Here is a 44,815-nt window from a genome sequence, read left to right on the forward strand (position 1 = left end):
AGGCAGGACAAAAAATCAGGATGCTTTTTTATCCTTTATAAGAAAATATGGGAGTTGGCATTTTGGCAAAAAGAGTGGTGCTGGAGCTAGGGCTCCAGCACCACCTTTGTCTACAGTCTGAGGATCCGTCTGCTTGACGGATCCTCCTTTGTCATGTAAGGTTAAAAGAAGAGAGAGCAGGAGGGAAATAAAAAATAAAAGAAAAAACACAAGAGCGGATGGAGGGAAACGCATGCGCATTTTAATAGCAGAGGATGAGAAGAGTCTGAACAGGATACTGACCGCCCGGCTGAGGGCGGAGCACTACAGCGTGGACTCCTGCTTTGACGGGCAGGAGGCTCTGGACTATCTGGCGGGGGCGGAGTACGACGCGGTGGTGCTGGACATCATGATGCCGGTCATGGACGGGCTCACGGTGCTCTGGAGGATCCGGGAAAGGGACAAGGCTCTGCCGGTGCTCCTTCTGACTGCCAGGGACAGCATTGAGGACCGGGTGGCAGGACTGGACGCGGGGGCCAACGACTACCTGGTGAAGCCCTTTGCGGTGGAGGAGCTGCTGGCCAGGATACGGGTCATGCTGCGAAGGCCGGAGCAGTCCGGTGAGGGAAACTGCCTGACCGTGGGGGATCTGACCCTGTGCACGGACACCCACAGGGTGACCCGGGCAGGGAAGGAGATCACCCTCTCGGGAAAAGAGTACACGCTCCTGCGGTACATGATGCAGAACCATGGGATCGTGCTCTCCCGGGACAAGCTGGAGCAGCACATATGGAACTATGATTACTCGGGAGGCTCCAATGTCATCGACGTGTATATCCGGTATCTGCGGAGGAAGATCGACGAGGGGCACGAGAGGAAGCTGATACACACAGTCCGGGGAGCCGGCTATGTACTGAGGGCGGAATGATGAAGAGATGGTCTATCAAACTGAAGCTGACCTGCCTGTACGGGGGATTTATGCTCCTCCTCATTGTGGCGGCTCTGGCTATCCTCTTTTCCCTCAGCACCCAGGAGGTTCTCTCCTCTGTGCAGTCAGATCTAAAAGAGCAGGTGCAGGGCAGCGTGGAGGAGCTGGAGGAGGAAGACGGAAAGCTGGAGGTGGACTCGGACTTCTACACTATGGAGAACGGGGTCTATCTGTCCGTGTACAGTGTGGACGGAGATTTTCTGTACGGCCGGATCCCCGCCGGCTTTGGCGGCCAGCCGGATTTTGAGCATGACATCCTGCGGACAGTCCGGGAGGGGCAGGAAACCTTCTATGTGTTTGACATGGAGCAGCGCATCCAGGGGTACGGCTCCGTCTACATCCGGGGGATTACCTCGGTCACCAGGGCGGAGAACAGCTTTACCGTGACGCTGCGGTTTGCCCTCATTCTCCTGCCTGGTCTGGCAGTGGTGATGATCCTTTTGTCCTACTTTTTTGTCAGGAGAGCTCTCTTGCCTGTCAGGAGGATCACGGATACGGTAAAGGAAATACGGGAGGAGGAGGATCTGTCCAGGCGGGTGGATCTGCCGGACGGAAAGGATGAGATCTACCATCTGGCGGACACCTTTGACCAGCTGCTGGCGGAGCTGCAGGAGGCCTTTGCCAGAGAGAGGCAGTTCACCTCGGACGTGTCCCACGAGCTTCGCACGCCGGCTGCGGTGATCCTGCTCCAGAGCGAGGAGCTGCTCGCAGATCCCTCCCTCTCTGAGGAGCAGAGGGAACAGCTGGAGGCGATCCGCAGAAAGGCCAGGGACATGTCCTCCATGATCTCCCAGCTCCTTCTTCTGTCCCGGGCAGACCAGGGGCGTCAGGCACTGCAAAAGGAGTCACTGGACATCAGCGAGTTGACCCAGATGACAGCGGAGGAGCAGCAGCTTCTGGCGCAGGAGTGGCATATTTCCATAGAGACGGACATTGAGCCGGGGATCGTGATGGAGGCAGACGAGAGCTTTTTTATCCGGCTTCTCGTGAACCTGATCTCCAATTCCATCTCCTACGGGCGGGAGGGAGGCACTACAAAGGTGTCCCTGCGCCGGGAGGGGAAAATGGCGGTCCTTGCCGTGGCAGACAACGGCCAGGGCATTGAGGAGAAGGATCTCCCCCGCATCTGGGACCGGTTTTACCGGGCGGACGCCTCCCGCAGCGATGCCGGCCACTCCGGGCTTGGCCTTTCCATTGTAAAATGGATCGCCCTGGAGCACGGCGGGGAGGTGGCTGTGGAGAGTGAAAAGGGGAAGGGCAGCGTCTTCACCTGCAGATTTCCCCTGTAAATAAAAAAGAAAAATCCTTCGGACTTTTGAATGAAACAGAAGCGCTGGATCGTATTCATAGTGAAACAGTAAAAAACAATTTCATTTAAAAAGACGGAGGGATCAGATATGAAGAAAATTACAGCAGTGATCGGAGCAGTGGCGGCGGCAGCCATGATCGGGGGAACAGCGGTCTTTGCGGCGGGACCCGGGTATGGCGCAGCCGGATCCGGATATGGAAGCGGCGGAAACTGCCAGGGAAGCGCTGGCTTGGCCGGGCAGAGCACACGGGTCTGCGAGTACTGCGAGCAGTATGGCGGGCATTACACGGACAGCGATGGGGACGGCATCTGCGACCACTATCAGGCCATGACAGAAGGGAATACAGTCGGCGGCAGCGGGCAGGGCAGACATCTGAGCGGACACCGGGGCGAACACTGGGGCGGACACCAGGGTGAACGTGCAGGAGGGCATCACCAGGCGGAGTGTATCTGGCGCTGAAAGGCAAAGTGAGGGTATGAAGGGGCATGCGCAGTGAGGAAGAGGCAAACAGGGCCATAGAGCTCTATGCGGATACTGTGAAGAGGATCTGCATGGTACATTTGAAAAACAGGGCGGACACAGAGGACATCTTTCAGACTGTCTTTCTGAAATACGTCCTCAGCTCCCAGGTCTTTGAGAGCCCGGAGCACGAGAAGGCGTGGATCATCAGGGTGACAGTGAACGCCTGCAGGGATCTTTTGAAGAGCTTTTTCCGGACAAGGACCGTGCCCCTGGACCAGCTGCCCGAGAGGGTCAAGGGTCAGAAGGAGGACTACAGCGAGCTGCTGGAGGCGGTTCTGTCCCTGCCGGAGAAATATAAAGATGTGGTGTATCTCTATTACTATGAGGGGTACAAAGCAGAAGAGATCGGCCGCCTTCTGGGAAAAAAGGTCAACACTGTTTACACACTCCTTACGAGGGCCAGACACCTGTTAAAAGAGAAGCTGGAAGGGGTGATGGACATTGAGTGAAAAATGGAGAGCGGCCTTTGACCAGGTCCGGGCCGATGAAGAGCTGAAGGAGCACACAAGGGACTATCTGCAAAAAAGAGTGTACAGCAAAAAGAGGATCGGGGGAATTCCTGTCAGGGCAGCGGTGGCGGCGGCAGCCTGCCTTGTTCTCGTGGCTCTCGCATCGGGGGGCAGCTATGTCTTTTTCACCCCCACGGCCTACATCAGCATTGATATCAATCCATCCCTGGAGCTTGGCATCAACCGGTTTGACAGGATCGTGTCCGTGGAGGGCTACAGCGAGGAGGCAAAGGAGCTGCTGGATGAGCTGGACATCCGCTTCCTGCCCTACCAGGAGGGGATCCAGGAGCTTCTGGACAGCACAGGGCTGCAGGACTATCTCGCCCAGGACGGCCTTCTCTCCTTCACGGTGGCGGGAGACAGCGATGAGCAGAGCAGCCAGATACTGGATCACGTGGAGACCTGCGCCAGGGGCCACCAAAACATGCAGTGCCACTTAAGCGGCATGGATGAGATGGAGGCGGCCCACCAGGAGGGCATGTCTGTGGGAAAATACAGGGCCTACCTGGCGCTGAGGGATGTGGATCCGTCTGTGACCCTGGAGGAGGTCAGGGGGATGTCCATGCGCCGGATCCAGGAGCTGCTGGAGTCCTACGGCGTGGATCCCGAGGCGGTTCAGTCTGAAGAGGACTGTGAGAATGGCCAGACAGAGGGCAGCGGCCAGTCCGGGACAGAGGAGGATGCAGGTACCGACACAGAAGAAGACGAAGGAGAGCACGCAGGAGAGAGCGAAGGCAACAGATACCGCCATCACGGAGAAAATGAAGAGGAGGGCGGACACGGGCACCAGTGAATGTAATCCAGTGGCTGCCCGGTATGGTGAGTGCCGGGCAGCCTGCTCTTAAAGCGGATAGCGGGCAGGATAGGGTATCCAATGCGCTACAGTTTAAAAAAAATTACAAATTCTATCTTGTTTTAATCTTTCTTTAATCTTTTCTGGTTATAGTAAGTACAACAAAGGAACACAGCAATCAAATAATCAGGAAAGGGACCGGCCCGGGCAGGGCCGGGAAAGGGAAAGAAAAGATGAGAAGATATAAGAGATTGGCAACAGCACTTCTGGCCGCGGCACTGGCGGCAGGTATTGTGACAGGATGTGGAGCCTCCGGCCGGGATATCGGCCAGGACGAGGCCAAGAGGATCGCCTTTGAGGACGCGGGGGTTAGCGAGTCCGACACATCCAGGCTGAAGGTGGAAAAGGACAGGGATGACGGCATCCTCCAGTATGATGTGCAGTTCAGCGTGGACGAGAAGGAGTACAGCTATGACATCAACGGCGCCAACGGCGAGATCCTCAGCGCGGATGTGGAGACGAAGGGCACAGCCGGCCAGAGCGCAGCAGCCCCTGGCCAGGACAGTGCAGCCGCCGGGACAGGTGATGCGCCGGCCGGCGAAAACGCGGGGAATACCGGGAATGCAGGAAATGCAGCGGGGGCAGCCAATGTGGCTGTCAGTGAGGCGGACGCAAAAGCCGCGGCCCTGGAGAGAGTGCCGGGCGCCACTGAGGCGGATCTCCGCATGGAGCTGGACTTTGACGACGGCTACTACATTTACGAGGGAGACATCATCTACAACCAGAAAGAGTATGAATTTGAGATCGATGCTCAGACAGGCAGCTTCCTGAAGTGGAGTGAGGAGAGACATTAGATTTCAGCATGTTCAGACATGGCAAACACAAAAGCCAGGGCAGGCGCCGGACAAAAGAGTAAGTCCGGCGCCTGCCCTTTAAAATTTTATTTATACAGATGCCCTGCGGGATGTCCGCAGCTGTCTCGCGGCCCTTGTAAGCCTGTGCTTATTTTACACGCCAAGGGCATTGTGGACGGATGTCAGGACCTGGCGCAGCTCCTCGGCGCCGATCTGCCCCGGAGCGGATGCCATGGAGCCTGAGCCGAAGGTGAGGCAGGAGCCGAAGACCTCGCAGGAGAGACGGCTGATGCTGCCAAGGCCGGACATGGACATGGTGATGATGGGCCTGTCCGCATAGTCGGAGGCCATCTCCTCTGTGGCGGCAAGCAGAGTGAGCACGTCCTTTTTGCTTTTTGGCATAACGGCGATCTTGGGGATGTCCGCTCCCATATCCTGCATCTTGCGCAGCCGGTAGACGATGTCGGATTTGGCCGGAGTCTTGTCAAAGTCGTGGTTGGATGCCACCACCTTTGTGCCGGATGCGTGGATGGCGCTGATGAGATCAGAGACGATCTCATCTCCCGTGAAAATCTCCACGTCGATCAGATCCGCCAGGCCTGTGGCGGCCACGGCCTTGTTGAGGGATACGTAGGCGGCAGTGTCCATCTCATGGACGCCGCCCTCTTTCTTTGTGCGGAAGGTGAAAAGAAGAGGAGTGTCCCCCAGCTTTTCCCTGACGCCGGACAGCACGTCCAGCACAGCCTGGGTGTCCTCTACAGCCTCAAACCAGTCCACGCGCCACTCCATCAGGTCCATGGACATGGACTTGTACTGCTCTGTGAGGGAGAGGATTTCCTCCTTCGTCTTTCCCACATTTGGGATGCACACAGCCGGGATGCCGCTTCCCAGCTCCAGATTTCTTACCTTTACTGTATTCATGAACCTTTTCCTCCCTAGTCCTCGTCATCGTCTGTGTAGGCATAGGAGATGCCAAGCTTCTCCTTCATGTACTCGCTGTCCACTCTCTGGCCCAGCATCAGCTCGATGGCCGCGATGGCCTGGAAGAGCATCATGCCCTGGCCGTTCATTGTCTTGCAGCCGGCCTTTCTGGCCATTTTCAGCATGGCTGTCTCGTGGGGAGAGTACACTACATCTGTCACGATCAGGTCCGGGCGGAAGAAGGAGGCGTCCGGAATGTAGGTGATGCCCTCCAGCGGCTTCATGCCCACGCCGGTGGCGTTTGTGAACAGATAGCTGTCAGCCATCTCCGCTTTTAAGCGGTCCAGATCCTCCAGGGGATAGAAGACAGCCTTGCAGTCTGTGTTCTCATTGATCTTTCTCACGGTCTCGATGGCGTTGTCTTTAAATTTATCATCCCTTGCGAAGATGGACATCTCGGCCACGCCGTCCAGGGCGGACTGGATCTGCACAGCTGTGGCGGCTCCGCCGGAGCCCACGATAGTGACCTTCTTGCCTGTAGGGTCAATGCCGTTGTCCTTCAGGGACTGCACATAGCCGATGCCGTCCGTGTTGTGGCCGATCAGGTATCCGTCCTTGTTCACGATGGTGTTGACGGCCCCGCAGAGCTTGGCGGCGGGAGACACCTCGTCCAGATATTTGTGGACGATGGTCTTGTTCGGCATGGAGATATTGGAACCACGCATTTTCAGGGCTCGGAGGCCTTTGATGGCGTCCTCCAGGTCGTCTGCGTCCACCTCGAATGCAAGGTTGACAATATCCACGCCCAGCTTTTCGTAGGCGGCATTGTGGGTAGCAGGTGACTGAGAATGGCGGATTGGGTAGGCCATAAGTCCGATCAGCTCTGTGTGCCCGGTGATCTGGTGTCTTTCCATAATTCATCTCTCCTTTATGATAAAAACTTTGTATGTCTTTATTTTAACAAAACAGGCATTGTCAATCAAATACTTAATATGCATGGAAATCATAGATGAAATCTATCAAATGAAAATTCTAAAAGGGACAGCGCCGGCATATATTCTAACAGCACATGTGGAAGGGGCGCGAACTATGGATCATTATGAGTTATACAAGGACATACAGGTCAGGACAAACGGGGAAATATACATAGGAGTGGTGGGGCCGGTTCGAACCGGAAAGTCCACCTTTATCAAGCGGTTTATGGATGTGCTCGTCCTTCCCCACCTGGAGGATGAGAACGTAAAGGCCAGGACGGTAGATGAGCTCCCCCAGTCTGCCTCCGGCAGGACCATCATGACTACAGAGCCCAAATTTGTCCCCAAGGAGGCGGCAAAGATCGATCTGACGGAGGATGTGTCGGTGAAGATCCGCCTCATCGACTGTGTGGGCTACATGGTGGAGGGGGCGTCGGGACACGAGGAGGAGGGGCAGGAGCGGAAGGTGAAAACTCCCTGGTTTGACTATGAGATACCCTTTACAAAGGCGGCTGCCGTGGGAACGGAGAAGGTCATCCACGAGCACTCCACCATCGGCATTGTGGTGACCACCGACGGCAGTATCGGGGAGATCCCAAGGAGCAGCTACGAGGAGGCGGAGGGGAAGACCATCCGGGAGCTCCAGGGGATCGGGAAGCCCTTTGTGGTGCTGGTGAACAGCCGCCGCCCGGCGGGGGAGGAGGCCAAAAGGACCACGCAGCACATCCGGGATACCTACCAGGTGCAGGCTCTGCCGGTGAACTGCGAGCAGCTGAAGGAGGAGGATATTCACCGGATCATGGAGGCTGTGCTCTTTGAGTTTCCTGTGTCGGAGCTTCAGTTCTTTATCCCCAGGTGGGCAGAGATGCTGCCGCCGGACCACAGGATCAGGCAGGACCTGACAGCCTGCGCCCGGGAGCTGTTGGAGAGAATCGGTCAGATACGGGACGCTGTCTCGGGAATAGACACGCCGGAGAGCCCCTACATAGAGGAGATGCGTCTGGAAAAGATCGAGATGGACACAGGCTGCGTGAAAATACGCATAGACATCGGGGAAGAGTTCTACTACGAGATGCTCAGCGAGATGACCGGGGCACAGATCCAGGGGCAGTACGGCCTCATCTGCGAGCTGAAGAAGCTGTCCGCCATGAAAAATGAGTACGAGTGCGTCAAGGGAGCCTTTGACAGTGTCAGGATGAAAGGCTACGGGGTGGTAAAGCCGGGCCGGGATGAGATCACCCTGGATGAGCCGGAGATCATACGCCAGGGCAACAAGTACGGTGTGAAGATCCGGTCCCACGCCCCCTCCATTCACCTCATCAGGGCGAACATAGAGACAGAGATCGCGCCCATTGTGGGCAGCGAGCAGCAGGCGGAGGACCTGATCCGGTATATCAGGGACAGGAAGGACACAGAGGGAGGTATCTGGGAGACGAATATTTTCGGGAAGACCATCGAGGAGCTGGTGATGGACGGCATGCAGAGCCGGATCTCCATGATCGGAGATGACAGCCAGGCGAAGCTGCAGGACACCATGCAGAAGGTGGTGAACGACATCAATGGGGGGATGGTCTGCATCATTCTGTAGAGGAGGCGTGTTTTCCCGGACTGCCTTAAGGACTTCGCAGGCGCGGAGTCCTTTTCCCGTACGGGCTGCTGACACGGACGAAGGGGGAGTACGAGCCCTATGGGAAGGGGCGGTGGAGGCAGAGCAGATCCTCCCCTTCCTATACCGGCGGGAGAGAAAGAGTGACTGGGCCTGCCGCGTTCCATTTTTGCTGTTGACAGAGATGGTTTTCATGCGTATAATTGTATTATAATATTAATACAAAAAACATCGCGGAATGCACAGGGGGAAGAGACCATGTTAGAGGTACAGGGACTAAGGAAAATGTATGGGAAAAACCTGGCGGTGGATCAGGTCAGCTTTTTTGTGCCGGACGGGAGGATAGGCATCCTTCTTGGCCCCAACGGCGCGGGAAAATCCACCATCATCAAGAGTATAGCGGGGCTTCTCAGGTACGAGGGGCTGATACGGATACAGGGCATCCCCTCCAGGGAGCTGGCGGCCAAGAGGATCTTTGGCTACGTGCCCGAGATCCCCTCCATGTTCGAAGCACTGTCCGTGCGGGAGCATATCGAGTACATCCGGATGGCATACAGGAGCTCCATCACTGACCAGGAGGTGGAGAGCCTTCTTCAGAGATTTGAGATGACAGACAAGGCGGACAAGCTGGGCGGCGAGCTGTCCAAAGGGATGATGCAGAAGGTCAGCATCCTCTGCGCCCTGGCGGTCAAGCCTCAGGTCATCCTCTTTGACGAGCCCATGGTGGGCCTGGATCCCCAGGCCATCCGGGAGCTCAAGGAGGTCATACTGGAGCTGAAGAGTCAGGGGGTGACAGTCCTCATCAGCACCCACATGCTGGAGATGGTGGAGGAGCTCTGGGACGTCATGTTCGTGATGGAGAAGGGACGCATCAAGGCCTCCTTCCGGAAGGAGGATGTGGGGGACAGGGATCTGGATGACCTGTTCTTTGAAGTGACAGGCGGTGAGAAGAGATGAGGGCGCTTTTGTATCTGACAAAGAGAAGCTTTATCAACCGGGCGAGGAAGGCGGTGCGCAAGCCGGTGACCTACCTCTATATCGCGCTGGGCATCTTCTATGTGGTGGGGATCCTGGCAGCCTTTGCCTCCCTGGCGGCGGCCGGTGGCATTGCCTACAAGCAGGGAATCGTCTACGTCATGACAGTGTGGCTCTACTTTATATTCTGCAGCAATTTTCTGTCCTACGCAAAGTTGAAGGGCGTGATCTTCAGGCCCAGCCACGCCCATTTTATCTTCACCGCGCCCATCAGCTCCAAGCTGGTGCTGCTCCACGGGGCGATTTTGAACTACACGGTATCCCTTGTGGCAGATTTTTTGTTCTCCGTGGCGGCAGTGACGATCTTCCACGTGGAGCCGGTCAGGGCTATTCTGCTCTTTGTCTTCTGCTTTGTGTTTGAGACGGCATTTGAGACCAGCCTGATGGTCTTTCTCTACTCCGGGGAGGAGAGGTTTCAGGGGCTGATCCGCCTTCTGCGGCTTCTGATCTATGTCCTTGTGGGAGCGGTGGCCGCGGTGGTGGCCTGGTATCTTGTGAGAGGAGGGCTGAATAAGGAGTCAGTCCTTGCCCTCTTTGAGTCCCCGGCCCTCAGACTCCTTCCGGTGGCGGGCTGGGAGGTGTCGGCGGTAAGCCTTCTCGTGACGGGGCCGGACCGGTGGAATGTGATCGGGACTGTCCTCTTTCTTCTGGCCTGCGCGGGGATGCTCCTGGTGGCCCGGAGGATCCGGTGTACAGGAGCCTACTACGAGGACGCGGCTAAATTCGCGGATGACTACGCGGAGCTGAAAAGGAGGAACCAGAAGGGGGAGAACAGTGTAGGCTTTGGAAAGAAGAAGCTGAAAAAGGCGTCCCTCGCGGGCTGGGGCACGGGGGCCAAGGCGATCTTCAGCCGGCAGCTCCTGGAGTACAAAAAGGAGCGGTTCTTCATTTTTACAGGCTTTACCCTGGCAGCCCTCATAGGGGCAGTGGCCTGCATCTTCTTTGTGGGCAGGCCCGACGAGGAGCTGCCACCGGATCTTCTGCTCATGGGGATTGCCATCTACATGGTCTTTGTGGGCACCGGGTACATGGGAAAATGGGGGAAGGAGCTGGAGCTGCCCTACATTTACCTGATCCCCGAGCCGGCGGCAAAGAAGCTCTGGTACGCCACCTGCACGGAGCACCTGAAGGCCCTGGTGGACGCGGTCATCTTCTGCGTTCCCGTGGGACTGGCCTGGGGCATTTCTATCTGGAAGATCGCGGCCATCATCCTGTCCTATGTGGTGCTCCAGGCCAACCGGCTCTACATCAAGGTGCTGGGGGACAGCCTTCTGGGCGATACCCTGGGGACTACGGGAAAGCAGTTCTTCCTGCTGGGAGTCCAGGGAGGCATCCTGGGCATCGGAGCCCTGGCCAGCATCCCGGCGGCCTACCTGATAAATGCAAATTTGCTCTTTTTAATCGTGCCGATTTATAGTATGATAATTACAGTGCTGATTGCTGCTCTCACCGTTCCGAGATTTGAGTGCATGGAGCAGTGGGATTAGGAAAATAAGGACAACATGCAAGGAGGGTCACACAATGTTGGATGAAGAATTTGTCACGCTTGAGATCGGAAAGACAAAGCATATCGCTCTGGTCGCTCACGACGGCAAGAAGAAGGAGCTGGTGGACTGGTGCGACAGGAATAAAGAGATACTGAAGGGCCATTTTCTCTGCGGGACAGGGACCACGGCCAAGCTCATCGCCGAGAAGACGGGGCTGCCGGTGAAAGGGTTCTGCAGCGGTCCCCTGGGAGGAGACCAGCAGATCGGGGCCAAGATCGTGGAGGGACAGATCGATTTCATGATTTTCCTGTGGGATCCGCTGGAGGCACAGCCCCACGACCCGGATGTGAAGGCGCTTTTGCGCATCGCTGTGGTCTATGACATCCCCATCGCCAACAACCTGGCTACCGCGGATTTCATGCTTAATTCCAGATACATGTCAGAGCCCTACGCGAGAAAGATCGAGAATTTCAACAGGACGATCCAGCAGCGTGTGGAGAGGATGAAATAGATGGCTGAGGCATACGGCAGCTTTTCGGAGGTCTATGACACTTTCATGGATAATGTGCCCTACCGGGAGTGGGCCGGCTACATAGAGGAAAAGCTGAGGCAGCAGGGGATAGAGGAGGGCCTTGTCCTGGATCTGGGATGCGGGACGGGCAGCATGACCGAAGAGCTGGCGGACGCCGGTTACGACATGATCGGGGTGGACAGCTCCCCGGAGATGCTGGAGCAGGCCTTTGAGAAGAAGGAAACAAGCGGCCACGACATCCTCTACCTTCTGCAGGATATGCGGGAGTTTGAGCTCTACGGCACCGTCCGGGCAGTGGTCAGCGCCTGCGACTGTGTCAACTATATCACAGACCCGGAGGAGCTTCTGGAGGTGTTCCGGCTTGTGAACAATTACCTGGATCCGGGAGGCATCTTTCTCTTTGACTTCAACACAGAGTACAAGTACAGGGAGGTGCTGGGCGAGCAGACCATCGCCGAGGACAGGGAGGATTGCAGCTTCATCTGGGACAACTATTACGATGAGGAGGGGCGGATCAACTCCTACGAGCTGACTCTGTTTATCCGGGAGGAGGGGGATCTCTACCGGAAATATAAGGAGCAGCATTTCCAGAGGGCCTACACTCTGGAGGAGATGAAGGAGCTCCTTAAAAGGAGCGGCCTGACCTTTCTGTCAGCCCGGGAGGGCTACACGGACAGGGATGCGGGGCCTGGCAGCGAGAGAATAACCATCATGGCGAGGGAGTGCGGAAAATGATCCGCGCTCCCTTGTCAAGTATGGGAAAAAATATTAAAATGGTACATGAGTCAAAAAAGAGAACAAGAGAAAGGATCAAGAATAGATGACACAGAACACAGATTACATCGTAAGGGCAACCGCCGCGGGAGGGCAGATCAGAGCCTTCGCGGCCACCACAAGGGACCTGGTGGAGGAGGCCAGGAGACGCCACAACACAAGTCCGGTGGCCACAGCGGCCCTGGGGCGCCTGCTGACAGCGGGCGTTATGATGGGCAGCATGATGAAAAATGACACCGACGTGCTGACTCTCCAGATTAACGGCGATGGCCCCCTGGGAGGCATCACAGTGACAGCGGACAGTCAGGGGAATGTGAAGGGCTACGTGCAGAATCCGGACGTGATCCTGCCCCCGAAGAACGGGAAGCTGGATGTGGGGGGAGCCGTGGGCATCGGCCTCCTCACCGTCATCAAGGACATGGGCCTTAAGGAGCCCTACTCGGGCCAGACCATCCTTGTGACAAGCGAGATCGCAGAGGATCTGACCTACTATTTCGCCAATTCAGAGCAGGTGCCCTCCTCTGTGGGGCTGGGCGTGCTCATGGAGAAGGACAACACGGTAAAATGCGCGGGGGGCTTTATCGTGCAGCTCATGCCCTTTGCCGAGGAGAAGGTGATCAGTCGCCTGGAGGAAAATGTGGGAAAGATCACCTCTGTGACAAAGCTTCTGGAGGAGGGCTACACGCCCCAGCAGCTTCTTTCGGATCTGACAGAGGGGCTGGATCTGGAGGTCACAAACACCATGCCCGCCCGGTTCTACTGTAACTGTTCCAAGGAGAGAGTGGAGCGGGCCGTGGCCAGCATCGGGGCAAAGGATATCCAGGAGATGATCGATGAGGGGAAGGATATTGAAGTGAAGTGTCACTTCTGCAATACAGCCTACAATTACTCAGTGGACGAGCTGAAGAGCATACTGAAAAGAAGCAGAAAATAGAGAGGAGTGTGGACCTTGAGACATGGTTTTGTAAAGGTGGCGGCAGCCACCTCGGACATCCGTGTGGCGGATGTGGCGTACAACAAAGAGCAGATCTGCCGTCTCATAGATGAGACGACAGCGGAGGGAGCCAAGATCGTGGTGTTTCCCGAGCTGGTCCTCACCGGCTACACCTGCGGGGATCTCTTTACCCAGGACGTGCTCCTCGGGGAGGTGAGAAGAGCCATCAAAGAGGTGGCAGCGGCCACGAGGGAGAAGGACGCCCTCATCTTTGTGGGCATGCCTCTGGCAGTGGAGGGGGAGCTCTACAATGTGGCGGCGGCCCTGAACAGGGGGAGGATCCTGGGATTTACCACCAAGACCTTTCTGCCCAACTACGGAGAATTCTACGAGATGCGCCAGTTCCGGGAGGGGCCGGAGGACGTGCGGTACATCCCGTTTGAGGGGGAGAAGATCCTCTTTGGCCCCCGGATCCTCTTTGAGGCGGATGCCATGCCGGACCTGATCGTGTCGGCGGAGATCTGTGAGGACGTCTGGTCTCCGGTGCCGCCCAGCATTGACGCGGCCAGAGAGGGGGCCACGGTCATTGTCAACTGCTCCGCCAGCGACGAGACTATCGGCAAGGCGGCCTACAGGAAGAGTCTCATCGAGGGACAGTCGGCCCGGCTCATGGCGGCCTACATTTACGCCAACGCCGGGGAGGGAGAGTCCACCACAGATCTTGTCTTTGGCGGCCACAACATCATCTCCGAGAACGGTACCACCCTGGCGGAGGGAGAGCGGTTCAGAAACGGCGTCATCTACGCCCAGATCGACGTAAAGCGGCTGATCAGCGAGCGGAGGAAGAACACCACCTTCAAGACAGCCCGGGACCGCCATCTTCTGAGAGTTCCCTTCCATGTGGAGATGACCCGGACGCGGCTTTCCAGAAGGTTCCCCTCCCGCCCCTTTGTGCCGGACGCAAAGGAGGAGAGGGACAGAAGATGCGAGGAGATTCTCACTATCCAGGCTATGGGGCTGAAGAAGCGCCTGGCCCACACCCACGCGAAGAGTGCGGTGGTGGGCATCTCCGGAGGCCTGGACTCCACCCTGGCCCTCCTTGTGACAGCCCGGGCCTTTGACAGGCTGGGCATGGACCGGGGACAGATCATCGCTGTCACTATGCCCTGCTTCGGCACCACAGACAGGACCTACAACAACGCCTGCCAGATGGCGCTGAAGCTGGGGGCCAAGCTCCGGGAGGTGCGGATCGCCGACTCGGTTGCCAGCCATTTCAGGGATATCGGCCACGACATGGAGGATCACAGCGTCACCTACGAGAACTCCCAGGCCAGAGAGCGGACCCAGGTGCTCATGGACATCTCCAACCAGACAGGGGGCCTTGTGGTGGGCACAGGGGATATGTCTGAGCTGGCTCTTGGCTGGGCTACCTACAACGGGGACCACATGTCCATGTACGGAGTCAATGCCTCCGTGCCAAAGACGCTGGTGCGGCATCTGGTGCGCTACTGCGCGGACACGGAGAAGGATCAGGAGCTTAAGGCTGTGCTCTACGACGTGCTGGACACGCCGGTGAGCCCGGAGCTCCTTCCTCCCAAGGACGGACAGATCGCCCAGAAGACGGAGGATCTGGTGGGGCCCTACGAGCTTCATGATTTCTATCTGTACTATTTCCTCCGCTTCGGGTACGAGCCCTCTAAGATCTACCGCATCGCCAAGGAGGCTTTCGCGGGCGAGTACGATGAGGAGACCATCTACAAATGGCTGCGCACCTTCTGCTGGAGATTTTTCAGCCAGCAGTTCAAGCGGTCCTGTCTTCCCGACGGCCCCAAGGTGGGTACGGTGGCCCTCTCGCCCAGAGGGGACTGGCGGATGCCCAGCGACGCCTGCGTGGATGTGTGGATCCGTGACCTGGAAAAAGAGGCGAAAGGAGATGGGGTACAATGACAGTGGAAGAAATGACAGCGGTGGATCAGCGGGAGGTTGACAGGAGAGTGCGGCGCTGCCGCTTAAGGCAGTGGCTGGGATGGGCTGCCTACGCTCTGGTAGCTATCCATCTTCTCTGGATGATTTTGAGCAGCAATTTCCCCGTCCGGCTCTGGGTGAGTGGATATAAATGGGATATGCTGCAAATCTGCATGATCATCACACACTTTGCGGTGCTCTTTATCCTGGCTCTTGTAGCGAAGACCGGGACCACCTGGATCTACGGGGCGCTCCAGAAGGAGTGCGACCCCTTCCTCTTTGAGGCCTGCGTCTACCACATGGGCTTTATGGGAAATGAGAACCTGAAGCGGCTGAACCTGGCCATTGCCCAGTACTACCAGGGGAATTTCCAGCAGGCCATGGACACCATCATGCACACGGATCCCTCTTCCTTCAAGAAGACCAACCGGCTGAATTACTATGCCCTAAAAAGCGGCCTCTGCTTCCGCTTTGGCATAGGGGACAAGGTAAGGGAGCTGGAAAACGAGTTCCAGAGAAGAATCAGCGGCAAGCAGGACACAAAGAACATGCGGCTCCTCTGCGCCATGAACAATCTGAAGCGGGCCCGGGCGAACAAAGACTATGAGTCCGCCTGGCGCTTCTACCAGGAGTGGCTCCACCTGTCCGACCCGGTAAGCCAGCAGCTCTGGTCAAAGGTGGGAAGAGCCTGGCAGCAGGCGGTTCTGGAGCAGGACTGCGGGAACGAGGCGGGGGCACGGGCGGCCTTTGCCTATGTGGAGAAGTACGGGAACCGCCTGATGTTCGTGAAGGACGCGGCCCGTTTCCTGCACCCCCAGGAGACGGCTGCGGATAAAACAGAGAGCGAAGGAGTGAAACGCGATGGAGGAACTGAAGCTTAGGGAGAAAGCGGCGGAGAATTTTAATAAGATCTACAACTGCTGTCAGTCTGTGGCCTGCACGGTCTGTGAGAGATACGGGGTGAGCCAGGAGGATATGTTCCGCATGACAGAGGGGTTCGGGTCCGGCATCGGCGGGCTGAAGGACACCTGCGGAGCGGTCATGGGGATGTTCCTCATCATCAGTCTGGCGAACAGCGCCGGGGACATGGAGGATCCCACCCGGACAAAGCTGGATACATATGCTAAATTCCAGGAGGCGGCAGAGATCTTTAAGGAGAGGAGAGGGTCGCTGTACTGCCGGGACCTAAAGACCCAGGACGGTCCCCAGCCCCTTCCCTGCTGCATGGCCTGCGTGGAGGACGCGGCCCAGATTTTGGAAGAGCTTCTGAAAAAATGGGACATTCTGTCATAAAATAGAAAACAGGCGCATATATATGATCACAGGAGGAAATCAGATCATGGGAACAGAAAGAGAAATGAAAGCTGTCGTATGCCTGCACCACATTGCTACCTTTATGTCTGTGGCAGCCGGCGGATGGGCAGTCATAAAAGGAACGGGAAGCAAAGTGAAGGATGCGCTGGCAGGGATATTCCTGGCAGTCCAGCTCTTTGCCCTTCTCAAGGTCGTTCTGGAGACGGCGGGGAAGAGGGAGGAGACGCTGGGGGACCAGGTCGGGCGTCTGAGGGCGAAGATTGAGAAGACCAGGGGCGGCCGGGCGGCCGCGGAGGCCTGCACAGCGCTGATGCTTTTTTTGTCTCTTCTCTTTAAGATCGGTGTTCCCCTCTGCCTTCTGGAGAGGAAGAAATGCTAAGAGAGCGTCTGGAAGGCCAGGCCAGGCTTGTCTGGAAAAGCTTCCTTAACGCCCTCCCTGTGATCTGCTTTTACCTGTTTTTGTTCTGCACGGTTTTGCTTTTGTTCGGGACACAGTACATCATGGTGGTGTCCCTCGTGACAGTGCTCTTCCAGACCAATTACCGGAAGAGAAGGTCCTGGGTGAGTCTCGCCCGGGCGGCGGCAAGCCAGCTGGGACTCAGTCTGCTGGCCTGGATCGCCACCTGGTCCTTTCCGCTGTCTGCAGGGCTCAACCTGATCGTGCCCTTTGCCCTTGTGTTCCTGAAGGCCACCCGGTTCAACCGGATGGGCTATTTTTCCGGGCTCATGACCTTTACCTTTCTGCAGCTCCTGCCCGTGGACCTGGCGGGATTTTTTGTGCAGACAGAGGCCATGCTGTATTCCCTGGCCTGCTTTTTCCTGTTGGTGAAGCTGTACCAGTGCCGGTATCCCCAGGAAAAGAGCTACAGAAGAGAGCAGGAGGGTCTGTCTGTCCTGGCAGATTGCCTGCGCCGGCAGCTCCGGGGAGAGGAGAAATCCCCGGAGAGCCTTGGGGATCTCTATGAGCTGCAGCAGCTCCAGTACCAGGAGACCTACGCCAAGCGGGGCGGAAGGGAGGTGGCCACCCGGGAGGGGAAGATCTCCTACATGTTCGCCCTCCTGTTCCAGCGGGCCTCCTACTTTGTGGGCAGCAGATACGCCCCGGCCATGCTGGAGCAAAAGGGAGCCGCCGAACTGGTGGAAAAGACAGCCGTCTATCTGGAGAGGGCAGCATCCACAGCCTTCTGGGAAAAGACGGCGAGAACGGCGTTGGAGGAGGCGGGAGAGGCATTGCTTCTGGAAGCAGGGGCAGGGGGGGACGAGATCCAGATCTCGGTTCAGAATTTTCTCCAGCCCTTCCTCATCATCCTCCGGAAATTTGACGAGGGAGAGAGGGAGGAGGCAGGGGCTTCCTGGCCCATGCCAAGGCACCAGCGGCCTTTGGGGAAGCTGCTGTACCAGATGCGGCCGGACGGCTTTGAGATGCGGTTTGCCCTGCGGATGAGCGCGGTTTTGACCCTCAGCTTTCTCTTTGTGCACATAAGCGGCGCCGACCACGCCTACTGGCTGCCCCTCAACGCCTTTCTGCTCCTGCGGCCCATGTACGAGGACAGCCGCTATCGCATGCTGACCCGGTTTCTGGGAACTGCGGGAGGCTGCGTCATCATGAGCCTGCTCTTTCCTGTCATGCCCGGAATGGCAGGGCATTTTGTCCTGGCGGCACTCATGGTCATCTGCATGTACACCGCCACGCCGGGAACCTGCGTGCACGCGGTCTGTGTGACCTGCTTTGCCCTCTCCATGGTGACCCTGGCCATGGGGGAGGAGACAGCTGTGGAGCTTCGGATGATCTATGTGATGGGGGCTGTCGCCCTTGTCCTTGTGATCAACCGGTTTTTCTTCCCCACCAGCATGGGGCAGCAGTTCCGATACAATCTCACCGTGGTCTTCCATATGCACCACATGTACCTTAGGATGCTGGAGAGGGCTCTGGAGCGGCCCACGGATTACGGGACTATCTGCGATGCCCAGGTGGAGTACCATCTGGTTCACGGACAGATGATGGAGTATCTGGACAAGAGGCGGGGACAGCCCTGGGAGACCTACCGGGAGCTTCTTAAGATATCCTGGGAGATGGTGGCGGAGATGGAGCAGATTCTGCTCTTTGTCAATTCCGGACACTTGAGCGAGGGGGAGGATGAAGAGATGGAAAACTATATTTCCCACGCCCAGTATGTGCTGGCGCAGATCCAGAGGCTGCTGGGCCTGCGGGGCGAAAAGACGCTGCCGGAGGTGAGAAGGGTCAGCTACAGCCGGGCGGATGCCGGGCAGCAGGAGCTGTCCTATTTTCTGACAGCCTACTCAAGCCATGTCTCCCGGATGTACCGGCTTGCGCTGGAACACAGATCCGATATTTAAGCCTTTCGTTGTGCCAGCTCATCGGTGATCGCCTGGGTCAGCTTTTGGAGGACAGACAGGCTCGCTCAATTGCCGAAGTGAACCAGACACTTAAAACGGCGGAAAAATCTAAGAGATTTTCCCACCGCCGTGTCTGGATCACTCCGTCCGTTTACGAAAATTTCATTCCACCAAATATACTTATAAAGTACAATTTATCGTTGCATTTTTAATGTTCTCCATTCATCTTCTAAAATCGACATCAATATATCATCTGCATACGTATCTCCATCCATAATAGCGTCTCTTAAAACACCTTCTCGCTTAAAACCTGCTTTTAAATATACTTTTTCGGCTCTAGGATTGAATGAATACACGTCTAATTCTAAACGATGTAATTTTAGTTTCTCAAAAGCAAAATCACGAGTAATTTCCGTTGCCCATGTGCCAATACCTTTTCCTCTTTCTGTTTGACGGTAAATACCAATTCGGAAATTAGCACATTTCAAATCCCAGTCAATTTCATTGAGTACACTTTCACCTATAATTTCTCCATCAGGTGCTATAATCAAAAAGAAATACCTATCATCTTCCTCAAGTGATTTCAAAAAGAAGGATACTACTTCTTCTTTTGAAACTTCTTCTTTGCAGCCGGTTAATCGTGCCACTTCCTTATCTAATGGACAATAATTCTGTTCATAATAATTGACTGCGTCATCTGCTTTAGCTAAACGTATTACAAAACCATCTTTTTTACCAATAACATCTGTGTTCATATAATATTTTCTCCTTTATCTAATAAAAATTCGGAGCTTTTAGAATAATCGAGAAAAATTGCGAAAGAGATAACCAGCGCATATGCTGAGATTGGTTTGAAAGGGGGAGGGGAGTGATGAAAGATATGATAAAGAATAGTGGAAGAGAATGGCAGATATTGGCCAATCATTTGAATTGATGATTGGCCAATACCTGCTTCTTTTGATATTTGTACGGCTGCGGTAACGGCGTTACCGCCTGCCAGGAAGATTTACAGCTTGATGTTCTTGAACAGGTCGCCCAGGCTTGTGCCGATGTTCTCGGACTTGGGGATCTCCACCTTGATGTCTTCCTCCTCGTCCTTCCCCTCCAGAGCCTTCATGCTGAGGCTGATCTTGCCGTCCTTGAGGCCGATGATCTTTACAGTCACCTCATCGCCCACAGAGAGAACGTCCTTGGGGGATTTCACCCGCTTTCTGCTGATCTGGGACACGTGTACAAGTCCGGAGAGTCCGTCCTCCAGACGGACGAAAGCGCCGTAGGTCTGCAGGCTCTCCACCTTGCCCTTCACAACGCTGCCCACCTTCACGTTAGCGATCTTCTCCTCCATGGCCTTTTTCTCCTTCTCCCGGAGGATCTCTCTTGCGGACAGGATAAGGCGGTTCTCAGCCTGGTTGACTTCGATGACCCGGACCTCGATGTCCTTTAAAAGATATGTCTCCAGATCCTCGATATAGGATAAGGATAACCTGGATGCGGGGATAAATCCGCGCAGGCCTTCCACCATGGCGATGGCGCCTCCGTTCACGATCCCCTCCACCTTTACCGGAAGGGTAGTCTTGTTCTCCATGTAGCGCTGTACCACGTTCCACGGATTGGCATCGTCAAGATGCTCCTCGTAGTCAGCCATTGTCTCTTCCGGTTTGTTTTCCTCTTGTAATAATTCTTCGCTCATTTTGTTAGTCCTTTCTCATAACCGTATTTATGTGTTTCCACATACTAGTAACAGTATATCACGAAAAGGGGACTTTGTTCAAAGAAAAAAGCAAAGTATCCGGGAATTTTTAGTTGACTGGAAGTGGAAAAAATGGCAAGCTTATTTTACAGATCAAAAATTTGGAAAAGATACAAGCAGGGAGTTGAAGATATGAGAAAAGTTTATGTTGTAGGGCACAAAAATCCGGACACGGATTCCATCTGCTCTGCCATTGCATATGCCGGGCTGAAGAAGGAAGTCACGGGGAAGGAGTTTGTGGCAAAGCGGGCTGGCCAGATCAATGAGGAGACACAGTACGTGCTGCGCAGGTTCAAGGTGGACGCTCCGAGGCTTCTCCAGGATGTGAAGCTCCAGGTGAAGGACCTGGACATCCACAAGATCACCGGGGTGGCCCCGGGCGTGTCCATCAAGGAGGCGTGGGAGCTGATGAAAACCCAGTCTGTCAAGACCCTTCCGGTGCTGAAGGACGGGGAGCTGGTGGGGCTGATCTCCACCGGGGACATCGCGAAATCCTACATGGACGTGTACGACAACACCATCCTGGCAAAGGCCAGGACCCAGTACCGCAATATTGTGCGCACCCTGGACGGGGAGATCGTCACAGGAAATGAGCACGGCTGTTTTGTGAAGGGAAAAGTGGCTGTGGGGGCTTCCACCACGGACAGAATGGCCGAGTTCATAGAGAAGGACGACCTGGTGATCCTGGGAAACAGGTACGAGTCCCAGGCCTGCGCTGTGGACATCAACGCCAGCTGTCTGGTAGTTTGCCACGGGGCGGAGATCTCCGAGGAGCTGATCCAGAAGGCGGAGGAGCAGAGCATCGTGGTCATCAAGACGCCCCACGACACCTTTACCGCGGCAAGGCTCATTAACCAGAGCATCCCGGTGAAGTATTTCATGAGCAAGGGTCCCCTGACCGTGTTCCACATGGACGACTATGTGGACAACATCAAGGAGGAGATGACGAAGAAAAAATTCCGCGATTTCCCCATTCTGGACCGGCACGGCAACTTCAAGGGCTTCATCTCCAGGCGGCGCTTCCTGGACGCCAGGAAGAAGCAGGTCATCCTTGTGGATCACAACGAGAAGTCCCAGGCTGTGGACGGCATCGAGGAGGCGGACATCCTGGAGATCATCGACCATCACAGGATCGGGAGCATTGAGACCATGGGGCCGGTGTTCTTCCGCAACCAGCCTGTGGGCTGCACGGCCACCATCGTCACCCAGATGTACGAGGAGTACGGCGTGGAGATCCCGCCGACGACGGCAGGGCTTCTCTGCGCGGCCATCATCTCGGACACCCTCCTTTTCCGCTCCCCCACCTGTACGGAGATGGACAGAAGGACCGCAAATAAGCTGGCCGAAACGGCGGGGGTCGTCCTGGAGGATCTGGCCGCGGAGATGTTCAACGCAGGCAGTAACCTGAAGGGCAAGAGCGCAAAGGAAATCTGCTTCCAGGACTTCAAGCAGTTCACAGTGGGCGACACAGTGTTCGGCGTGGGGCAGATCAACTCCATGAGCAGCGATGAGCTGGAGGATATCAGGGAGAAGCTGCTCCCCTATCTGGATCAGGCCCGGGAGGAGCACAAGCTGAACATGGTCTACTTCATGCTCACCCATATCCTTCACGAGTCCACAGAGCTTCTCTGCTCCGGGGCAGGGGCGCGGGAGACTGTGCTGGAGGCCTTTGAGCTGCCGGAGGATATGGACCCTGTCCTCCTGAAGGGAGTCGTGTCCAGAAAGAAGCAGCTCATCCCGGCGCTGGTGAGCGCGCTGCAGCAGTAAGGAGGAGAGAGGTATGGCAAAAGAGATATGGAAACCGGGCAATATGCTCTATCCCCTGCCCGCAGTGATGGCAAGCTGCGGGGACCAGGAGGGAAGGACCAATATCATCACTGTGGCCTGGACGGGAACGGTCTGCACCAACCCTGCCATGGTCTACATCTCTGTCCGGCCCCAGAGGTACAGCTATGACATCATCCGTAGGAGCGGAGAATTTGTCATCAACCTGACCACAGAAAAGCTGCTCCGGGCGGCGGACTGGTGCGGCGTCAGATCCGGCAGGGACGTGGATAAATGGAAGGAGATGCACCTGACGCCGGGAAAGGCCGCTAAGCTTGCCTTTGCCCCGGTCATAGAGGAGTCCCCTGTCAACATCGAGTGCCGGGTGACGGAGGTGAAGGAGCTGGGGAGCCACCACATGTTCCTGGCCCGGGTGGAGGCTGTGCAGGCGGACACAGCCTACATGGACGAGGCCGGACGGTTTCATCTCAATGACGCAGGTCTTGTGGCCTACTCCCACGGGGAGTATATGGAGCTTGGAAAGAAGCGGGGCAGCTTTGGCTACAGCGTGAAGAAGAAAAAGCGCAGGTAGGCCAGGCAGAGGGCGAAGACAGCGGCCTGGCTGGCCAGCAGCCCCCACAGATACCCCTGGATGCCGAAGAGGGGAATGAGGAGGAACACACTGCCGATGCGAAGGAGGAGCCCCGTCACATTTACGGCAAAGGAAATATTGGTTTTCCCCAGGCCGTTCAGGATGCCAAGGAGGCACCCGTTTGTGTAGAGAAAGGGGCACATCCAGGCCAGGGTGATGATGAAGTGTCCCGCGGCGGCGCTGTGAAAGAGGAGCCTGCCTATGAAATTTCCCGTCACTACAAGGGCCAGGCAGAAGAGGAGCCCCAGGGAAAAGCAGCAGAAGAAGACCTTCTTTATGACTCTCTTCATAGCCGGGACATCCCCGGTGACCTGGATCTCCGCCACTGTGGGCAGCAGCATAGTGGCGATGGAGTTTGTCATGGCGGAGGGAAAGAGGACGCAGGGGAGGGCCATGCCCGTCAGGACGCCGTAGGTGCTTAAGGACTCCCCGGCGCTAAGGCCGAAGGCCTGAAGCTTTACAGGGATGGAGACGGCCTCCACGCTCTGCAGGATATTGAGGAGCACACGGCTGCCGGTGAGAGGGACTGCCAGGGAGAGGATCTCCCCCAGTCCCTTTTTGTATGCCCAAAGGGGCAGGCGCCCCGGGGAGGCCATGTCCCCGGCTTTGCGCAGATTTCCCAGGCAGTACAGGGCGGCGGCCGCCTCCCCGGCCACGATGCCGGCGGCTGCCAGGGCGATCCCGGTGTGGACGGAGCGGTCCATGAAAAACCAGTACAGAAAGACCACAGCCCCCACCCGCACGGTCTGTTCAAGGAGCTGGGACAGGGCGGGGAGCTTTGTGCGCTTCTGGCCGATATAGTAGCCGTAGATGCAGCTGTGCATCACCGAGAAGGGGAGGGCCAGGGAGAGAATTACAAGGAGAGGGGCGCACCGGGGCTCACCCAGAAAGCGGCAGGAGAGGTAGTCCGCCTCCTTCTGGATGAAGAGCATGAGGGCAAAGGCAAGGAGGAGGGACAGGGTGAAGCCGCTGTACAGAGCGGCCTTTGTGCGGCCCGGATCCTTCAGGGAGCGGCTGGCGGCGGTGCTGCGGGCGATGGCTGTCTCTATGCCGGCGGCGCAGAAGGAGAAACAGAGGGCGTAGATTGGGAAGGCCAGCTGGTAGAGGCCCACGCTCTCCTCTCCGAAGGCGCGGCTTAAAAAGATCCGGTAAAAAAAGCCCATCAGGCGGGTGACGACTCCGGCCAGGGTCAGGACAAAGGCCCCCTTTATGATCGTATTTTTCTGTATCATGGCAGACTCCGGAACATTTTTATTACAGCATATTCAGAAAAATGGGAGTATATGCGGACGTCCGGATGCAAAAAATGAGGAAAGGTGCTTGACAGACGGACAGGCCGGTGCTATCCTACTAACAGGAATTCCAAGTAAAATACTAGGAATTAAAAAGGAGGGTGAGGACAATGAAGCTATCCACAAAAGGGAGGTACGGCCTGCGGGCTATTGTGGATCTGGCCAGGTTCAGTGAGAGCGAACCGGTCTCCATCAGCAGCATCTCCTCCCGGGAGGACATCTCCGAGGGATATCTGGAGCAGCTCATGGCTCTCCTGAAAAAAGCCGGTCTCGTAAAGAGCATCCGGGGAGCCGCGGGGGGATACGTGCTGGCCCGTCCGGCCGGACAGATCTCCGTGGGGGATGTGCTCAGGGCCCTGGAGGGAAAGCTGGAGCCCGCCGAGTGCGCGGCCTACCACCCGGATGAGGGCTGCCAGGCAGCGGACAGCTGTGTCACCAAGTACGTGTGGAAGAAGATCAACGACAGCATCAACGACACGGTCAACGGGATCATGCTGGATACCCTGGCGGAAAAGAGCAGACAGCTGCGGCCTGAGGAAGAGGAGAAAGAAAAGGCCTGCAGCCGGAGATAGACCTGGAAAAAGAGAACAAAAAACAAAATGAAATACAAGGCAGGAGGATATAAGATGGACAGACTGATTTATCTGGATAACGCGGCGACAACAAAGACAGCCCCTGAGGTAGTGGAGGCCATGCTCCCCTATTTCAGCGAAAACTACGGAAACCCGTCCAGCGTCTACAGCTTTGCTTCAAAGAACAAGGACGCGGTGACAGAGCAGAGGGAGATTATCGCCCGGGCGCTGGGAGCAAAGACCAATGAGATCTATTTTACAGCGGGCGGCACGGAGAGCGACAACTGGGCCCTGAAGGCAACAGCCGAGGCCTACGCCTCAAAGGGAAAACACATCATTACCACAAAGATCGAGCACCATGCCATCCTTCACACAGGGGAGTACCTGGAGGGGAGAGGCTTTGAGGTGACCTATCTGGACGTGGATGAGAACGGCCTTGTGAGGCCGGAGGAGGTGGAGGCGGCCATCCGTCCGGACACCATCCTCATCTCCGTCATGTTCGCTAACAATGAGATCGGCACCATCGAGCCTATCAAAGAGATCGGCCGGATCGCCCATGAGCACGGAGTCCTTTTCCACACAGACGCGGTGCAGGCCTTCGGGCAGGTGCCCATCGACGTGGACGAGCTTGGCATTGACATGCTCAGCGCCAGCGGCCACAAGCTGAACGGGCCGAAGGGGATCGGCTTCCTCTACATCCGCAAGGGCGTGAAGATCCGCTCCTTTATTCACGGCGGCGCACAGGAGAGAAAGCGCCGGGCAGGAACAGAGAATGTACCCGGCATCATCGGCCTTGGCAAGGCGGTGGAGAGAGCCGTTGCCACCATGGCGGAGAGGTCCGCAAAGGAGATCGAGCTTCGGGACTACCTTATCGGTCGGGTGCTGGAGGAAATTCCCTATTGCCGTCTCAACGGAGACCCGGTGGACAGACTGCCCAACAACGCCAACTTCAGCTTTGAGTTTATTGAGGGAGAGTCCCTTCTCATCATGCTGGACATGAAGGGCATCTGCGCTTCCAGCGGCTCGGCCTGCACATCAGGCTCCCTGGATCCCTCCCACGTGCTGCTGGCCATCGGCCTGCCCCATGAGATCGCTCACGGCTCCCTGCGCCTGACGCTTGGCGAGGAGACCACAAGGGAGGATATCGACTACGTGGTGGACAGCCTGAAGGAGATCGTGGCCCGGCTGCGGGAGATGTCTCCTCTCTACGAGGATTTTGTAAAGAAGAACAGCCTGTAAAAACAGAAGAACAGCCGCCCGGCGGGGCGGCATATTAAGGAGGAATAAACATGTACACAGAAAAGGTAATGGATCATTTTCAGCATCCCAGGAATATGGGAGAGATAGAGAACGCCAGCGGCGTGGGAACAGTGGGAAACGCAAAGTGCGGGGACATCATGAGGATTTATCTGGACATTGACGAGAACCAGATCATCCGGGACGTGAAGTTCAAGACCTTTGGCTGCGGTGCCGCGGTGGCCACCAGCAGCATGGCCACAGAGCTGGTGAAGGGCAAGAACATAAAGGAGGCCATGGAGGTCACCAACAAGGCGGTGATGGAGGCCCTGGACGGACTTCCGCCGGTGAAGGTACACTGCTCGCTTCTGGCAGAGGAGGCCATCCACGCGGCTCTCTGGGATTACGCCCAGAAGAACGGCATCAAGATCGAGGGACTGGAAAAGCCCAAGTCTGACATCCACGAGGGCGAGGAAGAGGAAGAAGAGGAGTATTGATCCGGAAGGATAAAGACAATGGAGAAGAAGGTTGTGGTCGGCATGTCCGGGGGAGTGGACTCCTCCGTGGCGGCCTGGCTTTTAAAAGAACAGGGATATGACGTGATCGGCGTGACCATGCAGATCTGGCAGGACGAGGAGGAGGCAGTCCAGGAGGAGAACGGGGGCTGCTGCGGCTTAAGCGCCGTGGACGATGCCAGGAGGGTGGCCGCAAGACTTGAGATCCCTTACTATGTGATGAATTTTAAGGATCAGTTCCGGCGCAGCGTCATCGACTATTTTGTGGGCGAGTACGTTTGCGGCAGGACCCCCAACCCCTGTATTGCGTGCAACCGGTACGTGAAGTGGGAGTCCCTCTTAAAGAGGAGCCTGGATATCGGGGCGGACTATATTGCCACCGGACACTATGCCCGGGTGGAGCAGCTGCCGGGGGGCCGTTGGTCCCTTCGGACCTCCGCCACAGCCAGGAAGGATCAGACCTACGCCCTCTACAATCTCACCCAGGAGCAGCTTGCGAGGACGCTGATGCCGGTGGGGGCCTACGCGAAGGAGGAGATCCGGCAGATGGCCCTTAATCTGCAGCTTCCCGTGGCGTCCAAGCCGGACAGCCAGGATATCTGCTTTGTGCCTGACGGGGACTACGCCTCCTTTATCGAGAGAACCGTCTGTCACAAGTTCCCGGAGGGGAATTTTGTTCTCTCGGACGGGACAGTGGTAGGGAGGCACAAAGGCATCATACACTATACTGTGGGGCAGAGGAAAGGGCTGGGACTGGCTCTTGGACGCCCGGTCTTTGTGCTGGAGATCCGCCCCGACACCAACGAGGTGGTGGTGGGCACGGGCGAGGAGTCCATGTCCAGGTACGTGACGGCGGATCACATCAACTTTATGTCCGTTCCCGACCTGCCGGAGCCCAGGCGGCTTTTCGCCAAGATCCGGTACAATCACAGGGGAGCCTGGTGCCAGGTGGAGAAGACAGGCGACGACCAGATCCTGTGCACCTTTGACGAGCCTGTGCGGGCCATCACGCCGGGACAGGCGGTGGTTCTCTACGACGGGGAGTACGTCCTCGGAGGAGGGACTATCACAGGCAGCAGGCCCTAGCCCGGCCTGGCCTGGGGCGGGGATAACAGGCAAAATAAGAAGGAAAGAAGGGTAAGATAATGAGGGCAGACGTACACATGCACACATCCTTTTCCCACGACTCAGAGGCGGAGCCAAGGGAGATGATCGAGGGGGCCATCGCCAAGGGCCTGGAGGTCATCTGTTTTACCGATCACTACGACAAGGACTACATGGGCTGGGGGGACGAGAGCATCTTTGACGCGGACGACTATTTCCGAACCCTGCGTCCGCTTCAGGAGGAGTACAGAGGAAGGATCGACATCCGTATCGGTGTGGAGCTGGGCATGCAGCCTCATCTGGGCGGATTTTTTACAGAGTTTACCAGGAAATATCCCTTTGATTTTGTTATTGGCTCCCTCCATGTGGTGGACGGGGACGACCCGGCGCTGGGGACTGTGTTTGAGGGACGCACCGATGAGGAGGTGTACAGAAGCGCCTTCCGGGAAATGCTGGAGGATATAAAAAATACGCCGGACTTTGACGTGCTGGGCCACATCGACTACGTGGTGCGCTACGGGAAGAACGGCGCGGCGGACTACTCTTACCAGAAATACGCCGACGAGATCGACGCCATTCTGCGGGCGGTCATCGAGCGGGGAAAGGGCATTGAACTGAACATGGCCGGGCTCAAGTACGGCCTTCCCTTTGCCCATCCCCATCCGGACATCCTGCGGCGCTACCGGGAGCTGGGAGGCGAGATCATCACCGTGGGGGCCGACGGACACAGACCGGAACACATTGCCTGGGATTTTGAAAAGGCGGATGACATTTTAAAGTCCTGCGGTTTTCGGTATTACACTGAATTTAAGGGGAGAAAGCCTGTTTTCAAACTCCTTACATAAAATTGGAAAATGCTCTTGAATTTTTGTATGAGATTTAGTACAATTGGTAGTGGTTGAGAGTTCTTTAACAAAGTTGAAGGACGACAAGAGCTGTGAAACAGTAAATAGACTTTAGGAGGAATGTAATCATGGCAGTAAAAGTAGCAATCAACGGATTTGGACGTATCGGACGTCTTGCTTTCAGACAGATGTTTGGAGCTGAGGGATATGAGGTAGTTGCCATCAACGACCTGACAAGCCCGAAAATGTTAGCTCACCTGTTAAAATACGATTCTTCTCAGGGCAAATACGCTCTGGCTGATAAGGTAGAGGCTACAGAGGATTCCATCATCGTAGATGGAAAGGAAATCAAAATCTATGCAAAGGCTAACGCAGAGGAGCTTCCCTGGGGCGAGATCGGCGTAGATGTTGTCCTGGAGTGTACAGGCTTCTATACATCCAAAGAGAAAGCTTCTGCTCACATCAAAGCAGGCGCTAGAAAGGTTGTTATTTCCGCACCAGCAGGAAACGATCTGCCGACTATCGTATATAACGTTAACCATGAGACACTGAAGCCGGAGGATACAGTTATCTCTGCCGCTTCCTGTACAACAAACTGCCTTGCACCTATGGCAAAGGCTCTGAACGACTGCGCACCGATCAAATCCGGTATCATGTGCACAATCCACGCTTACACAGGCGATCAGATGACACTGGACGGACCGCAGAGAAAAGGCGATCTGAGAAGATCACGTGCCGCTGCATGCAACATCGTTCCCAACAGCACAGGAGCTGCTAAGGCTATCGGCCTTGTTATCCCTGAGCTGAACGGCAAGCTGATCGGTTCCGCACAGCGTGTTCCGACTCCGACAGGATCCACAACAATCCTGACAGCAGTTGTTGAGGGCAATGTGACAGTTGATCAGATCAACGCTGCAATGAAGGCTGCTTCCAACGAGTCCTTCGGATACAACACAGATGAGATCGTATCCAGCGATATCGTAGGAATGAGATATGGTTCTCTGTTCGATGCAACACAGACAATGGTTCTGCCGCTTGACAACGGAACAACAGAGGTTCAGGTTGTTTCCTGGTATGACAATGAGAACTCATACACAAGCCAGATGGTAAGAACAATCAAATACTTCGCAGAATTAGCATAATTCAGACTCACGAAAGGGTCCGGTCTTCAGTGGACCGGACCCTTTTTTATGAGATGCCCTGCCGGGAGGGAGAAGGCCCGCCTGGCATGAGCGTGACCAACATTTATAAGGTTCATAAGGAGGCAGTAGCATGCTTAACAAAAAATCAGTAGACGATATCAATGTAAAAGGAAAAAGAGTCCTTGTGAGATGCGATTTCAACGTACCTCTCATTGACGGAAAGATCACAGATGAGAACCGTCTTGTTGCGGCTCTTCCCACCATCAAGAAGCTGATCGCTGACGGGGGAAAGGTAATCCTCTGCTCTCATCTTGGAAAGCCAAAGGGAAAACCCGTGCCGGAACTCTCTTTAGCGCCTGTTGCGAAGCGCCTTTCCGAGCTGCTCGGACAGGAAGTGAAATTCGCCGCCGATCCCGAGGTGGTAGGCCCTAACGCAAGAGCCGCTGTGGAGGCTATGAAGGACGGAGATGTGATCCTCCTCGAGAATACGCGTTACAGAGCGGAGGAGACAAAGAACGAGGACGCCTTCTCCAAGGACCTGGCTTCCCTTTGCGACGTATTTGTAAACGATGCCTTTGGAACAGCTCACAGAGCGCACTGCTCCAACGTGGGCGTGACAAAATATGTGGACACAGCGGTTGTTGGATATCTGATGCAGAAAGAGATCGATTTCCTCGGCAATGCGGTCAACAACCCGACAAGACCTTTCGTAGCCATCCTTGGAGGAGCAAAGGTTTCCAGCAAGATCTCCGTGATCGAGAACCTGCTTGACAAGGTGGACACATTGATCATCGGCGGTGGCATGGCCTACACATTCGCAAAATCCCAGGGAGGAAAGATCGGTACATCCCTCTGCGAGGATGATTACCTTGACTATGCTTCCAACATGCTGAAGAAGGCCAAGGAGAAGGGCGTGAAGCTGCTTCTTCCCGTAGACAACAGGATCGGAGATGAGTTCTCCAACGATGCCAACATCAGGATTGTGCCCACAGGGGAGATCCCGGACGGATGGGAAGGCATGGACATCGGACCGGAGACAGAGAAGATCTTTGCTGACGCTGTGAAGGATGCAAAGACAGTTGTCTGGAACGGACCTATGGGATGCTTTGAGATGCCTAACTTTGCACACGGCACAGAAGCAGTGGCAAAGGCGCTTGCTGAGACAGATGCAGTGACCATCATCGGCGGCGGCGACTCCGCAGCGGCTGTAAACCAGCTCGGCTACGGCGACAAGATGACACACATCTCCACAGGCGGCGGCGCTTCCCTCGAGTTCCTGGAGGGCAAAGAGCTCCCAGGCGTAGCCGCTGCTAACGATAAGTAAGCACTTAATGAGCCCAAGTCCGAAGGACGCCGGGCGAATTCTAGTGCGCACTTAGTTCACCGCACTTAGCGAGGACAAGCCCCGCAGGGGCGAAGTCCGAGCTTAGTAAGGTGAACATCCCACCCCCCTTAATGAGCCCAAGTCCGAAGGACGCCGGGCGAATTCTAGTGCGCACTTAGTTCACTGCACTTAGCGAGGACAAGCCCCACAGGGGCGCAATCCGAGTTTAGTAAGGTGAACATCCCACCCGCTATCAATTTAAAAGAAATAAAGAAAAGAGTGAAAATAACAATGGCAAGAAGAAAAATTATTGCAGGTAACTGGAAAATGAACAAGACTCCCAGCGAGGCTGTTGCTCTGGTAGAGGAGCTGAAGCCACTGGTAGCCACAGAGGACGCGGACGTTGTCTTCTGCGTGCCGGCTATCGACATTATTCCGGTTGTAGAGGCTTGCAAGGGAACAAACATCCAGGTTGGCGCTGAGAACATGTACTTTGAAGAGAGCGGAGCCTACACAGGCGAGATCTCCCCGGCCATGCTCACAGACGCAGGCGTGAAATACGTTGTTCTCGGACATTCCGAGAGAAGAGATTACTTCGGCGAGACAAACGAAGATGTAAACAAGAAGGTGCTGAAGGCATTTGAGCACGGCATCACACCGATCATGTGCTGCGGCGAGACTCTGGAGCAGAGAGAGCAGGGCGTGACCATGGACTTCATCCGCCAGCAGGTAAAGGTTGGCTTCCAGAACGTGACAGCTGACCAGGCAAAGACAGCAGTCATCGCCTACGAGCCTATCTGGGCGATCGGAACAGGCAAGACAGCCACAACAGAGCAGGCAGAGGAAGTGTGTGCAGGCATCCGGGCATGCATCGCTGAGATCTACGACGAGGCCACAGCAGAGGCCATCCGTATCCAGTACGGCGGATCTGTCAACGCCGGCAACGCGGCAGAGCTGTTTGCCCAGGCTGACATCGACGGCGGACTTGTGGGCGGCGCTTCTCTGAAAGCTGACTTCGGCAAGATCGTAAACTACAAATAAAACATGAGGTTGACCCGCAGGGGACTTGAAATACCAGGCCCTGCGGGATTTTGGTTCTATACATGCAAAAGAAAGCAGCCCCTGGGCAGCTTTCGGAAGAGCTAAGGAGGCTGGATATGATACTGGAAACTGTAAAACTGAAGGAGGAGGGTTCCCTTCCGGACGCCCATGTGGTGTTCTACATCCTGGATACGCCGGGAGAAAAGCTCTTCATACAGAAAAGGCCCCTTGTGATCCTCTGTCCAGGCGGGGGATATGAGAGGACCAGCTTCCGGGAGGGGGAGCCCATTGCCATGTATTTCCTGGGGAAGGGATACCATGTGGCGATCCTGCGGTACTCCACGGCCCCGGCTGTGTTCCCGGCAGCGCTTCTGGAGCTTGGAAGGACCATGTCTCTGATCCATGAAAACGCGGAAAACTGGAAGGTGGACGAGAAGCAGATCTTTGTCCAGGGCTGCTCGGCGGGAGGGCATCTGGCCGGCTGTCTGGGCGTCATGTGGCAGGAGCCCTTTCTGGCGGAGCAGCTCCATGTAAAGGCGGAGCTCTTAAGACCTGCCGGTCTTCTTCTCTGTTACCCCGTCATCTCCTCAAAAGAGGGGGTGGCCCACCAGGGGAGCTTCCGGGCTCTTCTTGGGGAAGCCTGTGAGGAGAAGAAGGACAGCCTTTCCCTGGAGGAGAGGGTGACAGAGCATATGCCGCCCTGTTTCCTGTGGCACACCTTTGCGGACGCCACCGTGCCGGTGGAGAATTCTCTTCTGATGGCCGGGGCCCTTCACCGCTTCGGGGTGAGAACGGAGCTCCACATTTTCCAGGAGGGGATACACGGGCTGGGAGCGGCGGACGAGCTCTCCAGAAGGCCTGACGGCAGCGGAGTCCAGGAGGAGTGCCAGTGCTGGACGGAGCTGGCATACCGCTGGATGGAAGGCATCCGGCGTCAGGATCAGAAATGATAAACTAAAACAAGAGGAAAGTAGGGAGATTGAAAATGAGTAAGAGACCAACAGTGCTTATGATTTTAGACGGCTATGGCCTGAGAGATAAAGTGGAAGGAAACGCGGTGGCAGAGGGAAAGACTCCTGTCATGGACAAGCTGATGGCTGAGTGCCCCTTTGTGAAGGGAAATGCCAGCGGTATGGCCGTCGGACTTCCCGAGGGACAGATGGGAAACTCTGAGGTAGGGCATCTGAATATGGGAGCCGGCCGCATCGTTTACCAGGATCTGACAAAGATCACAAAGGCCATCCAGGACGGCGATTTCTTTGAGAACAAGGCGCTTCTTTGCGCCTGCGAGAATGTGAAGAAAAATGGCTCCGCGCTCCACCTGATGGGCCTTGTGTCCGACGGAGGCGTGCACAGCCACAACACTCACATCTACGGACTTCTGGAGCTGGCAAAGCGTCAGGGCATTGAGAAGGTGTACGTACACTGCTTCCTGGACGGCCGTGACACGCCGCCGGAGTCTGGAAAGGGCTACGTGGAAGAGCTGGAGGCAAAGATGAAGGAGATCGGCGTTGGAGAGGTAGCCACTGTCATGGGACGCTACTATGCTATGGACAGGGACAACCGCTGGGACCGTGTGGAGAAGGCATATAGAGCCCTCGTGTACGGTGAGGGCGAGCAGGCTGTATCCGGGCCCGAGGGCATCCAGACATCCTATGACAAGGAGACCACAGACGAGTTCGTTCTGCCCACTGTCATCGTGAAGAACGGAGCTCCCACAGCCACAGTAAAGGACGGCGACTCCATTATCTTCTTCAACTTCCGCCCGGACCGCGCAAGGGAGATCACAAGGACCTTCTGCGATGACGAGTTCACAGGATTTGACAGAGGAGAGCGCGTAAAGACCACATTCGTGTGCTTCACCGACTATGATGTGACGATCCAGAACAAGCTGGTGGCCTTTGTGAAGGAGGAGATCACCAACACCTTTGGAGAGTTCCTGGCTGCCAACGGACTGAAGCAGGCCCGCATCGCCGAGACAGAGAAGTACGCTCACGTGACCTTCTTCTTTAACGGCGGCGTGGAGGAGCCAAACGAGGGCGAGGACCGCATCCTTGTGAAATCCCCGAAGGTGGCCACCTATGACCTGAAGCCGGAGATGAGCGCCTACGAGGTGTGCGACAAGCTGGTGGAGGCCATCAAGTCCGGCAAATACGATGTCATCATCATCAACTTTGCCAACCCGGATATGGTGGGCCACACAGGTGTTGAGGCGGCTGCCATCAAGGCCATCGAGGCTGTGGACGAGTGCGTGGGCAGGGCCGTGGATGCCATCAAAGAGGTGGACGGCCAGATGTTCATCTGCGCGGATCACGGAAATGCGGAGCAGCTCATCGACGAGGAGACAGGAGAGCCCTTCACAGCTCACACTACCAATCAGGTTCCTTTCATCCTTGTCAACGCAGATCCCTCCTACAAGCTGAGAGAGGGCGGCTGCCTGGCAGATATCGCTCCCACACTGATCGAGCTGATGGGAATGGAACAGCCAAAAGAGATGACAGGAAAGTCTCTGATCGTAAAATAGAGAACAGCATGACAACAATAAAGAAAGTGAAAATCCCCGGCAGAAAGCTCTGCCGGGGATTTTGTTATTCATCTGTATTTTTTGTGTTTCTATTTTTTTATCCAGCGATTTCTTCCTCTTCTCCCTCTGCCTTCTCCAGATTTTTGTTGGCAGTGGAGAGCATCAGCTTGATGCGGTTCAGCTGGTTGACTTCGCTGGCACCCGGGTCGTAGTCGATGGCCACGATGTTCGCCAGAGGATATCTGCGGCGCAGCTCCTTGATGACGCCCTTCCCAACTACGTGGTTGGGAAGGCAGGCAAATGGCTGCGTGCAGACGATGTTGGTGGCACCGCTGTGGATCAGCTCCAGCATCTCGCCGGTCAGGAACCAGCCCTCGCCGGTCTGGTTGCCGAGCGACACGATCTCCGAAGCCATCCGGCCCAGGTCGTGAATGTCAGCCGGCGGATCGAAGTGCTTGCTCTCCTTAAAGGCCTTGCTGGCCGGAGAGCGGAACCACTCCAGAGCCTTGATGCCCAGGTTTGCCACAATGGCCTTTGACTTGGCAAAGCCCAGCTTCTCCACCTTGAAGTTCTGGTTGTAGAAGCAGTAGAGGAGGAAATCAAGGAGATCCGGCACAACGGCCTCCGCTCCCTCGCTCTCCAGCAGATCTACCAGATGGTTGTTGGCTGCCGGCAGGAACTTGACGAGGATCTCGCCCACCACGCCGACGCGGGGCTTCTTCACATCCAGCAGCTCGATGTTGTTGTCGAAATCCTGGATAATATCCCGGCAGAGCTTCTTGAATTTCCGCCTGGAAGGATAGCCCTGGGATACAAAGTCGGAGCACACCTTCACCCATTTCCGGTGCATGGCCTCCACGGAGCCCGGTACAGCCTCGTAGGGCCGCAGCCGGTACACGCACTTCATGAAGATATCGCCGAACACGGCGGCGTAAATGCCCCGCAGCGCCAGCATGGGCGTGATCTTAAAGCCCGGGTTGCCCTCCAGACCGCTTAAGTTGATGGAGATCACGGGGATGTGCTCATAGCCCGCTTTCTTCAGGGCCCGGCGGATGAAGCCGATGTAGTTGGAGGCCCGGCAGCCGCCGCCGGTCTGGCTGATGATAACGGCGATCTTGTCCGTATCGTATTTGCCGGACAGGATGGCCTCCATGATCTGTCCCACTACCATCAGAGAGGGATAGCAGGCGTCGTTATTAACATACTTGAGTCCCACGTCCACGGCCTGCTTGTTGTCGTTTGGCAGCACCTCCACGTGGTAGCCGGAGGCGTTGAATGCGGGCTCCAGCAGCTCGAAGTGGATAGGAGACATCTGGGGACAGAGGATGGTGTAGTCCTTTCGCATCTCCTTTGTAAAGGGCACCTTTGTGATGGCGGAGGAGTGGATCTCCCTCTTCTGGTTTCTCTGCTCCCGCACGCGGATGGCCGCCAGGAGAGAGCGGATACGGATCCTTGCGGCTCCCAGGTTGTTGACCTCGTCGATCTTCAGGGATGTGTAGATCTTGTCAGATCCGGTCAGGATATCAGCCACCTGGTCTGTGGTGACCGCGTCCAGACCGCAGCCGAAAGAATTGAGCTGGATGAGATCCAGGTTATCCTTTGTCTTCACAAAGTTTGCCGCCGCGTAGAGGCGGGAGTGGTACATCCACTGATCCATGACATTTAAGGGGCGCTCCACCTGGTGCAGGTGGGAGACAGAGTCCTCTGTCAGGACCGCGATGTTGTAGGAATTGATAAGCTCCGGTATGCCGTGGTTGACCTCCGGGTCAATGTGGTAGGGGCGACCGGCCAGGACAATGCCCCGGTTTCCTGTCTTGTCCAGGAAAGCCACTGTCTCCTCGCCCTTTTTGCGCATGTCGTTCCGGCACTCCTCCAGCTCGATCCAGGCCTTGTGGACCGCCTCCTTGATCTCCGATGACGTGATGGAGAACTTTTCGCCCAGCTCCTCGATGAGGCGGGAGGACAGTGTCTCCTCGCTTGCGAAGGAGAGGAAGGGGTGGATAAAGTCCACCTCCCCGTTCACGATGGGATCCATGTTGTTCTTGATGTTCTCCGGGTAGGAGGTGACGATGGGGCAGTTGTAGTGGTTGTTGGCCTCTTCAAACTCGTTCCGCTCGTAGGGGACGGAGGGGTAGAAGATGTGCTGTACGCCCTGGTTTATCAGCCACTGCACGTGGCCGTGGGCCAGCTTGGCCGGATAGCACTCGGACTCGCTGGGGATGGACTCAATTCCAAGCTCGTAGATCTTCCTTGTGGAGGCCGGTGAGAGCACCACCCGGAAGCCAAGAGCTGTGAAAAATGTGAACCAGAAGGGATAGTTGTCGTACATGTTCAGCACCCTGGGGATACCGATGACGCCCCTCTTTGCGTCCTCCTCGGCGAGAGGGATGTACCCGAAATAGCGCTGGCTCTTGTACTCGAACAGGTTGGGAAGATTGTTCTTTGTCTTCTCCTTTCCCAGACCCTTCTCGCAGCGGTTACCTGTGACAAATTTTCTGCCGCCGCTGAAGTGGTTGATCGTCAGACGGCAGTTGTTTGTACAGCCCTTGCACTTGGTCATGGTAGTGCGGTACTCCAGGCTCTCGATGTCCTCGATGGAGAGCATGGTAGTGCCCTCGCAGTCCACATACCGTTCCCTTGCGATCAGGGCAGCGCCGAAGGCGCCCATGATGCCGGCGATGTCGGGGCGGATGGCCTCGCAGTTCGCGATCTTCTCAAAGCTGCGGAGCACGGCGTTGTTGTAGAAGGTTCCTCCCTGCACCACAATGTGCTTTCCAAGCTCAGAGGCATCGGACACCTTGATCACCTTGAAAAGAGCGTTCTTTATGACAGAGTAGGCCAGGCCGGCGGAGATGTCGGAGACCTCCGCGCCCTCCTTTTGGGCCTGCTTGACCTTGGAGTTCATGAACACAGTACAGCGGGTTCCCAGATCGATGGGGTTGTGGGCAAAGAGAGCCTCCTGGGCAAAATCCTCCACTGTGTAGTTGAGGGATTTCGCAAAGGTCTCGATGAAGGAACCGCAGCCTGAGGAGCAGGCCTCGTTGAGCTGCACGCTGTCCACGGTCTGGTTCTTGATCTTGATGCATTTCATATCCTGGCCGCCGATGTCCAGGATGCAGTCCACATCCGGCTCAAAGAAGGAGGCGGCGTAGTAGTGGGCCACTGTCTCCACTTCCCCCTCGTCCAGCATGAGGGCCGCCTTGATGAGGGCCTCCCCGTAGCCGGTGGAGCAGGAGTGGACGATCTCTACACCCTCCGGAAGCTGGCTGTAGATGTCCTTGATGGCGGAGATGGTGGTCCCTAAGGGATCTCCCTCGTTGTTGTGGTAGAAGGAGTAGAGGAGCGTGCCGTCCTCCCCCACAAGGGCCGCCTTTGTGGTGGTGGATCCCGCGTCAATGCCCAGGAAGGCCTTTCCTCTGTAGGTGGCCAGATCCTTTACGGGAACCTGGTGCTTGGCGTGGCGGGAGATGAATTCATTGTACTCCGCCTCGGAGGCAAAGAGAGGCTCCATTCTCTCCACCTCGAACTCCATCTGGATCCTTCTGGCCAGACGCTCCTGCAGCTCCCGGATGGGTACCACGGGCTCCTTTGTGGAGTTCAGGGCAGATCCGATGGCCGCAAAGAGGTGGGAGTGATTGGGGGCGATGGTGTGCTCGTCGTCCAGGTTCAGGGTGCGCACAAAGGCTGCCCGGAGCTGGTCCAGGAAATGTAAGGGGCCGCCCAGAAAAGCCACGTGTCCCCGGATGGGCTTTCCGCAGGCCAGCCCACTGATGGTCTGGTTGACCACAGCCTGGAAGATGGAGGCGGCCAGATCCTCCTTGGAGGCGCCGTCGTTGATCAGAGGCTGGATGTCAGACTTGGCAAACACGCCGCAGCGGGCTGCGATAGAGTAGAGGGCCTTGTAGTTTTTCGCGTACTCATTGAGGCCGGAGGCATCTGTCTGAAGAAGAGAGGCCATCTGGTCGATGAAGGAGCCTGTGCCGCCGGCGCATACGCCGTTCATGCGCTGCTCGATGCTGCCTCCCTCGAAATAGATGATCTTGGCGTCCTCGCCGCCCAGCTCGATGGCCACGTCTGTCTGGGGCGCGTAGTCCTGCAGGGCTGTGGAAACAGCCACCACCTCCTGGACAAAGGGAACACCCAGGTGCTTGGCCAGGGTCAGGCCGCCGGATCCTGTGATGACAGGGGACACACGGATAGAGCCCAGCTTGTAGATGGCTCTCCCGAGAAGGTCGGATAGAGTCTCCTGAATGTTGGCATAGTGTCTCTCGTAGTCGGAGAATACGACATCGTTCTGATCATCCAGAACAGCGATCTTCACGGTCGTGGAACCGATGTCAATTCCCAAAGTAAATAATTCCTGTTGACTCATATTATGTACTCCTTAATCTGCAATTTTAAGATCTATGGGGAGGGAACCTCCCGCCTGGAAATATGTGGGTTCTTTCCTATTAAAAAGTAAAACGGCTTTTCAGCCTGTAACATTATACGACAAAATAGTCTAAAAGACAATTAACAAATGTTATAGAAATATTAAAATACCGTAAAACTTAGGTGGTATAATTGACAAAAGCATAGTGAAACGGTAGAATGAACTACAGTATTTACTTTTTTTACAATGACAGGAGGCAGGTATTTTTTCTATGAGCTGGCTGGATAAACTGGAGCGCAGATTTGGCAGATATGCCATTCATAATCTGATGTATTACATTATTATACTATATGTTGTGGGACTGGTTGTTCAGCTTTTTGCCCCTTCCTTCTATTATCAGTATCTCTGTCTGGATGTAAATGCCATCCTGCACGGACAGATCTGGCGGATCGTGACCTTTATCATACAGCCGCCCCAGACCAACTACATCTTTATGATTTTTGCCCTCTATCTCTATTATATGCTGGGCAGAGAGCTGGAAAACACCTGGGGCGCGTTCCGTTTTAACCTGTATTTCTTTGCGGGGATGCTTTTCCATGTGATCGCCGCCTTTGCGGCATACTTTATAACCGGCGTGTCCTTTCCGCTTGGTACATGGTATCTGAATATGTCACTTTTCCTGGCCTTTGCGGCCATTTATCCGGAGATGCAGTTCTATCTGTTTTTCATGATCCCGGTGAAGGCGAAGTGGCTTGGATGGCTGGACGGCCTCTATTTCCTGTATACCATTGCACAGGCCTTTCTGCCTGCCTACGGGGGGAGCGTGTTTGGCTTTGTCTACCAGTCAAACGCCATCGCGGCTGCTGTATCCATCCTCAATTTTGTCATCTTCTTCCTGGGCTCCAGGAATATGCGGCGGTTTTCACCGAAGCAGCAGAGGAGGAAAAGGCAGTTCCAGCAGAGGATGCGCCCGGAGCACCACTATGCGAACGGCGCCCGGCACCGCTGCGCTGTGTGCGGCAGGACGGAGCTGGACGACCCCTCTTTGGAGTTCCGGTACTGCTCCAAGTGCAACGGGAACTATGAGTACTGTCAGGATCACCTCTTTTCCCATATCCACGTAAAATAGCAGATGGAAACAGCGGGAAAATACAGATAAAGAGAAGGCTGGAAGGACAGCCGGGACGTTTTCAGGGCGCAAAGCCCGATCTTATAGAATGTATATCGAATGTATATCTGAGTCATGAGTAAAAAGGAGTAAAGAAGTGGAGGAAAAAAGAGAAATGCGTATGAAAAAAACAAAGATCATTTGTACCATGGGACCTAATACAAATGATGAGAGCCTTATGAGGGCGCTTGTGAAAAGTGGAATGGATATTGCCAGGTTCAACTTCTCCCACGGGGATCACCAGGAGCAGAAGATGAGAATGGACATGCTCAAGAAGATCCGGGAGGAGGAGAATAAGCCTGTTGCCATTCTTCTTGATACAAAGGGACCGGAGATCCGCACCGGCCTTCTGAAGGACGGGAAGAAGGTGCAGCTCCAGACAGGAGATAAGTTCACTCTGACTACAGAGGTGACGGCCGGAGATGAGAAGGGGGTATCCATCTCATACCCGGGCCTTGTGGACGATGTGTCTGTGGGGAGCACGATCCTCATTGACGACGGCCTGATCGAGCTGAAGGTAACTTCAAAGTCAGAGAAGGACATTGTCTGTAGGATTGAAAACGGCGGTGAGCTGGGGGAGCGCAAGGGCGTGAATGTGCCCAACGTTCCGGTGCGCCTGCCGGCCATCACAGAGAAGGATCGGGAGGACCTGCGCTTTGGCGTGGAGCAGGGGATCGACTTTATCGCCGCTTCCTTTGTCCGCAACGCGGAGTGCATCGTGGAGATCCGCGCCTTCCTGAAGGAGTGCAATGCTCCCTACATCCCGATCATCGCAAAGATTGAGAATGCGGAGGGAATTAAAAATATCGATGAGATCATCCGCTGCGCGGACGGCATCATGGTGGCCAGAGGCGACCTGGGTGTGGAGATCCCGGCGGAGGAGGTTCCCTACCTTCAGAAAATGATTATCCAGAAGTGCAATTACTACTACAAGCCGGTCATCACAGCCACCCAGATGCTGGACTCCATGATCCGCAATCCCCGTCCCACGAGAGCTGAGGTCACAGACGTTGCCAACGCCGTTTACGACGGGACAGACGCGGTCATGCTCTCCGGTGAGACAGCCCAGGGCAAGTACCCGGTGGAGGCGCTTCAGATGATGGTGCACATTGTGTGCAACACAGAGGAGCATCTGGACTACGACACGCTGCTCAAGAAGGCGGAGGAGCACCGGATGAAGGGCATATCCACAGCTATCGGACATGCCTCCGTCACAACAGCCTACAATCTGGGCGCGAAATGCATCATTACACCATCCGTGTCGGGAGCTACCGCCAGAGTGGTGTCCAAATTTAAACCGAAGACCCCCATCATCGGTGTGACACCGGATGAGAGGACGCTGCGCAGGATGCAGATCTACTGGGGTGTGTATCCCATGAAATCCATCCAGTTCAACTCCACCGAGGACATCTGCTCCAGCGCCATCGAGCTTGTGTGTGCAAAGCAGCTGGCAGAGACAGGGGACGTGGTCGTGCTGACCGCGGGGCTGCCTTCTCGCAATGCGAACAAGGGCCGTGAGGGGGCCAGCAATATGATGCGCATCGCTGTCATCGAGTAGAGCCGCAGCGGCTGAAAAAAGGAAAATACAAAAGAAGCCCGGAAGGCAGACAAAAAGGTTCTGCCGCCGGGCTTTTTCTATTCCGCAAAAAAGCCTTTCCTGTCCCCGCCTTTTGCGCCGGATGTGCCAGATTCCGAAACAGCTTCTGCGCCGGAACAGAAAAGGATTGACAAGAGGCCCCGGACGTACTATAGTGTTTCTGTAAAGAACTACTAAAGTGACAGAGAAGTGTCGGGAAAGAGGCGGATTTATGGAGCATGGGGCCTACACAGATCGACTGATGGAATTCGGGCTCACGCGTCAGGAGGCCACCTTGTACTATTGCCTGCTGGACGAGGGAAAGTGCAGCGGCTATGAGGCGGCCAAGCTGACAGGGATTTCCAGGTCCAACGCCTACGGAGGGCTGGCGTCCCTGGCGGACAAGGGAGGAGCCCGCATGATGGAGGAGGGCCATACACGGAAATACGTGGCTGTGGATGTAGAAGAATTCTGCAGTAACAGGATCCGGAAGCTGCAGGAGACAGAGGAGTGGCTCCGGAGGAATGCCCCCGAGAGGAGGACGGCGGAGGAGGGCTATATCACCATCGAGGGCGAGCACAATATCGTGGATAAAGTAAAGCACCTTCTCTCCACTCCCCGGGAGAGAGCCTATGTGGTGTGCGCCTGTGAGCAGCTGCCTCTCTTTGAGAAGGAGCTTGAGGCTCTGGCTGCGTCGGGGAGGAAGACCGTCCTTCTCACAGACAGAGAGTTCCCTTTGGCGGGAGAGCAGGTAAAGGTCTATCCGGATATGCAGGGAGGAAACCAGATCGGCGTCATCGTGGATTCCAGGTCGGCTCTCACCGGGGAACTGGGGCCGGACAGCACGAACACCTGTCTCTACTCCGGACAGAGAAATTTTGTGGAGCTCTACAAGCGGGCGCTGGCAAATGAGATTGAACTTTTGAAATACAGGAAAGGAGAAAAGTGATGACAAAGAAACCATTTGTGACAAAAGAACAGCTGGAGGAGATCGTAAAAGAGTATCCGACTCCCTTCCATCTCTATGACGAGAAGGGGATCCGGGAAAACGCAAAGGCTCTCAAGGAGGCTTTTGCCTGGAATAAAGGGTACAAGGAGTATTTTGCCGTGAAGGCCACTCCCAATCCCTTCCTCATTCAGATCCTCCGGGACTACGGCTGCGGCTGCGACTGCTCCTCCTACACGGAGCTGATGCTGTCGGACGCCATGGGTGTGTCCGGGGAGGATATCATGTTCTCCTCCAACGACACGCCGGCGGAGGATTTTCAGCTTGCGGACAAGCTGGGGGCCATCATCAATCTGGACGACATCACCCACATTGAATTCCTGGAGAAGGCCATTGGCCACATTCCGGAGACTATCAGCTGCCGCTACAATCCGGGCGGGATCTTCAAGATCAGCAACGATATCATGGACAACCCGGGAGACGCCAAGTACGGTATGACGACAGAGCAGATCTTTGAGGCCTTCAAGATTTTGAAGGAGAAGGGGGCAAAGGAGTTCGGCATCCACGCCTTCCTGGCCAGCAACACAGTGACGAACGAGTACTATCCGATGCTGGCAAAGGTGCTCTTTGACCTGGCAGTGCGACTGCACCAGGAGACGGGAGTCCACATCAAGTTCATCAACCTGTCCGGCGGCATCGGCATCCCCTACAAGCCGGATCAGGAGCCCAACGACATCCGCGTCATCGGCGAGGGCGTGCGGAAGGTGTACGAGGAGGTTCTTGTGCCGGCGGGCATGGGGGACGTGGCCCTGTACACAGAGCTGGGCAGATTTATGCTGGGACCCTACGGCTGTCTTGTGACAAGAGCGATCCACGAAAAGCACACCTACAAGGAATATATCGGCGTGGACGCCTGCGCGGCCAACCTGATGCGCCCGGCCATATACGGCGCCTACCACCACATCACCGTGATGGGGAAAGAGAATGAGCCCTGTGACCACGTCTACGATGTGACCGGCTCTCTGTGCGAAAATAACGACAAGTTCGCCATTGACCGTCATCTGCCGAAGATCGACATCGGGGATCTGCTGGTGATCCACGACGCCGGGGCCCACGGTTTTTCCATGGGCTACAACTACAACGGAAAGCTCCGGTCAGCGGAGGTTCTCCTCAGAGAGGACGGTACCACGCAGCTTATCCGTCGGGCCGAGACGCCAAAGGATTATTTTGCGACCTTTGACTGTTTTGAAATTGGTAAAAAGTTACTGAAATAGATAGACAATTCCCTCCCCATAGTGTAAACTGTTTATAAAGAGTCTACTGGATAAGAGGAGGAAATGAATATGAAGATCAAAAAACGGATTCTTTCAATGATGCTCGTTGCCGTGATGATGCTGGCTCTCACTGCCTGCGGAGGCATGACGACGGATGACGCCAAGACCTATGTGCAGTCCGTTCTGGATGCCAGCTATAAGGCGGATTTTTCGGAGTACACAGAGCAGACCGATTCCACGGAGGAGGAGGCGCAGCAGCTTTTCGATGACAACCTGGATAATATCATGTCCATGGGAGGCTTTACGGACGCAGGGCTGTCCGATGAGCTGTCTGCAAACTACCGCCAGCTCTTTAAGGACATGCTGGCCCAGGCGAAATATGAAGTGGGCGACGCGACAGAGGGAGAGAATGATGGATTTGTGGTAGAGGTGAGCGCAGAGCCCTTCACCGCGTTTGACGGCCTTCAGGACGAGGTGATGAACGCAGTGCAGGCAGAGATGGCAAACATCACAGACATCTCTCAGATGCCGAGCGATGAGGAAATCAACGAGATGGTGTTCCAGAAGATGTACGACATTTTGGTGCAGCGGGTGGCAGAGCCCACCTACGGGGAGGCTCAGACAGTGGAGATTCACGTGGAGCTGAACGACAATGTGTACTCCATCAACCAGGATGATCTGACGACACTGGACGGCATTCTTTTCCCGGCAGACAACCTGTAGGAATAGAATCATAGAATGTAAGAATGAAAGGGCGGATCCCTAGAGGGATCTGCCTTTTTTGGATTTGTGTGCCCGGCGGGCACACGTTCTAACGGGTGAAAGTCCCTGACCCGCCCGGCAGTGGGAAGGGTGCAGCTAAT

The 44,815-nt window shown here is 55.8% G+C and carries 40 protein-coding genes; 34 read left to right on the top strand and 6 right to left on the bottom strand.

Annotation, left to right across the window (positions count from 1 at the left end):
• Positions 1-232 precede the first annotated feature (232 nt).
• The 6 genes from FGQ86_RS13200 to FGQ86_RS13225 all read left to right on the top strand — a co-directional run bounded on the left by FGQ86_RS13200 (position 233) and on the right by FGQ86_RS13225 (position 4,955).
• Positions 233-907 carry a response regulator transcription factor gene (locus FGQ86_RS13200; RefSeq protein ID WP_138304557.1) on the top strand — a complete coding sequence of 225 codons (675 nt, stop codon included), beginning with the start codon at positions 233-235 and terminating at the stop codon, positions 905-907.
• A complete protein-coding gene (locus tag FGQ86_RS13205) occupies positions 904-2,256 on the top strand; it encodes an ATP-binding protein (RefSeq protein WP_347562523.1) in 1,353 nt (450 codons plus the stop codon). Before FGQ86_RS13200 ends, FGQ86_RS13205 begins: the two co-directional genes overlap by 4 nt.
• Positions 2,257-2,364: 108 nt before the next feature.
• Positions 2,365-2,736, top strand: coding sequence for a hypothetical protein (locus FGQ86_RS13210; RefSeq protein WP_138304561.1), 372 nt, complete (start codon positions 2,365-2,367; stop codon positions 2,734-2,736).
• A 26-nt stretch (positions 2,737-2,762) separates the two neighbouring features.
• Positions 2,763-3,248: a sigma-70 family RNA polymerase sigma factor gene (locus FGQ86_RS13215; RefSeq protein ID WP_138304564.1), complete on the top strand. Its 486-nt coding sequence runs from the start codon at positions 2,763-2,765 to the stop codon at positions 3,246-3,248.
• Entirely contained in the window at positions 3,241-4,101 is an 861-nt protein-coding gene (locus FGQ86_RS13220; RefSeq protein WP_138304567.1) for a hypothetical protein, read from the top strand. Before FGQ86_RS13215 ends, FGQ86_RS13220 begins: the two co-directional genes overlap by 8 nt.
• Positions 4,102-4,352: 251 nt before the next feature.
• Positions 4,353-4,955: a PepSY domain-containing protein gene (locus tag FGQ86_RS13225; protein WP_052083815.1), complete on the top strand. Its 603-nt coding sequence runs from the start codon at positions 4,353-4,355 to the stop codon at positions 4,953-4,955.
• A 153-nt stretch (positions 4,956-5,108) separates the two neighbouring features.
• Here FGQ86_RS13225 and aroD read toward each other — a convergent pair whose 3' ends face one another.
• Together aroD and FGQ86_RS13235 are read right to left on the bottom strand one after the other, a co-directional pair.
• Entirely contained in the window at positions 5,109-5,876 is a 768-nt protein-coding gene (aroD, locus tag FGQ86_RS13230; RefSeq protein ID WP_033124563.1) for a type I 3-dehydroquinate dehydratase, read from the bottom strand.
• A gap of 14 nt (positions 5,877-5,890) precedes the next feature.
• On the bottom strand, positions 5,891-6,790 hold the full coding sequence (locus FGQ86_RS13235; RefSeq protein ID WP_138304568.1) for a shikimate dehydrogenase: 900 nt from the start codon (positions 6,788-6,790) through the stop codon (positions 5,891-5,893).
• 175 nt (positions 6,791-6,965) lie between these two features.
• Here FGQ86_RS13235 and spoIVA point away from each other — a divergent pair, with 175 nt between their 5' ends.
• The 11 genes from spoIVA to FGQ86_RS13290 all read left to right on the top strand — a co-directional run bounded on the left by spoIVA (position 6,966) and on the right by FGQ86_RS13290 (position 18,855).
• On the top strand, positions 6,966-8,438 hold the full coding sequence (gene spoIVA / locus FGQ86_RS13240) for a stage IV sporulation protein A (RefSeq protein ID WP_138304570.1): 1,473 nt from the start codon (positions 6,966-6,968) through the stop codon (positions 8,436-8,438).
• 276 nt (positions 8,439-8,714) lie between these two features.
• A complete protein-coding gene (locus FGQ86_RS13245; RefSeq protein WP_033124566.1) occupies positions 8,715-9,413 on the top strand; it encodes an ABC transporter ATP-binding protein in 699 nt (232 codons plus the stop codon).
• Positions 9,410-10,978: a putative ABC exporter domain-containing protein gene (locus tag FGQ86_RS13250; RefSeq protein ID WP_138304572.1), complete on the top strand. Its 1,569-nt coding sequence runs from the start codon at positions 9,410-9,412 to the stop codon at positions 10,976-10,978. The genes FGQ86_RS13245 and FGQ86_RS13250 overlap by 4 nt, the downstream gene beginning before the upstream one ends.
• A gap of 34 nt (positions 10,979-11,012) precedes the next feature.
• Entirely contained in the window at positions 11,013-11,489 is a 477-nt protein-coding gene (locus FGQ86_RS13255; RefSeq protein WP_033124568.1) for a methylglyoxal synthase, read from the top strand.
• Entirely contained in the window at positions 11,490-12,245 is a 756-nt protein-coding gene (locus FGQ86_RS13260) for a class I SAM-dependent methyltransferase (protein ID WP_138304574.1), read from the top strand. It abuts the gene before it with no gap.
• An 85-nt stretch (positions 12,246-12,330) separates the two neighbouring features.
• Positions 12,331-13,218, top strand: a complete 888-nt coding sequence (gene hslO / locus FGQ86_RS13265; RefSeq protein WP_138304576.1) for an Hsp33 family molecular chaperone HslO — start codon at positions 12,331-12,333, stop codon at positions 13,216-13,218.
• A 15-nt stretch (positions 13,219-13,233) separates the two neighbouring features.
• The gene (locus tag FGQ86_RS13270; protein WP_138304578.1) at positions 13,234-15,165 is read left to right on the top strand and encodes an NAD(+) synthase; all 1,932 of its coding nucleotides are present in this window, start codon (positions 13,234-13,236) and stop codon (positions 15,163-15,165) included.
• Positions 15,162-16,064, top strand: coding sequence for a hypothetical protein (locus tag FGQ86_RS13275; RefSeq protein ID WP_138304580.1), 903 nt, complete (start codon positions 15,162-15,164; stop codon positions 16,062-16,064). Before FGQ86_RS13270 ends, FGQ86_RS13275 begins: the two co-directional genes overlap by 4 nt.
• Positions 16,045-16,476, top strand: a complete 432-nt coding sequence (locus FGQ86_RS13280; RefSeq protein WP_138304582.1) for a C-GCAxxG-C-C family protein — start codon at positions 16,045-16,047, stop codon at positions 16,474-16,476. Before FGQ86_RS13275 ends, FGQ86_RS13280 begins: the two co-directional genes overlap by 20 nt.
• Before the next feature lie 46 nt (positions 16,477-16,522).
• Positions 16,523-16,876: a hypothetical protein gene (locus FGQ86_RS13285; protein WP_138304584.1), complete on the top strand. Its 354-nt coding sequence runs from the start codon at positions 16,523-16,525 to the stop codon at positions 16,874-16,876.
• Positions 16,870-18,855 carry an FUSC family protein gene (locus FGQ86_RS13290; RefSeq protein ID WP_138304587.1) on the top strand — a complete coding sequence of 662 codons (1,986 nt, stop codon included), beginning with the start codon at positions 16,870-16,872 and terminating at the stop codon, positions 18,853-18,855. The genes FGQ86_RS13285 and FGQ86_RS13290 overlap by 7 nt, the downstream gene beginning before the upstream one ends.
• 194 nt (positions 18,856-19,049) lie before the next feature.
• Here FGQ86_RS13290 and FGQ86_RS13295 read toward each other — a convergent pair whose 3' ends face one another.
• Positions 19,050-19,610, bottom strand: coding sequence for a GNAT family protein (locus tag FGQ86_RS13295; protein WP_138304589.1), 561 nt, complete (start codon positions 19,608-19,610; stop codon positions 19,050-19,052).
• A 251-nt stretch (positions 19,611-19,861) separates the two neighbouring features.
• Positions 19,862-20,545 (bottom strand): S1 RNA-binding domain-containing protein, encoded by a 684-nt coding sequence (locus FGQ86_RS13300; protein WP_138304591.1) that lies wholly within the window; start codon positions 20,543-20,545, stop codon positions 19,862-19,864.
• A 192-nt stretch (positions 20,546-20,737) separates the two neighbouring features.
• On the opposite strand from FGQ86_RS13300, the gene FGQ86_RS13305 reads away from it, so the two are divergent.
• Entirely contained in the window at positions 20,738-22,372 is a 1,635-nt protein-coding gene (locus tag FGQ86_RS13305) for a putative manganese-dependent inorganic diphosphatase (RefSeq protein ID WP_033124577.1), read from the top strand.
• 13 nt (positions 22,373-22,385) lie between these two features.
• Positions 22,386-22,961, top strand: a complete 576-nt coding sequence (locus FGQ86_RS13310; RefSeq protein WP_033124578.1) for a flavin reductase family protein — start codon at positions 22,386-22,388, stop codon at positions 22,959-22,961.
• On the opposite strand, the gene FGQ86_RS13315 is transcribed toward FGQ86_RS13310, so the two are convergent.
• Positions 22,931-24,253 carry a polysaccharide biosynthesis protein gene (locus tag FGQ86_RS13315; protein ID WP_138304592.1) on the bottom strand — a complete coding sequence of 441 codons (1,323 nt, stop codon included), beginning with the start codon at positions 24,251-24,253 and terminating at the stop codon, positions 22,931-22,933. The genes FGQ86_RS13310 and FGQ86_RS13315 overlap by 31 nt on opposite strands.
• A gap of 170 nt (positions 24,254-24,423) precedes the next feature.
• Here FGQ86_RS13315 and FGQ86_RS13320 point away from each other — a divergent pair, with 170 nt between their 5' ends.
• The 10 genes from FGQ86_RS13320 to gpmI all read left to right on the top strand — a co-directional run bounded on the left by FGQ86_RS13320 (position 24,424) and on the right by gpmI (position 34,616).
• A complete protein-coding gene (locus FGQ86_RS13320) occupies positions 24,424-24,885 on the top strand; it encodes an Rrf2 family transcriptional regulator (RefSeq protein WP_138304594.1) in 462 nt (153 codons plus the stop codon).
• A gap of 54 nt (positions 24,886-24,939) precedes the next feature.
• Positions 24,940-26,124 (top strand): cysteine desulfurase NifS, encoded by a 1,185-nt coding sequence (gene nifS, locus FGQ86_RS13325; protein WP_138304596.1) that lies wholly within the window; start codon positions 24,940-24,942, stop codon positions 26,122-26,124.
• Between the two features lie 50 nt (positions 26,125-26,174).
• On the top strand, positions 26,175-26,618 hold the full coding sequence (gene nifU / locus FGQ86_RS13330; protein ID WP_033124581.1) for a Fe-S cluster assembly scaffold protein NifU: 444 nt from the start codon (positions 26,175-26,177) through the stop codon (positions 26,616-26,618).
• An 18-nt stretch (positions 26,619-26,636) separates the two neighbouring features.
• Positions 26,637-27,722, top strand: coding sequence for a tRNA 2-thiouridine(34) synthase MnmA (gene mnmA / locus FGQ86_RS13335; protein ID WP_138304598.1), 1,086 nt, complete (start codon positions 26,637-26,639; stop codon positions 27,720-27,722).
• Between the two features lie 59 nt (positions 27,723-27,781).
• Positions 27,782-28,585, top strand: coding sequence for a histidinol-phosphatase HisJ family protein (locus tag FGQ86_RS13340; RefSeq protein WP_033124583.1), 804 nt, complete (start codon positions 27,782-27,784; stop codon positions 28,583-28,585).
• Positions 28,586-28,713: 128 nt separating this feature from the next.
• The gene (gene gap, locus FGQ86_RS13345; RefSeq protein ID WP_033124584.1) at positions 28,714-29,727 is read left to right on the top strand and encodes a type I glyceraldehyde-3-phosphate dehydrogenase; all 1,014 of its coding nucleotides are present in this window, start codon (positions 28,714-28,716) and stop codon (positions 29,725-29,727) included.
• A 130-nt stretch (positions 29,728-29,857) separates the two neighbouring features.
• Positions 29,858-31,051, top strand: coding sequence for a phosphoglycerate kinase (locus FGQ86_RS13350; RefSeq protein WP_033124585.1), 1,194 nt, complete (start codon positions 29,858-29,860; stop codon positions 31,049-31,051).
• A 291-nt stretch (positions 31,052-31,342) separates the two neighbouring features.
• On the top strand, positions 31,343-32,092 hold the full coding sequence (gene tpiA, locus FGQ86_RS13355; protein ID WP_033124586.1) for a triose-phosphate isomerase: 750 nt from the start codon (positions 31,343-31,345) through the stop codon (positions 32,090-32,092).
• 116 nt (positions 32,093-32,208) lie between these two features.
• On the top strand, positions 32,209-33,042 hold the full coding sequence (locus FGQ86_RS13360; protein ID WP_138304600.1) for an alpha/beta hydrolase: 834 nt from the start codon (positions 32,209-32,211) through the stop codon (positions 33,040-33,042).
• A 35-nt stretch (positions 33,043-33,077) separates the two neighbouring features.
• Positions 33,078-34,616, top strand: a complete 1,539-nt coding sequence (gpmI, locus tag FGQ86_RS13365; RefSeq protein WP_138304602.1) for a 2,3-bisphosphoglycerate-independent phosphoglycerate mutase — start codon at positions 33,078-33,080, stop codon at positions 34,614-34,616.
• Positions 34,617-34,713: 97 nt separating this feature from the next.
• On the opposite strand, the gene FGQ86_RS13370 is transcribed toward gpmI, so the two are convergent.
• Positions 34,714-38,988: a 2-hydroxyacyl-CoA dehydratase gene (locus tag FGQ86_RS13370; protein WP_138304604.1), complete on the bottom strand. Its 4,275-nt coding sequence runs from the start codon at positions 38,986-38,988 to the stop codon at positions 34,714-34,716.
• Positions 38,989-39,259: 271 nt separating this feature from the next.
• On the opposite strand from FGQ86_RS13370, the gene FGQ86_RS13375 reads away from it, so the two are divergent.
• The 5 genes from FGQ86_RS13375 to FGQ86_RS13395 all read left to right on the top strand — a co-directional run bounded on the left by FGQ86_RS13375 (position 39,260) and on the right by FGQ86_RS13395 (position 44,675).
• Complete coding sequence (locus FGQ86_RS13375; protein ID WP_138304606.1) at positions 39,260-40,117, top strand: hypothetical protein; 858 nt, start codon at positions 39,260-39,262, stop codon at positions 40,115-40,117.
• A gap of 160 nt (positions 40,118-40,277) precedes the next feature.
• Positions 40,278-41,714, top strand: a complete 1,437-nt coding sequence (gene pyk, locus FGQ86_RS13380; RefSeq protein WP_033124591.1) for a pyruvate kinase — start codon at positions 40,278-40,280, stop codon at positions 41,712-41,714.
• 250 nt (positions 41,715-41,964) lie between these two features.
• A complete protein-coding gene (locus FGQ86_RS13385; RefSeq protein WP_138304608.1) occupies positions 41,965-42,681 on the top strand; it encodes a TrmB family transcriptional regulator in 717 nt (238 codons plus the stop codon).
• A complete protein-coding gene (locus FGQ86_RS13390; protein ID WP_138304610.1) occupies positions 42,681-43,952 on the top strand; it encodes a diaminopimelate decarboxylase in 1,272 nt (423 codons plus the stop codon). The genes FGQ86_RS13385 and FGQ86_RS13390 overlap by 1 nt, the downstream gene beginning before the upstream one ends.
• A 69-nt stretch (positions 43,953-44,021) precedes the next feature.
• Positions 44,022-44,675 carry a hypothetical protein gene (locus tag FGQ86_RS13395; protein WP_207742319.1) on the top strand — a complete coding sequence of 218 codons (654 nt, stop codon included), beginning with the start codon at positions 44,022-44,024 and terminating at the stop codon, positions 44,673-44,675.
• Positions 44,676-44,815: the final 140 nt, after the last annotated feature.

This window comes from Clostridium sp. BSD2780061688st1 H5, assembly GCF_005845155.1.
GTDB lineage: Bacteria > Bacillota > Clostridia > Lachnospirales > Lachnospiraceae > Claveliimonas > Claveliimonas intestinigallinarum.

What these genes read in the sequence shown, in the direction of transcription:
- FGQ86_RS13205 (WP_347562523.1), top strand. Translation starts at nt 904, where the DNA reads ATGATGAAGAGATGGTCTATCAAACTGAAGCTGACCTGCCTGTACGGG.
- tpiA (WP_033124586.1), top strand. Translation starts at nt 31,343, where the DNA reads ATGGCAAGAAGAAAAATTATTGCAGGTAACTGGAAAATGAACAAGACT.
- FGQ86_RS13390 (WP_138304610.1), top strand. Translation starts at nt 42,681, where the DNA reads ATGACAAAGAAACCATTTGTGACAAAAGAACAGCTGGAGGAGATCGTA.
- FGQ86_RS13210 (WP_138304561.1), top strand. Translation starts at nt 2,365, where the DNA reads ATGAAGAAAATTACAGCAGTGATCGGAGCAGTGGCGGCGGCAGCCATG.
- FGQ86_RS13385 (WP_138304608.1), top strand. Translation starts at nt 41,965, where the DNA reads ATGGAGCATGGGGCCTACACAGATCGACTGATGGAATTCGGGCTCACG.
- gap (WP_033124584.1), top strand. Translation starts at nt 28,714, where the DNA reads ATGGCAGTAAAAGTAGCAATCAACGGATTTGGACGTATCGGACGTCTT.
- FGQ86_RS13350 (WP_033124585.1), top strand. Translation starts at nt 29,858, where the DNA reads ATGCTTAACAAAAAATCAGTAGACGATATCAATGTAAAAGGAAAAAGA.
- pyk (WP_033124591.1), top strand. Translation starts at nt 40,278, where the DNA reads ATGAAAAAAACAAAGATCATTTGTACCATGGGACCTAATACAAATGAT.
- FGQ86_RS13245 (WP_033124566.1), top strand. Translation starts at nt 8,715, where the DNA reads ATGTTAGAGGTACAGGGACTAAGGAAAATGTATGGGAAAAACCTGGCG.
- FGQ86_RS13370 (WP_138304604.1), bottom strand. Translation starts at nt 38,988, where the DNA reads ATGAGTCAACAGGAATTATTTACTTTGGGAATTGACATCGGTTCCACG.
- FGQ86_RS13320 (WP_138304594.1), top strand. Translation starts at nt 24,424, where the DNA reads ATGAAGCTATCCACAAAAGGGAGGTACGGCCTGCGGGCTATTGTGGAT.
- nifS (WP_138304596.1), top strand. Translation starts at nt 24,940, where the DNA reads ATGGACAGACTGATTTATCTGGATAACGCGGCGACAACAAAGACAGCC.
- spoIVA (WP_138304570.1), top strand. Translation starts at nt 6,966, where the DNA reads ATGGATCATTATGAGTTATACAAGGACATACAGGTCAGGACAAACGGG.
- gpmI (WP_138304602.1), top strand. Translation starts at nt 33,078, where the DNA reads ATGAGTAAGAGACCAACAGTGCTTATGATTTTAGACGGCTATGGCCTG.
- FGQ86_RS13360 (WP_138304600.1), top strand. Translation starts at nt 32,209, where the DNA reads ATGATACTGGAAACTGTAAAACTGAAGGAGGAGGGTTCCCTTCCGGAC.
- hslO (WP_138304576.1), top strand. Translation starts at nt 12,331, where the DNA reads ATGACACAGAACACAGATTACATCGTAAGGGCAACCGCCGCGGGAGGG.
- FGQ86_RS13200 (WP_138304557.1), top strand. Translation starts at nt 233, where the DNA reads ATGCGCATTTTAATAGCAGAGGATGAGAAGAGTCTGAACAGGATACTG.
- FGQ86_RS13250 (WP_138304572.1), top strand. Translation starts at nt 9,410, where the DNA reads ATGAGGGCGCTTTTGTATCTGACAAAGAGAAGCTTTATCAACCGGGCG.
- FGQ86_RS13305 (WP_033124577.1), top strand. Translation starts at nt 20,738, where the DNA reads ATGAGAAAAGTTTATGTTGTAGGGCACAAAAATCCGGACACGGATTCC.
- FGQ86_RS13395 (WP_207742319.1), top strand. Translation starts at nt 44,022, where the DNA reads ATGAAGATCAAAAAACGGATTCTTTCAATGATGCTCGTTGCCGTGATG.
- FGQ86_RS13255 (WP_033124568.1), top strand. Translation starts at nt 11,013, where the DNA reads ATGTTGGATGAAGAATTTGTCACGCTTGAGATCGGAAAGACAAAGCAT.
- FGQ86_RS13290 (WP_138304587.1), top strand. Translation starts at nt 16,870, where the DNA reads ATGCTAAGAGAGCGTCTGGAAGGCCAGGCCAGGCTTGTCTGGAAAAGC.
- FGQ86_RS13260 (WP_138304574.1), top strand. Translation starts at nt 11,490, where the DNA reads ATGGCTGAGGCATACGGCAGCTTTTCGGAGGTCTATGACACTTTCATG.
- FGQ86_RS13215 (WP_138304564.1), top strand. Translation starts at nt 2,763, where the DNA reads ATGCGCAGTGAGGAAGAGGCAAACAGGGCCATAGAGCTCTATGCGGAT.
- aroD (WP_033124563.1), bottom strand. Translation starts at nt 5,876, where the DNA reads ATGAATACAGTAAAGGTAAGAAATCTGGAGCTGGGAAGCGGCATCCCG.
- FGQ86_RS13340 (WP_033124583.1), top strand. Translation starts at nt 27,782, where the DNA reads ATGAGGGCAGACGTACACATGCACACATCCTTTTCCCACGACTCAGAG.
- FGQ86_RS13280 (WP_138304582.1), top strand. Translation starts at nt 16,045, where the DNA reads ATGGAGGAACTGAAGCTTAGGGAGAAAGCGGCGGAGAATTTTAATAAG.
- nifU (WP_033124581.1), top strand. Translation starts at nt 26,175, where the DNA reads ATGTACACAGAAAAGGTAATGGATCATTTTCAGCATCCCAGGAATATG.
- FGQ86_RS13275 (WP_138304580.1), top strand. Translation starts at nt 15,162, where the DNA reads ATGACAGTGGAAGAAATGACAGCGGTGGATCAGCGGGAGGTTGACAGG.
- FGQ86_RS13375 (WP_138304606.1), top strand. Translation starts at nt 39,260, where the DNA reads ATGAGCTGGCTGGATAAACTGGAGCGCAGATTTGGCAGATATGCCATT.
- FGQ86_RS13295 (WP_138304589.1), bottom strand. Translation starts at nt 19,610, where the DNA reads ATGAACACAGATGTTATTGGTAAAAAAGATGGTTTTGTAATACGTTTA.
- FGQ86_RS13315 (WP_138304592.1), bottom strand. Translation starts at nt 24,253, where the DNA reads ATGATACAGAAAAATACGATCATAAAGGGGGCCTTTGTCCTGACCCTG.
- FGQ86_RS13285 (WP_138304584.1), top strand. Translation starts at nt 16,523, where the DNA reads ATGGGAACAGAAAGAGAAATGAAAGCTGTCGTATGCCTGCACCACATT.
- FGQ86_RS13300 (WP_138304591.1), bottom strand. Translation starts at nt 20,545, where the DNA reads ATGAGCGAAGAATTATTACAAGAGGAAAACAAACCGGAAGAGACAATG.
- FGQ86_RS13310 (WP_033124578.1), top strand. Translation starts at nt 22,386, where the DNA reads ATGGCAAAAGAGATATGGAAACCGGGCAATATGCTCTATCCCCTGCCC.
- mnmA (WP_138304598.1), top strand. Translation starts at nt 26,637, where the DNA reads ATGGAGAAGAAGGTTGTGGTCGGCATGTCCGGGGGAGTGGACTCCTCC.
- FGQ86_RS13235 (WP_138304568.1), bottom strand. Translation starts at nt 6,790, where the DNA reads ATGGAAAGACACCAGATCACCGGGCACACAGAGCTGATCGGACTTATG.